At 67.5% G+C, this 56,309-nt stretch carries 50 protein-coding genes and 2 tRNA genes (2 of these 52 cut by a window edge); 29 read left to right on the forward strand and 23 right to left on the reverse strand.

Translation table 11 applies throughout. The features are described 5' to 3' along the window. The 3 genes from OSH07_RS17120 to OSH07_RS17130 all read right to left on the reverse strand — a co-directional run. On the reverse strand, nt 1–367 hold the 5' portion of the coding sequence (locus tag OSH07_RS17120; protein WP_266339890.1) for a zf-HC2 domain-containing protein. 308 nt of this gene lie to the left of the window's left edge; the window shows 367 of its 675 coding nt (coding positions 1–367); the start codon lies at nt 365–367; the stop codon falls past the left edge of the window. Next, nucleotides 364–951, reverse strand: a complete 588-nt coding sequence (locus OSH07_RS17125) for a sigma-70 family RNA polymerase sigma factor (RefSeq protein ID WP_266339891.1) — start codon at nt 949–951, stop codon at nt 364–366. Before OSH07_RS17125 ends, OSH07_RS17120 begins: the two co-directional genes overlap by 4 nt. A gap of 136 nt (nt 952–1,087) precedes the next feature. Beyond that, entirely contained in the window at nt 1,088–1,447 is a 360-nt protein-coding gene (locus tag OSH07_RS17130) for a hypothetical protein (RefSeq protein ID WP_266339892.1), read from the reverse strand. On the opposite strand from OSH07_RS17130, the gene OSH07_RS17135 reads away from it, so the two are divergent. Together OSH07_RS17135 and OSH07_RS17140 are read left to right on the forward strand one after the other, a co-directional pair. Further along, nucleotides 1,440–1,622, forward strand: coding sequence for a hypothetical protein (locus tag OSH07_RS17135; RefSeq protein WP_266339893.1), 183 nt, complete (start codon nt 1,440–1,442; stop codon nt 1,620–1,622). The two genes, OSH07_RS17130 and OSH07_RS17135, sit on opposite strands and share 8 nt — an antisense overlap. 112 nt (nt 1,623–1,734) lie before the next feature. Further along, on the forward strand, nt 1,735–2,883 hold the full coding sequence (locus OSH07_RS17140) for an MFS transporter (RefSeq protein WP_266339894.1): 1,149 nt from the start codon (nt 1,735–1,737) through the stop codon (nt 2,881–2,883). A gap of 47 nt (nt 2,884–2,930) precedes the next feature. Here OSH07_RS17140 and OSH07_RS17145 read toward each other — a convergent pair whose 3' ends face one another. Further along, nucleotides 2,931–3,200 (reverse strand): helix-turn-helix domain-containing protein, encoded by a 270-nt coding sequence (locus OSH07_RS17145; protein WP_266339895.1) that lies wholly within the window; start codon nt 3,198–3,200, stop codon nt 2,931–2,933. Nucleotides 3,201–3,457: 257 nt separating this feature from the next. Further along, on the reverse strand, nt 3,458–3,895 hold the full coding sequence (locus OSH07_RS17150; protein ID WP_266339896.1) for a YqaA family protein: 438 nt from the start codon (nt 3,893–3,895) through the stop codon (nt 3,458–3,460). 449 nt (nt 3,896–4,344) lie between these two features. On the opposite strand from OSH07_RS17150, the gene OSH07_RS17155 reads away from it, so the two are divergent. Further along, nucleotides 4,345–4,986, forward strand: coding sequence for an outer membrane protein (locus OSH07_RS17155; protein WP_266339897.1), 642 nt, complete (start codon nt 4,345–4,347; stop codon nt 4,984–4,986). 156 nt (nt 4,987–5,142) lie between these two features. On the opposite strand, the gene OSH07_RS17160 is transcribed toward OSH07_RS17155, so the two are convergent. Both OSH07_RS17160 and OSH07_RS17165 read right to left on the reverse strand, forming a co-directional pair. Next, nucleotides 5,143–5,511 carry a hypothetical protein gene (locus OSH07_RS17160; RefSeq protein WP_266339898.1) on the reverse strand — a complete coding sequence of 123 codons (369 nt, stop codon included), beginning with the start codon at nt 5,509–5,511 and terminating at the stop codon, nt 5,143–5,145. A 352-nt stretch (nt 5,512–5,863) separates the two neighbouring features. Then, nucleotides 5,864–5,940: transfer RNA gene (locus OSH07_RS17165), tRNA-Pro, on the reverse strand. Nucleotides 5,941–6,123: 183 nt separating this feature from the next. Between OSH07_RS17165 and OSH07_RS17170 the strand changes: the two genes are divergently transcribed. Next, nucleotides 6,124–6,198, forward strand: a tRNA-Gln gene (locus OSH07_RS17170). A 62-nt stretch (nt 6,199–6,260) separates the two neighbouring features. Here OSH07_RS17170 and OSH07_RS17175 read toward each other — a convergent pair. Beyond that, nucleotides 6,261–7,148 carry a helix-turn-helix transcriptional regulator gene (locus OSH07_RS17175; protein WP_266339899.1) on the reverse strand — a complete coding sequence of 296 codons (888 nt, stop codon included), beginning with the start codon at nt 7,146–7,148 and terminating at the stop codon, nt 6,261–6,263. A gap of 216 nt (nt 7,149–7,364) precedes the next feature. Here OSH07_RS17175 and OSH07_RS17180 point away from each other — a divergent pair, with 216 nt between their 5' ends. From OSH07_RS17180 to OSH07_RS17195, 4 genes are all read left to right on the forward strand, one after another. Continuing rightward, entirely contained in the window at nt 7,365–8,147 is a 783-nt protein-coding gene (locus OSH07_RS17180; protein ID WP_266339900.1) for an ABC transporter substrate-binding protein, read from the forward strand. Nucleotides 8,148–8,217: 70 nt separating this feature from the next. Then, a complete protein-coding gene (locus OSH07_RS17185; protein ID WP_266339901.1) occupies nt 8,218–8,886 on the forward strand; it encodes an amino acid ABC transporter permease in 669 nt (222 codons plus the stop codon). Between the two features lie 29 nt (nt 8,887–8,915). Continuing rightward, the gene (locus tag OSH07_RS17190) at nt 8,916–9,683 is read left to right on the forward strand and encodes an amino acid ABC transporter ATP-binding protein (protein WP_277614314.1); all 768 of its coding nucleotides are present in this window, start codon (nt 8,916–8,918) and stop codon (nt 9,681–9,683) included. A 33-nt stretch (nt 9,684–9,716) separates the two neighbouring features. Next, complete coding sequence (locus tag OSH07_RS17195) at nt 9,717–10,889, forward strand: pyridoxal phosphate-dependent aminotransferase (protein ID WP_266339902.1); 1,173 nt, start codon at nt 9,717–9,719, stop codon at nt 10,887–10,889. A 40-nt stretch (nt 10,890–10,929) separates the two neighbouring features. Here OSH07_RS17195 and OSH07_RS17200 read toward each other — a convergent pair whose 3' ends face one another. Continuing rightward, nucleotides 10,930–12,366 (reverse strand): aminotransferase-like domain-containing protein, encoded by a 1,437-nt coding sequence (locus OSH07_RS17200; RefSeq protein ID WP_420909650.1) that lies wholly within the window; start codon nt 12,364–12,366, stop codon nt 10,930–10,932. A gap of 89 nt (nt 12,367–12,455) precedes the next feature. Between OSH07_RS17200 and OSH07_RS17205 the strand changes: the two genes are divergently transcribed. Together OSH07_RS17205 and OSH07_RS17210 are read left to right on the forward strand one after the other, a co-directional pair. Beyond that, nucleotides 12,456–13,319, forward strand: a complete 864-nt coding sequence (locus tag OSH07_RS17205; protein WP_266339904.1) for a DMT family transporter — start codon at nt 12,456–12,458, stop codon at nt 13,317–13,319. 265 nt (nt 13,320–13,584) lie between these two features. After that, nucleotides 13,585–14,517 (forward strand): ring-cleaving dioxygenase, encoded by a 933-nt coding sequence (locus tag OSH07_RS17210; RefSeq protein WP_266339905.1) that lies wholly within the window; start codon nt 13,585–13,587, stop codon nt 14,515–14,517. A gap of 90 nt (nt 14,518–14,607) precedes the next feature. On the opposite strand, the gene OSH07_RS17215 is transcribed toward OSH07_RS17210, so the two are convergent. Both OSH07_RS17215 and OSH07_RS17220 read right to left on the reverse strand, forming a co-directional pair. Next, the gene (locus OSH07_RS17215) at nt 14,608–16,032 is read right to left on the reverse strand and encodes a dienelactone hydrolase family protein (RefSeq protein WP_266339906.1); all 1,425 of its coding nucleotides are present in this window, start codon (nt 16,030–16,032) and stop codon (nt 14,608–14,610) included. A gap of 19 nt (nt 16,033–16,051) precedes the next feature. Then, entirely contained in the window at nt 16,052–17,203 is a 1,152-nt protein-coding gene (locus tag OSH07_RS17220) for a glycosyltransferase family 9 protein (RefSeq protein WP_266339907.1), read from the reverse strand. Nucleotides 17,204–17,372: 169 nt separating this feature from the next. Between OSH07_RS17220 and OSH07_RS24470 the strand changes: the two genes are divergently transcribed. Then, nucleotides 17,373–18,674, forward strand: coding sequence for a glycosyltransferase family 9 protein (locus OSH07_RS24470; protein ID WP_266339908.1), 1,302 nt, complete (start codon nt 17,373–17,375; stop codon nt 18,672–18,674). A gap of 117 nt (nt 18,675–18,791) precedes the next feature. On the opposite strand, the gene OSH07_RS17230 is transcribed toward OSH07_RS24470, so the two are convergent. Both OSH07_RS17230 and OSH07_RS17235 read right to left on the reverse strand, forming a co-directional pair. Beyond that, the gene (locus tag OSH07_RS17230) at nt 18,792–20,144 is read right to left on the reverse strand and encodes an MFS transporter (RefSeq protein ID WP_266339909.1); all 1,353 of its coding nucleotides are present in this window, start codon (nt 20,142–20,144) and stop codon (nt 18,792–18,794) included. Nucleotides 20,145–20,495: 351 nt separating this feature from the next. Continuing rightward, a complete protein-coding gene (locus tag OSH07_RS17235) occupies nt 20,496–20,738 on the reverse strand; it encodes a hypothetical protein (protein ID WP_266339910.1) in 243 nt (80 codons plus the stop codon). Nucleotides 20,739–21,264: 526 nt separating this feature from the next. Here OSH07_RS17235 and OSH07_RS17240 point away from each other — a divergent pair. The 5 genes from OSH07_RS17240 to OSH07_RS17260 all read left to right on the forward strand — a co-directional run bounded on the left by OSH07_RS17240 (nt 21,265) and on the right by OSH07_RS17260 (nt 29,176). Continuing rightward, nucleotides 21,265–24,963: an autotransporter domain-containing protein gene (locus OSH07_RS17240; protein ID WP_266339911.1), complete on the forward strand. Its 3,699-nt coding sequence runs from the start codon at nt 21,265–21,267 to the stop codon at nt 24,961–24,963. A 304-nt stretch (nt 24,964–25,267) separates the two neighbouring features. Next, complete coding sequence (locus OSH07_RS17245) at nt 25,268–25,810, forward strand: invasion associated locus B family protein (protein ID WP_266339912.1); 543 nt, start codon at nt 25,268–25,270, stop codon at nt 25,808–25,810. An 87-nt stretch (nt 25,811–25,897) separates the two neighbouring features. Next, complete coding sequence (locus tag OSH07_RS17250) at nt 25,898–26,509, forward strand: invasion associated locus B family protein (protein WP_266339913.1); 612 nt, start codon at nt 25,898–25,900, stop codon at nt 26,507–26,509. A 194-nt stretch (nt 26,510–26,703) separates the two neighbouring features. Continuing rightward, on the forward strand, nt 26,704–27,954 hold the full coding sequence (locus OSH07_RS17255) for a hypothetical protein (protein WP_266339914.1): 1,251 nt from the start codon (nt 26,704–26,706) through the stop codon (nt 27,952–27,954). Between the two features lie 4 nt (nt 27,955–27,958). After that, the gene (locus OSH07_RS17260) at nt 27,959–29,176 is read left to right on the forward strand and encodes a glycosyltransferase (protein WP_266339915.1); all 1,218 of its coding nucleotides are present in this window, start codon (nt 27,959–27,961) and stop codon (nt 29,174–29,176) included. Between the two features lie 108 nt (nt 29,177–29,284). Here OSH07_RS17260 and OSH07_RS17265 read toward each other — a convergent pair whose 3' ends face one another. The 3 genes from OSH07_RS17265 to OSH07_RS17275 all read right to left on the reverse strand — a co-directional run bounded on the left by OSH07_RS17265 (nt 29,285) and on the right by OSH07_RS17275 (nt 32,852). Continuing rightward, nucleotides 29,285–29,851 carry a serine O-acetyltransferase gene (locus OSH07_RS17265; protein ID WP_266339916.1) on the reverse strand — a complete coding sequence of 189 codons (567 nt, stop codon included), beginning with the start codon at nt 29,849–29,851 and terminating at the stop codon, nt 29,285–29,287. Between the two features lie 152 nt (nt 29,852–30,003). After that, nucleotides 30,004–32,307 (reverse strand): putative bifunctional diguanylate cyclase/phosphodiesterase, encoded by a 2,304-nt coding sequence (locus OSH07_RS17270; protein WP_266339917.1) that lies wholly within the window; start codon nt 32,305–32,307, stop codon nt 30,004–30,006. Between the two features lie 305 nt (nt 32,308–32,612). Next, nucleotides 32,613–32,852, reverse strand: a complete 240-nt coding sequence (locus tag OSH07_RS17275; RefSeq protein ID WP_277614315.1) for a hypothetical protein — start codon at nt 32,850–32,852, stop codon at nt 32,613–32,615. Nucleotides 32,853–33,372: 520 nt separating this feature from the next. Between OSH07_RS17275 and xylB the strand changes: the two genes are divergently transcribed. The 7 genes from xylB (at nt 33,373) to OSH07_RS17310 (ending at nt 42,246) form a co-directional block, all read left to right on the forward strand. Further along, the gene (xylB, locus tag OSH07_RS17280; protein WP_266339918.1) at nt 33,373–34,845 is read left to right on the forward strand and encodes a xylulokinase; all 1,473 of its coding nucleotides are present in this window, start codon (nt 33,373–33,375) and stop codon (nt 34,843–34,845) included. 321 nt (nt 34,846–35,166) lie between these two features. Further along, nucleotides 35,167–36,432, forward strand: coding sequence for an ROK family transcriptional regulator (locus OSH07_RS17285; protein ID WP_266339919.1), 1,266 nt, complete (start codon nt 35,167–35,169; stop codon nt 36,430–36,432). Nucleotides 36,433–36,520: 88 nt separating this feature from the next. Beyond that, nucleotides 36,521–37,519 carry a sugar ABC transporter substrate-binding protein gene (locus OSH07_RS17290; RefSeq protein WP_266339961.1) on the forward strand — a complete coding sequence of 333 codons (999 nt, stop codon included), beginning with the start codon at nt 36,521–36,523 and terminating at the stop codon, nt 37,517–37,519. Nucleotides 37,520–37,599: 80 nt separating this feature from the next. After that, complete coding sequence (locus OSH07_RS17295; protein WP_266339920.1) at nt 37,600–38,718, forward strand: ABC transporter permease; 1,119 nt, start codon at nt 37,600–37,602, stop codon at nt 38,716–38,718. Next, nucleotides 38,715–39,509, forward strand: coding sequence for an ATP-binding cassette domain-containing protein (locus OSH07_RS17300; RefSeq protein ID WP_266339921.1), 795 nt, complete (start codon nt 38,715–38,717; stop codon nt 39,507–39,509). The genes OSH07_RS17295 and OSH07_RS17300 overlap by 4 nt, the downstream gene beginning before the upstream one ends. Nucleotides 39,510–39,575: 66 nt before the next feature. Continuing rightward, entirely contained in the window at nt 39,576–41,765 is a 2,190-nt protein-coding gene (locus OSH07_RS17305) for a CHASE2 domain-containing protein (RefSeq protein ID WP_266339922.1), read from the forward strand. Nucleotides 41,766–41,856: 91 nt separating this feature from the next. Next, entirely contained in the window at nt 41,857–42,246 is a 390-nt protein-coding gene (locus tag OSH07_RS17310) for a DUF3307 domain-containing protein (protein ID WP_266339923.1), read from the forward strand. Nucleotides 42,247–42,420: 174 nt separating this feature from the next. Here the strand turns inward: OSH07_RS17310 and OSH07_RS17315 are convergent, their stop codons facing one another. Beyond that, nucleotides 42,421–43,578, reverse strand: coding sequence for a surface lipoprotein assembly modifier (locus OSH07_RS17315; RefSeq protein WP_266339924.1), 1,158 nt, complete (start codon nt 43,576–43,578; stop codon nt 42,421–42,423). 238 nt (nt 43,579–43,816) lie between these two features. On the opposite strand from OSH07_RS17315, the gene OSH07_RS17320 reads away from it, so the two are divergent. Continuing rightward, entirely contained in the window at nt 43,817–44,605 is a 789-nt protein-coding gene (locus OSH07_RS17320; protein ID WP_266339925.1) for a FecR family protein, read from the forward strand. 66 nt (nt 44,606–44,671) lie between these two features. On the opposite strand, the gene OSH07_RS17325 is transcribed toward OSH07_RS17320, so the two are convergent. The 5 genes from OSH07_RS17325 to OSH07_RS17345 form a co-directional block, all read right to left on the reverse strand. Beyond that, entirely contained in the window at nt 44,672–45,178 is a 507-nt protein-coding gene (locus OSH07_RS17325; protein ID WP_266339926.1) for a Crp/Fnr family transcriptional regulator, read from the reverse strand. A gap of 74 nt (nt 45,179–45,252) precedes the next feature. Next, a complete protein-coding gene (locus OSH07_RS17330; protein ID WP_266339927.1) occupies nt 45,253–46,557 on the reverse strand; it encodes a TonB family protein in 1,305 nt (434 codons plus the stop codon). Nucleotides 46,558–46,585: 28 nt separating this feature from the next. Next, on the reverse strand, nt 46,586–47,038 hold the full coding sequence (locus tag OSH07_RS17335) for a hypothetical protein (protein ID WP_266339928.1): 453 nt from the start codon (nt 47,036–47,038) through the stop codon (nt 46,586–46,588). A gap of 112 nt (nt 47,039–47,150) precedes the next feature. Then, complete coding sequence (rirA, locus tag OSH07_RS17340; RefSeq protein ID WP_266339929.1) at nt 47,151–47,636, reverse strand: iron-responsive transcriptional regulator RirA; 486 nt, start codon at nt 47,634–47,636, stop codon at nt 47,151–47,153. A gap of 264 nt (nt 47,637–47,900) precedes the next feature. Beyond that, complete coding sequence (locus OSH07_RS17345) at nt 47,901–48,995, reverse strand: ABC transporter ATP-binding protein (protein ID WP_266339930.1); 1,095 nt, start codon at nt 48,993–48,995, stop codon at nt 47,901–47,903. A gap of 476 nt (nt 48,996–49,471) precedes the next feature. Between OSH07_RS17345 and OSH07_RS17350 the strand changes: the two genes are divergently transcribed. From OSH07_RS17350 to OSH07_RS17370, 5 genes are all read left to right on the forward strand, one after another. After that, nucleotides 49,472–50,611, forward strand: coding sequence for an efflux RND transporter periplasmic adaptor subunit (locus OSH07_RS17350; protein WP_266339931.1), 1,140 nt, complete (start codon nt 49,472–49,474; stop codon nt 50,609–50,611). Between the two features lie 65 nt (nt 50,612–50,676). Then, nucleotides 50,677–53,886, forward strand: coding sequence for an efflux RND transporter permease subunit (locus tag OSH07_RS17355; protein WP_266339962.1), 3,210 nt, complete (start codon nt 50,677–50,679; stop codon nt 53,884–53,886). Nucleotides 53,887–54,038: 152 nt separating this feature from the next. Continuing rightward, nucleotides 54,039–54,632: an RNA polymerase sigma factor gene (locus tag OSH07_RS17360; RefSeq protein ID WP_266339932.1), complete on the forward strand. Its 594-nt coding sequence runs from the start codon at nt 54,039–54,041 to the stop codon at nt 54,630–54,632. Beyond that, a complete protein-coding gene (locus tag OSH07_RS17365; RefSeq protein WP_266339933.1) occupies nt 54,629–55,087 on the forward strand; it encodes a hypothetical protein in 459 nt (152 codons plus the stop codon). The genes OSH07_RS17360 and OSH07_RS17365 overlap by 4 nt, the downstream gene beginning before the upstream one ends. Next, nucleotides 55,087–55,536: a periplasmic heavy metal sensor gene (locus tag OSH07_RS17370; protein WP_266339934.1), complete on the forward strand. Its 450-nt coding sequence runs from the start codon at nt 55,087–55,089 to the stop codon at nt 55,534–55,536. Before OSH07_RS17365 ends, OSH07_RS17370 begins: the two co-directional genes overlap by 1 nt. Before the next feature lie 84 nt (nt 55,537–55,620). Here OSH07_RS17370 and OSH07_RS17375 read toward each other — a convergent pair whose 3' ends face one another. After that, a protein-coding gene (locus OSH07_RS17375; protein WP_266339935.1) for a glycosyltransferase family 2 protein crosses the window boundary here: on the reverse strand, nt 55,621–56,309 show its 3' portion. The gene runs 304 nt beyond the window's last position; only the last 689 of its 993 coding nucleotides appear in the window; its start codon lies off the right edge, out of view; it ends in the stop codon at nt 55,621–55,623.

A 56,309-nucleotide genomic window follows, 5' to 3' on the forward strand; every position in this document is an offset into this window, starting at 1 on the left:
CGACGACGAGGAGCACCAGCGCGGCGGCGGCCGTCGACAGGCCGAGTTGCGGCGGGGATAGCGACGCGATCTGTTCGCCGAACCGGCTGAACAGGCGGCCAAGCCAGGACGGCCGAGGCGAGGGCGCGGTCGCCGCGATCTCGGCGAACAGCCGGTCGGCCATGCGCGACGAGGGCAGCGGCAGCGCCTCGGCGCTTTCGATCGCGGCGATACGCTCGCCTTCGATCCGCGCCAGATGGGCGCGCAGCAGCGGGTCGGCGGCGAGCGCCGCCTCGACTTCGGCAGCCTCCTCGGCCGAGAGCGTGCCATTGGCGTACCATGGCAGCAGCGCCTCGATCCGGCCGGGCTCGTCTTGTGGATCTGTCATGGCCAACCCCTGTCCAGTCCGGCTTCCCGGCAGAGTTCCGAAAGCCGCTTGCGGGCATGGAACACGCGGGTCTTCACCGTATTTTCCGGTATGCCGACGATGCGGCTGACATCCTCGATCGACTGCTCCTGGTAGTAGACGAGGTCGATCACCTCGCGGTGCTCTCGCGACAGCCGGTCGATGCAGGCGCGCAGCACCCCGGCCTTGTCGCTCTTCTGCAGCGTCACCTCCGGCGTGTCGTCCTGGTCCTCGATCGTCTCGGCGAATTCGTCGTCGAGCGGCGCCTCGCTGCGGCGGCGCAGCGCCGAATAGGCCTTGAAGCGGGCGATCGACAGCAGCCAGGTGGAAACGCTGGCACGGCCTTCGAACCGGGCCGCCTGCCGCCAGACATCGAGGAAGACCTCGGTGACGACATCCTCGGCGACATCCTCGCGCCGGACCAGGCGCAGCACGAAGCGGTGGACGCGCAGTTGATGCGCGGCGAACAGCGCCCGCATCGCGGCCTGTTCGCCCTTCGCGATCCTCGCCAGGAGATCGTACTCCCGGAGGCGCAGTTCGTCCTGGCTGCCTTGGCTGCCGAGCATCGGAGGCCCCGTCCATCCCGCCCATTGACCGGGGAGGGTGGCGGCTTGCACGGCCCCGGTCAACTCTCGCGGCGGTTGCCAGGCGGTTTCGGGACGGAGCCCCATCGCCGCCTGGTAAATTCCAGCCATCCTGCGATCACTCGCAGACCACGACCCGCTTCCAGACGCGGCCGACGCCGGGGACGAAGACGCGCTTGCGGACCTTGTAGCACTCCTCCTGAACCGGGACATAAGCGGGGATGCCGATATAGATGCCGCCGCCCCAGCGCGGGCCACCCCAGCCGCCGCCATGCCCGCCATGGCCCCAGCCGCCGCCATGTCCACCACCATGCCCGCCGCCGTGACCGCCGCCATGGCCGCCGCTGAAGCCGCCGGGGCCACCGAAGCCCGGAGCCGCCTGGGCGCTGCCGGCGGTGACGAGCGAAGCCGTGCCGATGGCGGCGATGGCCAGCGCTGCGACGGTGGCGGTGGTGCGGATCGTCTTGAGAATGGTCATTTGGGATCTCCTTCTGGAGGCTCCGGCGCCGCCCGTTGCGGCCCCGATGACCATTGGTCGCGACGACGCGGAAAAAGGTTCACGCGCCGCGACGCTTTTTTTGAAGTTTTTTCGAGATCGCCCGAAAACCATGCTTCTGCTGCGTTTTTCGGCATTCGAAGCGGTTTGGGCTTGACCCGGCCGCCGCGATCTTCATCGTCAGTCGCCGTGCCCGCAGGATTCCGCCTGAGGATACGTGCCCGGCGCGCCGCGTCCGAAACATCATCGAGCTACGACAGGTCTTCCTGATGGCTTCCACCGATACGATCGCTGCCAGCGTTCCCGGCGCGCCCGAACAGCTTTCCACCCGCATCGCCTTCTTCATCGCCGGCTTCGGCATGGCGGCCTGGGCGCCGCTGGTGCCGTTCGCCAAGGCGCGGGCGGGGCTGGACGATGGGCTGCTGGGCCTGCTTCTGCTCTGCCTTGGGGCCGGTTCGATCGTTGCGATGCCGCTTTCCGGCGCGCTCGCGGCGCGGTTCGGCTGCCGCCGCATCATCATCGCGGGCGTCACGATGCTCTGCATCGCGCTGCCGCTGCTCGGCAGCGTCTCGAGCTTCGGCCTGCTGGTGCCGTCTTTGCTGCTCTTCGGCGCGGGCGTCGGCCTGGTCGATTGCGTCGTCAACATCCAGGCGGTCATCGTCGAGCGTGCCAGCGGCCGCACCATGATGTCGGGCTTCCATGGCTTGTTCAGCGTCGGCGGCATCGCGGGCGCTGGCGGCGTCAGCGCCATGCTGGCGCTCGGCGCCTCGCCCTTCGTCGCCGCGCTGGTCGTGGTTCTGGTCGTCGCGGCGGCTCTCGCCTTCGCCGCGCCGAGCCTTCTGCCCTATGGCAGCCGCGCCGGCGGGCCAGCCTTCGCCATGCCGCATGGCATCGTGCTGTTCATCGGCGCGCTCTGCTTCATCGTCTTCCTGACCGAGGGCGCCGTGCTCGACTGGAGCGCCGTGTTCCTGAGCTCGGTGCGTGGCGTCGATCCGAGCCACGCCGGTCTCGCCTACACGGCCTTCGCCATCACCATGACCATCGGACGGCTCACCGGCGACCGCATCGTGCGTTTTGCCGGAGCGAACCGGATCATCGTCTTCGGTGGACTTTGCGCCGCGGCGGGCCTCGCCATCGCCACGCTGGTGCCGTTCTGGGAGGCGGCGCTGCTCGGCTACGCGCTGGTCGGCGCCGGGTGCTCCAACGTGGTGCCGGTGCTCTACAGCGCCGTGGGCCGCCAGAACGTGATGCCGGAGCACATCGCCGTCCCGGCCGTCACCACCCTCGGCTATGCCGGCATCCTGGCCGGCCCGGCGGGAATCGGCTTCGTCGCCCAGGCGACCAGCCTGTCGACGGCGTTCCTCGTCGTCGCGGTCCTCCTCGTCGGCGTCGCCGCCAGCAGCCGCTGGCTGCGCTAGCCGCGCCCGGGGCCATTCTTCCAGAAATGCCGGAATCCGGATCGGCCTTAGCCGCCGAGCTGGAATTCGTCGATCTGGAGCACGGCGGCGATGGCGGCGCGTTCGTGCGGGAGCAGGTCGCTGCCCCGCTCGGCCAGCATGATGATGATGAGGTCGACGCCGGATTGCTCGGCAAGCTCGGCCCGGGTCAGGCCGACGTCCTGACGGATCGCTGTCAGCGGCGACCTCGCCTTTGCTGCCGTGGCGACGACGCCCTCCGGCGGAAAGGAAGATGCGCCGGAAAGGCCGGTGAAGCGGGGGAAAGCGTGAGTGGGCATGGGACACCTCCTGTTTCCCAATGCGCTCGCGGCCGCTTCGATCCCTCGGCAAGGGCGGGAACCGCTCGGGCGAGATCCGGCGAGACGTTCGCGGCGCCGCTCACGCGCCATGGCAGCGCCGGTTCAGGTGGAACCCGGTTCAGTTTGAATATGACCTGACTCCGATCGGTCGATCGCTCGCGGAGTCCGTGGTGGAGCTCCATCTCTGGGCTCTCGGCCGGATAGGCGATATCGAGGCGAGCCGCGCGGCCCGCAGCCTAGCCCGCCCAGTTCATCGCGATCGCCGCCAGCACCAGATAGCGCCCGATCTTGGCGATCGCGACGAGCAGCAGGAAGACCGGCATCGGCTCGCGCAGGACGCCAGCCACGACGGTCAGCGGATCGCCGATGACGGGCGCCCAGCTCAGGAGCAGCGACCACTTGCCATAGCGCCGATACCAGCGTTCGGCGCGGGCGAGGCCATCGGGACCGACGGGGAACCAGCGCCGGTCCTGGAAATGGACGATGCCGCGGCCGAGATACCAGTTGATCACCGAGCCGAGCACATTGCCGACGCTGGCGACGAGGATCAGCCAGAACGGCGAATAGCCGCCCAGGAGCAGCCCGACCAGGGCGGCTTCCGATTGCATCGGCAGGATGGTGGCGGCGGCGAGCGCGGCCAGGAACAGGCCGGCATAGATGGCGAGATCCGTCATGGGAAACGGACAATAGGGAAGCGGCGCGGCAGAGTCATCGCCGCCTCTCCGGCGTCCACGGTCCGCTTCGGCGCGTCCTTCCGCTGTAGCCGACCAATGTTGCCGCAGCGTAAGTATGGTTTACTTGCAATATATTCTTGACCATCGAAGCGCTCTCGGCCGTTCCATGGGCTGGGTCGGGAGGCAGGATGGCGCCGCCGCCGGTAGAACGGTCAGACCCTCATTCTTGCCGCAATTTAGTCCAAATTACCGCCGCTTTTCGCCATTTCTCGATCCGGATCCGAAGGTGTCACGCGATTTTTTTGCGTTCAAACCATCCGAATTCAGCGATTTGCCGTCGAATTCCTTCGGGATCCGATTCATGCTGGAGCTGTGTCCTCCGCACAACAGTAATTCGGAGGAGCTGTGATATATGTGGCTTAACACTTTCCGAACTGGAGTTTCCCCCCGTGAACATCCTTCGTCTTTCCGTCCTCGCTTCCGCTTCGGTCCTGGCCCTCGGCGTCGTCGGCGCCCAGGCTGCTGACCTGACCTACGAGCCGGCTCCGGTCGCTGCTCCGGCTCCGGCTGCCTTCAACTGGACCGGCTTCTACCTCGGCGTCCATGCCGGCGCTGCCATCACCGATTTCGACTACAACGTCGACGGCATCGGCTTCAGCGACGACAACACCGGCTTCCTCGGTGGCGTCCAGGCTGGCTACAACTGGCAGTTCGACAACATCGTGATCGGCGCCCAGACCGACTTCTCCTACACCTCGGCGAAGGTCTCGGAAGACGGCTTCGAGAACAAGCTCGAGTGGCTCGGCAGCACCACCGCTCGCGTCGGTTACGCCTTCGACAACTTCCTCGTCTACGGCAAGGGCGGTGTCGCCTACGGCCAGTCGAAGATCAACGTCCTGGGCGCTGACGACTCGAAGTGGCACACCGGCTGGACCGCTGGCGTCGGCGCTGAATACGCCTTCACCCAGAACATCACCGGCCTGATCGAATACGACTATGTCGACCTCGGCTCGAAGGACTACTTCGACAACGCCGTCTCGGCCGACCTGACCTCGAACGTCATCAAGGCCGGCCTGAACTACAAGTTCTAATCGGCTTCGACGATCGGTTACGGAAAAGGCGGCCTTCGGGCCGCCTTTTTTGTTGGCCGGGCCATCCGCTCGCGGCGCGGCGTTCATGCCGCCATGCGTGCGGGCGCGCGCTTGTGGAGATCATGCGGGCGCCTGGCTGGCGCGGCAGGGAGGTCGTCAGCGGCCGTGGCCGCCTCCGCCCATGCCGCCTCCGCCTCCCATGCCGCCTCCGCCTCCCATGCCGCCATGGCCCATGCTGCCGCCATAGCTTTCACCGCCGCCCCTCCAGGTGCCGTCCGGCGCGTAGCCCCAGCCATAGTCGTTCAGGTAATAATTGTTGTAGGGGGCGCGGTCGGTCGGGATCCAGTGGCAGTGGCCGTAGGCGTTGCGATAGCGGCCCTGTCCGCAGCCGTCGCGAACGAGGGTGAGGGCGGATGGGTCGCCGGAGCTGCCGGCGGGGCGAGGCATCGCGGCTGCGGACAGGCTGGCGGTGACGGCGAGAAGCGATACGGCTCCGATCGCGAGAAGTTCGACAGGTCTGGTCATGACTGGTCCTTCCGCCTCCCGTCTCCGGCCAAACGAAACGAGGGCGACAGGGTTGCCTCCGGCGCCGATCGAATCGCTCACGATTTCGCGACTGATTCCCGATCGGCGGCGCGGTTGCGGCGACGGGTTGGCTGGAAGGCGGAAGTGAGGGGGCCGGTCGCTGCGGATGTCGCGTGCGTGGATGCGGCAAGCGCGGCAATTCAGTCGCGCGGTGGCGGCGAGGGCAGCACGTCGATCTGCGCTGCCTGCCTCGCGAGGCGAGCAGTCGTTCGTACAGAAATTCGGGAGGGCAGGCGGGGCTCCTGCCGTGCAGGGCGCCGCGTGATTTCTTCAATCGGGTGAAGAAGATCGATGGTCGGAGTGGCAGGATTTGAACCTGCGACCCCCTCGTCCCGAACGAGGTGCGCTACCAGGCTGCGCTACACTCCGTGACCGCCGATGAGCCGGGTTATAGACAGTGGATTCGCCAGCCGCAAGGGGGCTTGTGAAGGTGTCGCACGAGCCTGTGGATGACGGATGAAGAGGGCTGTTGATGACGGGGTGGCTCTCCCGTTGCGGGCACGCTCCCAACCGTCTATACGACGGTCGCGCGGTGTTTTCGGACCCGCCTGCTGGGGCGTCGCCAAGCGGTAAGGCAGCGGTTTTTGGTACCGCCATTCGGAGGTTCGAATCCTCCCGCCCCAGCCACTTTCTTCAAAAAGCCCAAGAATCCGCGATTTTGCCGACCGGCCCGGCGCCGTATCGGTCGCTTACTGCCGCCTTGCCGCGCCCGCGTCGTTGCGCTGGTCGAGAAGCTTTACCAGCAGCTCGACGCGCGACGAGACTTCCAGCTTCTGGTAGGCGCGCTTGCGGTGGGTCTTGATCGTCTCGGTGCCGACCTGGAGCATGGTCGCGATTTCGCGCTCGCCGACGCCGGCCAGCAGCAGCCGCATCACTTCCATCTCGCGCGACGAGAGATTGTTGCTGCCGAGCTGCTTCAGCGCGGCGTGGATCGGGTCGTCGCGCGTCTGCAGGTGCAGCGTGCGGTTTTCCCAATGGCGCTGGCAGATCGCCATCAGCGAGGCCTGGACCGGCTCGATGGTGGAAAGATCCTGCGAGCTGAAGCCGCGATTGCCTGTGCGGTAGAGGGCCACCTGCACCGTGTCGCGGTCGGAGACGCGCAGCGCGATGTCCAGTTCCTTCAGCCGCTTCGGCCAGCCCGCGGTCAGGTAGCCGATCTCCTCGCCGGTATCGATCTCCAGGATCTCGGTCGCCGTCGACGGCTTGTCGAGCACCGGGATCTGCGCCAGCGTCTCCATCAGGTAGAAGCCGCTCTGGATCTTGCGCCGGTGCAGCTGGAAGAACGGGCTGTGCTGGAAGGTGTGCTTGGCGTAGGCGTCGAGCACGTCGCTGCCGATCCGCAGCGGCGACGAGGTCGAACTGACCTCGATCAGCTGGTCGTCGTGATAGAGCGAGATCATGGCGAGGTCGAAGGAGATCAGCTCGCGCAGCGTCTCGGTCAGGTGGCGATCGAAGTCGGGCTGCTGCGAAGCGAGGATCAGCCGCGCCAGGGCATCGTCCGACCGTCGCGTCGCAAGGGTGCTGCCCGTCGGCGGCGCCGCCAGCGGCGAAATCGGTTTGAGGTTGGACGAGGACATTATTTCCACCTTGCCTTCACGCTCGGCCCCGCAGGGATTCAGCCGATCGGGAGGCCTTCGTCAATCGGAATCGCCGCGTCGGGTGCTCAGCCGGCGCAGGGGCGGGGCATGAACCGGCCTGCCCATGCGGCAGGTCCGTGTCCCCCCGCCGGAGGATATTTGTGCCCCAATCGGTCTGGTATTGAAGCCGCTCTGAAAATGAACCGGGAGGATTCAATGAACGCCAAGACCCTGCTCGCATCGGTATTCGTCATCGCCAGCGCCGGCATCGCCCAGGCCGCCGATCCGATCATCGTCGCGACGAACATCGCCAACGTCCCGTTCGAGTTCCAGGACGGCAGCGGCACGCTGATGGGCTTCGAAGTCGACATCATGCGCCTGGTCGGCGAGAAGCTCGGCCGCCCGGTCGAGTTCCAGGAAATCCCGTTCCAGAGCCTGTTCGCCGCCGTGCAGTCGAGCCGCTCGGATGTTGCCATCGGCTCGATCACCATCACGCCGAAACGGCTTGAGTCGGTCGCCTTCACCCAGCCCGTCTTCGACGCGGACCAGTGCCTGACCGTCGGCGCCAAGAGCGGCATCGAGGGCGTCGAGGGCATGTCCGGCAAGGCGCTCGCCGTCATCACCGGCACCACCGGCGAGATCTGGGCGACCGACAGCGAGGGCAAGCTGAAGTTCGGCTCGATCGCGCGCTACGAGGGCAACCAGGATCCGATGATGGACATCGCGACGGGCCGCATCGACGGCTTCGTCCATGATTGCCCGATCGACGCCTACTACATCAAGGACAAGCCGCAGTTCAAAATCGTCGCCACCATCCCGACGAACGAGCAGTTCGGCCTGATGCTGCCGAAGAACAGCCCCTTGCTCGACGACGTCAACAAGGTCATCACCGAGCTCAAGGAAGGCGGCCAGATGGCCGAGCTGCATCAGAAGTGGTTCGGCATGGCGCCGGCCAAGGATTCCAGCACCGTGAAGGTCCTGCCGGTCCCGGCGCTCTGAACCCTTCCCCCATCCCAATAAAGTCCGGCCTGCCCGATCGGCGGGCCGGACCTGTATCCGAGGGGGTCGCATGGACCTGATCACGACGTTCTTCAACATCGACGTGCTGCGGCAGGCGGCGCCGCTGCTCCTGCAGGGCTTCTGGCTGACCATCCTGCTCGGCCTCACCAGCCTCGTCATCTCGCTGTCGCTCGGCCTCTTCGTGGTGCTGATCCGGCTCTATGCGCCGAAGCCGGTCCGCTTTCTGGCGATCGCCTATATCGATCTCTTCCGCGCGCTGCCGCTGCTGGTCCTGCTGATCCTCGTCTATTACGCGCTGCCCTTCGTCGGCATCCGCCTTTCCTCGTTCTGGGCGGCGACGACGGCATTGTCGCTGGTCGCTTCCGCCTACATGGCCGAGACGTTCCGCGCCGGCATCGAGGCGGTGCCGAAGGGCCAGTTCGAGGCGGCCCAGACGCTCGGCTTCAGCTGGCCGCGCATGATGGCCGACATCATCCTGCCGCAGGCGATGCGCCTCGTCGTGCCGCCGACCACCGGCGTCTCGATCGGCCTGATCAAGGACACCGCGCTCGCCTCGGTCGTCGCCATGCCCGATCTGCTCAAGCAGGCGACGCAGACCCAGGCCTTCTACGCCAATCCGTCGCCGCTCGTGGGCGCCGCCCTCCTGTACCTGATCCTGCTGCTGCCGCTGGTGCGTCTCGTCAGCGTCCTCGAAGCCCGCCAGAAGCGTTCGCGCTGATGGTCGCCCGCAATCCAGGAGCAAACGCCATGAGCCAGACCCCGGCCGCGATTTCGGGCACCGATCCCATCATCACGATGCGCAAGGTGGAGAAGCACTACCAGAACTTCCACGCGCTGCGGGACGTCAACCTCGACGTCCGCCGCGGCGAGGTCATCGCCATCATCGGGCCGTCCGGCTCGGGCAAGTCGACTCTGATCCGCTGCATCAACCGGCTGGAGACGATCTCGTCCGGCGAGATCGTCGTCGACGGCGCCCGGGTCGAGGCCGGCAAGAACCTCGCCCGCGTGCGGGCCGAGGTCGGCATGGTGTTCCAGCAGTTCAACCTGTTCCCGCATATGAGCGTGCTGCGCAACGTCGCGATCGCGCCGATCCGGGTGCGCGGCATCGCCAAAGCGGAAGCCGAGCAGCGGGCGCGGCAATTGCTCGAGCGCGTCGGCCTCGCCGCGCATGTCGACAAATATCCCGATCAGCTTTCCGGCGGCCAGCAGCAGCGCGTCGCCATCGCCCGCGCGCTCGCCATGGAGCCGCTGGTGCTGCTTTTCGACGAGCCGACCTCGGCGCTCGACCCGGAAATGGTCGGCGAGGTGCTCGACGTGATGCAGAGTCTGGCCGCCACCGGCGTCACCATGCTGGTGGTGACGCACGAAATGGGCTTCGCTCGTCGCGTGGCCGACCGAGTCGTTTTCATGGAGGCCGGCCAGATCATCGAGCAGGGCGCCCCGAATGACCTTTTCGACCATCCGCAAACCGACCGCGCCCGCGCTTTCCTCAGCGCGATCATGCACGGTGACTGAGCCTGACCGCCTCCCTTACGAAAGCTCCGCAAGATGATTGATACCGCCGTTGAAGCGCGGCCCGCCGTCCGCGCGCTCTCCAGCTCGCTGATCCGCGAGGTCGCCAACGCCGCGATGGGCAAGGCCGACGTGCTGCCCTTCTGGTTCGGCGAATCCGACCGGGCGACCGCGCAGTTCATCCGCGACGCGGCGGCGGCGTCGCTGGCCGGTGGCGAGACCTTCTATTCGCAGAACCTTGGCCGTCCCTATCTGCGCGAGGCGATCTCCGCCTACCTGACCGACCTGCACGGCCGCTCCATCCCGGTCGAGCGGATCGTCGCCACTGGTTCGGGCATGACCGGCCTGCAGATCGCCAACCAGCTCGTGCTGTCGCCCGGCGACCGCGTGGTGGTGGTGACGCCGCTCTGGCCCAACATCAGCGAGGTGCCGCTGATCCTCGGCGCCAAGGTCGACCGCGTGTCGCTCTCGGTCGAGAACGGCCGCTGGACGCTCGACGTCGACAAGCTGATCGCGGCGCTGACGCCCGACACCCGCATGGTCATCATCAACTCGCCGAACAACCCGACCGGCTGGATGATCGACGATGAAAGCATCGCGGCGATCCTCGCCCATTGCCGCAAGCACGGCATCTGGGTGCTGGCGGACGACGTCTATGAGCGGCTGGTCTATGACCCGGCGCCGCGTTCGGCCCCGTCCTTCCTGCGCCACTACCAGGAGGGCGACCGGATCATCTCGGTCAACTCCTTCTCCAAGGCCTGGTCGATGACCGGCTGGCGCGCCGGCTGGGTGGTCCTGCCCGAGACGCTCGCCCGCGATGCGACCAAGCTCGTCGAATACAATTTCTCCTGCATCTTCGAGCCGACGCAGCGCGCCGCCGCCACCGCCATCCAGCATGGCGAGGAGGAGGTGGCACGGATGCGCGCGCAGATGGTCAGCACGCGCGAATTCCTCGTTGACGGGCTGCGCAAGCTGAACCGCGTCAGCGTCCCCGACGCCGGCGGCGCGATGTACGCCTTCCTGAAGATCGAGGGCTACGACGACTCGCTGGAGCTGGCGCAGCGCCTGGTGCGCGAGACCGGCCTCGGCCTCGCGCCCGGCCGCGCCTTCGGCCCGGAAGGCGAGGGCTGGCTGCGCTGGTGCCACGCCACCTCCGAGGAGAAGCTCGCGGAAGGCCTCGGCCGCCTGAGCGACTTCCTGCGCAAGTAAGTTAGCCGCAGCACTTCTACCGATCGAAAGCCGGCCTCCTTCAGGGCCGGCTTTCTGCCTTTAGAGCTTCGCCGATCGCCGCCTTGAGCACGGTGAAGACGCGTTCGTCCTGGCATTGCGAGACGTTGAAGCGGAGATAGCTCCCGGCCGACTGGGCGACGCTGAAGGCATTGCCCGGCGCCAGCACGATCTTCTGCGACAGCGCGGCGCGGGCGACGGCCGACGCCTCGATGCCATCGGGCAGCCGGCACCAGAGGAACATGCCGGCCTGCGGCTCGATCCACGGCGTGAGGCCGAGATCGTGCAGCCTCGCCCCCACCTCGACCCGGGCGCGCGACAGGCGCAGGCGCAGCGCTTCGAGATGCTTGCGATAGCCGCCGTCGCGCAGCACGGCGAGCGTCACCTCGGCGTTGAGGCGGCCGGCGCCGAAGGTGGTGGCGATCTTCAGGTCCACCAGTCCGTCGATCCAGTCGGGGCGGGCGGCGATGAACCCGCAGCGCGCCGAGGCGGAGAGCGTCTTGGAGAAGCTGCCGATCTGCACCACCCGCTGCAGCCCGTCGAACGCGGCGAGCCGCGGCGCTGGCTGCGTCTCGAAATCGGCGAAGATGTCGTCCTCGACGATGGTGAGCGCGAACTGGTCGGCGAGCTTCAGCACGCGGTGCGCGGTGACGGGCGAGAGCGTCGCGCCGGTCGGATTGTGGATCGCCGAATTGGTGATGTAGAGCCGCGGCCGCCGCTCGGCGCAGACTTTCGCGAAGGCGTCGAGGTCGGGGCCATTCGGCGTATAGGGAACGCTCACCATGGTGACGCGATGCGCCCGCAGCAGGGCCTGGAAATTGAAATAGCAGGGGTCGTCGACCAGCACGACATCGCCGGGCTCGACCAGGAAGCGGCAGATCAGGTCGATGCTCTGCGTGCCCGATTCCGTCAGCAGGATCTGGTCGGGCGACGCCTCGACGCCCTTTTCCGTCAGGCGCCGGCCGATCAGCTGGCGCAGCGGCGCGAGGCCGAGCGGCGTGCCGTAATCGGAAAGCGCGGCGCTGTCGGCGCGGGCGAGGCCGCGCAGCGCCCGGCGCAAGCCTTCTTCCGGAAACCAGGCGGGCGGCAGCCAGCCGCAGCCGGGCTTCAGGTCGTCGTCGCCGGCATCGAGCGACTGGCGCGACACCCAGAGCGGGTCGATGGCGCGATCGAGCTTCGGGCCGATTTCCGACAGCGCCAGCGGCGCCGCCTGGCTGGCGACATAGAAGCCGGAGCCGGGACGCGACTGGATCGCGCCCTCGGCGACGAGGCGTTCATAGGCGTCCGCCACCGTCGAGGTCGAGACCTGCTGGCTCTGCGCCAGCGCGCGGATCGAGGGCAGCCGGGCCCCCGCGATCAGGCTGCGATTGGCGATGCGCTGCCGGATCACGGTCATCACGCGCGCCGTCAGCGGGCCGCCGCCCGTCTCAAGGCTCATCTGTATTGCTCCGTGCACCATGACAGTTTGTCCAAACTGTATCGCTCTGTCTCTGGCACGGAAAGTCCTTTGCGCGCATTCAGTCGGCCACGATCTCGGAAAGGTGCGACATGGACAAGGCGACGGGCGGCTGGATCAGCGGATTTATCGGCGTGCTCATCTTCAGCGGCTCGCTGCCGGCGACCCGCATGGCCGTGCTGCAGTTCGACCCGATCTTCCTGACCGTGGCGCGGGCGACCATCGCCGGCATGCTGGCGCTCGCGCTGCTGCTGCTGATGAAGCAGAAGCGCCCGAGCGGCCGCGATCTCGCAGCCCTCGCGGTCGTGGCCGGCGGCGTCGTGCTCGGCTTCCCGCTGCTGACGGCGCTGGCGCTGCAGCACGTCACCTCGGCGCATTCGATCGTCTTCATCGGCCTGCTGCCGCTCGCGACCGCGATTTTCGGCGTCCTGCGCGGCGGCGAGCGGCCGCGCCCCGCCTTCTGGATCTTCTCCGGCCTCGGCAGCGCCGCCGTCGCCGGCTTCGCCCTGTCGCAGGGGCTGACGGCCTCGCCGGCCGGCGACCTGTTGATGCTGGCGGCGGTCCTCGTCTGCGGCCTCGGCTATGCCGAAGGGGCGAGGCTTTCGCGCACGCTCGGCGGCTGGCAGGTGATCTCCTGGGCGCTGGTGCTGTCGCTGCCGGTCATGCTCGTGGTGGCGCTCTATTGCCGGCCGCCGAGCTTCGACGGCATCGCCGCGCCGGCCTGGCTCGGCCTCGGCTATGTGTCGCTGTTCAGCATGCTGATCGGCTTCGTGTTCTGGTATCGCGGCCTGGCGCTGGGCGGCATCGCCGCCGTCGGCCAGCTGCAACTGCTGCAGCCGATCTTCGGCCTGGCGCTCGCCGCCTGGCTGCTCGGCGAGCCGGTCAGCTGGACCATGCTGGTCGTGACGCTCGCGGTCATCGCCTGCGTCGCCGGCGCAAGGCGGTTCGCCCGCTGAGAAGACCCTCACCCCAGCCCTCTCCCGCGCGCGGGAGAGGGGGAGATCCAGCCAAGCTCGACTTCGACGTGGCCCCGACCGAAAAGCCCTCGCCCGCTTGCGGGAGAGGGTGGGGTGAGGGCCTTTCTTCCCCTGCCGACGCCCCGCAGGAAACCCGGCGACAGATCGTTCACCGAAGCCCGCGTGGCGGGGCAGGGGCGGCTCGCCTACATTCGCTCTCGAAACGAGCGCGCCTTTCGCGCTCAGCAAAGAACGGGAGACCCTCATGTCGAACGGCATCCACCACGTCACCACGATCTCCGGTCCGGCGCGCCGCAACCTCGAATTCTACACCGGGGTGCTCGGCCTGCGCCTGGTCAAGAAGACCGTCAATTTCGACGACCCGCGCACCTATCACTTCTACTATGGCGACGAGTTCGGCCATCCCGGCACGATCCTGACCTTCTTCCCCTGGGAGCGTGCGCCGGCCGGCCAGGTCGGCGCCGGCGAGACCTTCGAGACGGCGTTCCGCGTGCCGGCGGCCTCGATCGGCTTCTGGACGCAGCGCCTGGTCGAAAAGGGCGTCGTGCACGAGACGCCGGCCCGCCGCTTCGACGAACCGGTCCTCGTCTTCCGCGATCCGGACGGCGTCCGTCTCTCGCTGGTCGGTGTTGCGGGCGCGGAAGCGGAGCCTGGCTGGAGCGGCAGCGCCGAAGTCCCGGCCGAGTATGCCATCCGCGGCTTCCATTCCGTGACGCTGCTCCTTCAGGACGCGCAGCCGACCGGCGGCATCCTCATCGACGTCTTCGGCTTCGCCGAGGCCGGACGCGAGGAGCAGACGGTGCGCTACCAGGTCGAGGGCGCCAAGGCGGGCGGCATCGTCGACCTCCGGGTCGTCGGCGGCTTTCCGCGCGGCAATCTCGGCGTCGGCACCGTGCATCACGTCGCCTTCCGCGCGGCGGACGACGCGGCGCAGGCCGAGATGGTGCGCAAGCTCGCCGAAAACCACGGCCTGCGCACGACGGCGCAGAAGAACCGGGACTATTTCCGCTCGGTCTATTTCCGCGAGCCGAACGGCGTGCTGTTCGAGATCGCGACCGACGTCCCGGGCTTCGCCGTCGACGAGCCGCAGGCAAGCCTCGGCGAGGCGCTGAAGCTGCCGGCCTTCCTCGAGCCGCGCCGCTCGGAACTCGAAGCCGTCCTGCCGCAATTGGCCTGAGCGAAGCCGACGGCAAAAAGAAAGAAGAAGCCCGCGCGGAGCGATCCGCGCGGGCTTCTTGTATTCGGCAACGTCCGAGGCTGGCGTCAGCTAGGTTTCCGGCGATGGCGGCGGCAGGCCTATCGCGGCGCGCGTCCTTTGCCATGCCTCGCGATCGGAAGCCGACGGGGCGCGCATCAGGGCGAGCCTGGCGAAGAGCGCGTCGGCCGTGGCGTGGACATTGTTCGCTGCGGCGCCGTGGGCGAGCCGCTCCACCGCGTCGGCCATGTCCAGGCCGACCACGGCCAGCGCGAAGACGCCGAGATCGCCCGCCTTGGCGCCGCTGCACCGGAACAGGATCTGTTGCGCGGCCGTGGTCGCGCGCTCGGCCGTGGCGAAGGGCAGGAGATAGCAGAGGTCGTCGAATTCGAGCGGCCCCCGAATGATCTCGAGCGCGCGGGGCGTCTCCAGCAATTCCCGGGTCGCCTCGATGTCGTAGCGCAGGGTCCAGGCCAGAATCGCGGCGGCCACGCCGGGCGGCGTGCGGCTCTCCTCGAAGGCCTCGCGATAGACTCTCGGGAAGCCGCCGCGCGCCGCGCCCAATTGCAGCGACCGAAACGCAGCTCCGCGAAAACCGTTCCAATCCTGTCCGGCGCGATACGCCCTGGCCTTCTGGAGATGCCACTCGGCCTCCATCACGCCTTCGTCGTCAAGCTTCTGGAGCGGCCGGAGTTCGCCGTGGCTCTGGTAGAGATAATCGACGGCGGCGACTGCGGTCGCGATGTCGACGGGCGAGGCCGTGTATGTCTCGTCGCCGCTCCACGGACGGCCGGATACGAGGGCGGCGAAGGCGGACCGCAGCGACCCGTCCTCCTTCCATTTGACCTCGATGCCATGATCGACATTGAGATAGCGGATGTCGGCGTTGGCGCTGGCTACCTGTTGCGCATCGCGGACATGCAGCGTGTCGCGGATGGAATGCGTGGGCAGGTAGATCCGGAACCGCGTGGGCCCTTCGCTTCGGTTGAGCGCGTCGACGAGATCCGGAAGCTCCGCATTGTCGGGCAGTTGCCGAAGGACCTGCGCCCGCGAAACCGGAGCGTCCAGACGAAAATGCGGCGTTATGGCAACCGAGCAGTCAAGAATAGGGTCCTGGTTCAGGCCGAGGCGGACGGATGCATATCCGCCCATGGAGAAGCCCCAGGAGACGATCCGTCGCGCGGCTGAACGTGCGGCGAGCGTCCGGACATGCGCGACAATCGCCGCCCAGTCGGTGATGAAGAAGTCCGTCGAGCGTGACTGGAAAATAACGTAGTTGCAGTCGACCGGCGCGAGGAGGCTGCGATAGACGGGGCGCTCGGCATCCAGTTCGCCGGGGCCGAAGACTACGAGCAATGGCTTGCCCGGTTGCAGCAGGCGCTCGCGCGCAAGCGTGTTCGTACCGACATCGAGGGTGCTCTCCGGCGTCGTCGCGGCAGCGGCCGGAGGACGGAGAATGCCGGAGGGCGACGACCGCAGGCTGGTGAATATCGTCAAGCTAGGCTCCGCGGTTCGCTCAGCTCGCCAGTCGCCTTTGCCCGCCCCCGGACTGGCCCAGTCTGGCGGAGGCGGCCTCCCAGACAAAGTCCAGCGGCAGGTCCATGCAGCGGTGATCGAACAGGCATTGCTCCATCCGGGTTGCATGGCAGGGCGCGCAGGGGACGTCGTTGCGGAGAATGCCGACATCGGGGCCGTCCGGCGCCCAGACCTGAGGGTCGGCATGGCCGGAGAACAGCACGAGGGCGGCGGAACCGGTGGACGAGGCGATATGCGCCAATCCGGTGTCGAGTCCGATGAAGAGCGCGCTGTCTGAGATCGCCGCCGTAACCTCCGGCAGCGTCATCTCGCCGGCACGGTTGACGACGGAGGCGGCCGGCAGCCCGTGGGCGATGGCGTCGCAGGTCTCTCTGTCGCCGGCGTCACCGACCAGGACGATGGCGAAGTCCGCCGCGATGAGGCGGTGGCACAGCGCGATCCAGCGATCGGTCCGCCACATCTTGATCGGGGATCGCGCGCTCGGGGCGATCGCGATGGTCTGCCGGGCTTGTCTGCGTTTGGCCGCCAGGGTCGGGCGATCGGTGCGAACGACGGGAACCTGGATGCTCTGGATCGCGGCCTCGACGAGCAGGGAGAGGCGTGCGCGGTTGCTGATTCCCTGCTTGCCGCGGCGGCGGGCGCTCTTCTCGAGCTCGGGAAGCTCGACGTCGAGCTGCAGCGTGGAGTGCCGCGAGGCATATCCCACCCGGTATCGGGCCTGGACAGCGTCCAGCAGGTGGCGGGTGTCGCCGTCATGGCGGAGGTCGATTGCGACGTCGAAAGGGGATTGCCGGATCGCGCCGAGATCCGACGGTTCCAGCAGCGCCGGATTGTCGCTCCGCGGAGGCGGTATGCCCACGACGCGATCCACAACCTTGAGTGAGCAAACAAATTCGACCAGGCTCTCGGAGCAGAGCAGAGTAATGTCCGCGTTGTTCCAGGATGATCGAAGTCTACGAAGGGCGGGAATGGCCGTTACGAAGTCACCAAGGTGATCGATTTTAATAATAAGGACAGAAAAACTTCCGTCCGCCTCGCCGGCCACATTTTTTGGGAAATCGTGCGTCGGATTGTCATGCGCGGGCCAGATTGCCTCCATGGCTCGCTGAAGTATGGTCTTTAGTCGTGCCATGGCCGAAATTTGCTGCGCGAACGCCGTTGTCCCGTCAATCGGCTATCATTTTCACGCCTTATGAATAATATGTCTAGCGGCAAGTTAGATTTCGTAGCGGAAGCCCCTTCGACATCGAGATTGCCGTTCGTTAGTTTCCGTTACGCGATGGTCCAAGGGCTATAGCCAAGTGAAAAAAGTATTAGCCGAGTTCCGCCGGTTCTCCCGCCGCTTCTCGGCCGCCCAGCAGGCGCGGCGAATCGCCAAGGATATCCATCGGTTGCGGCAGAGCGCCGGGCCGGACGCTCCACTTAAGGTTGCAGTCAGGGTGACAGGCGGCATCGGCGATCATATCGTCGCGGCCCGCTTCCTCCGCGACCTGATCGCCGCGGTCGGCCCGCTCGCCCTGGACATCTATTCGCCCAAGCGCGAGATCGCGGCCTGGATCTTCCGGTCGCTCGATGCGCCCGTGGCGTGTTTCCACGAGAGGATCCTCTGGGATCGCCTTCGGCCGAGCTACGCCGTGGCCTTCTATGTCACGCAGTTCGCGGTCGTCTATACCGAGACGGTCGACTGGATGTACCTGTCCGAACGTGCGCCGAAACTGCGCGACGTCGCTGTCAGGCTCGAGGAATTCCGTCCGAGCATCGAGGCCTGCATCCAGCATCATCCCCGGCTGGATGGCCATCTGGGCCGGATCGCGAGCTTCATGGGCTACGGCAGGCGCAATTTCCTGCAGGGCATGGCGAACATCCCCTATGGCGGCGATGCGCTGCCGATCGAGACCGACCCCGGCGCGCTCGAGAAGTTCGGCCTGGCCGGTCGGGCCTATGTCACGATCCATAACGGCTTCGACGCCGAGTTCGACAAGGCGGCGCCGACTTCCACGAAGGTCTATGCCCGGTTCGACGACGTCGTCGCGCGGTTGAAGAGGCTCTATCCCGATCTTCTCGTCGTCCAGGTCGGAACGGTGACCAGCAAGGCCATCGCTTCCGCCGACCTCAACCTGATCGGGGCGACCACGATTCGGGAACTCGCGGCCATCATCCAGCATGCGCATCTGAACATCGACAACGAGTCCGGCATCGTCCATCTGGCCAGCTGTTTCGATGTCCGGTCCTGCGTCGTGTTCGGGCCGACTTCTGTCGACTACTACGCCTATCCGCAGAACATCAATCTGCGGCCGCCGGTCTGCGGCGATTGCTGGTGGGTGAACGAAAACTGGATGAATCGATGCGCGAAGGGGCACGAGCAGGCGCCCTGCATGTCCCTGCGATCGCCGGATTCGGTCGTCGCCGCGCTCAGTGAGGAGCTCGCCGCCTGGCATGAGGCGGAGGCGGGCCACGAGACCTTTGACGAACTGCCCGTGCAGGATCGGGGCAGGGGCGCCGGATACGGCTTTCCGCCCGGCAGGGAGATCGTCGACGGCGCAGTCCGCGTCTTGATGGGGTTGGGGCCGGTCTGGCTGACCTTCGGCCAGTTGATCGCCTGATCACCGGGACGCCGTCCGTCTCGAGGTTTTCGGGCGATCGCGATCCTCGGAATAGAAAGAGGCCCGCGCGGAGCGATCCGCGCGGGCCTCTGTTTTGGACGGCGTCCGAGGCAGGCATCAGCTGTTGATGTCGACGTCCTTGGTTTCCTTGCCGAGGATGAGCGCGATCAGCGTCAGCACGCCCATCGCCGACAGATAGACGCCGACCCAGAACGGGCTGCCGGCGCCGTAGCTCCACAGCGCCACCGCGATGAACGGTGCCACGGCGGCGCCGAGGATCGACGAGACGTTGTAGGAAATGCCCGAGCCGGTGTAGCGCACATTGGCGGGGAAGAGTTCCGGCAGCAGCGCGCCCATCGGGCCGAAGGTCATTCCCATCAGCGTGAAGCCAAGGATCAGCCAGGCCATCACGCCGACCGTGCCGAGCGACAGGATCGGCACCCAGAGCAGGCCGAACAGGATGATGCCGAGGGTGACCCAGATCAGCGTCTTGCGGCGGCCCCAGCGATCGGCCCAGGGGCCGGAGGCGAGCGTGAAGATGCCGAAGAACACGACGCCGACGATCATCATCAGCACGAAGGTGCGATAGTCGAAGCCGAGGCCCGGCAGCGGCGCGGCGACGCCGGCGCGGCCATAGCTGAGCGAGAAGGTCGTCATCAGGTAGAAGAGCACATAGGTCGCCAGCATGTAGAAGGTGCCGAGGATCAGCTCCTTCCAGTGCAGCTTGAAGGCGGCGGCGAGCGGCACTTTCTGGACCTTGCCGGTCTCGACCGTCTTCTCGAACGCCTTGCTCTCGACGAGGTTCAGCCGGACCCAGAGGCCGACGATGACCATCACTGCCGAAAACAGGAACGGAATGCGCCAGCCCCAATTCAGGAAGGCGGTCGACGGGCGCGACGGATCGTCGGACGGAAGCAGCGCCGCGATCGTCAGGAACAGGCCATTGGCGATGATGAAGCCGAGCGGCGCGCCGAGCTGCGGGAAGGTGCCGAAGATGGCGCGCTTTCCGGGCGGTGCGTTCTCGGTCGCGACCAGCGCCGCGCCGCTCCACTCGCCGCCGAGCGCGAAGCCCTGGGCGAGGCGCAGCAGCACCAGCAGGGCGGGGGCGAGCCAGCCGACCGAGTCATAGGTCGGCAGCGCGCCGATCAGGAAGGTGGCGATGCCCATGGTCAGCAGCGCGCCGACCAGCGTGATCTTTCGGCCGCGCTTGTCGCCGAGATGGCCGAAGAAGATGGCGCCGAGCGGACGGGCCACCATCGCCGCGCCGAACACGGCGAAGGAGGCGAGCAGCGCCGTCGTCTCGTTGCCGGTCGGGAAGAACAGGTGCGGGAACACCAGCACCGCCGCCGTCGCATAGACGTAGAAATCGTAGAATTCGATGGTCGTGCCGACGAGGCTGGCCAGGATGACGCGCGAACGCGAATTGGCCGGCGCGGCATTCCTGGCTGTCGCAGCGAGGGTCGATGACATTGAGAAATGTGCTCCACGGGGACGCGGCAGCAGCGGCGACCCGTGTGCTTCGACCGATCAGGCTCGCGATGGCAGGCTTAAAGGTCGCGGTCGCGGCGAAAGGCGCCGTGTGCTTTGCGTCAGGATGATGGCAGCTCGTATAGCCGAGCTTGCGCCGGATTGCACCCCAAGAATCGCGATGAATCGCGGCGAAGCGCGGCTTTCGACGATGCGGCGCAGCATTGGCGGCGCACGGGCGCAGTTGTGCGGCGGTTCGGGCAAGACGACGCGCGAAGCGCTCTTCGCGCGCCGAAGTGGTGCCGGGTTCGACCGCCCGTTCTGCGCGCGCCGGATGGTCCGGCGCGGGCGCGCTTACTTGTCGGCCATCCGCTTCAGGCGGTCGAGCACTTCGGCAACGACGAGGTTCGGCGGCGGCTGGCGGGTGCCGGCCTTGAAATTGCTCGGCACGTTGAGCCGTTCCTTGACCGCTTCGATGTCGACGTCCTTGGCGCCCGGGATCGAGGCGACGAAGGCCATGATCGCGGTCATGCCGGCATCGATGTTGCGCATGGCGTGATTGATCTCGTCGATCAGAGCCTTGGTGTTGGTGTCCATTCCGCCGTTCTCCTTGAATAGGCGCGGCTTGATCCCATGAAACGCTGGAGCTGTCGACTCCCGCCCTGTCCGGAGGGGAGGGGCGAAGCGCCCGATGGCGTGCGCTGCTGATTCGCCGGCGCTCGGCGCCCGGAATCCTGTGTCCCATGGGCAACAGGCCGCATGATTCTTGTGCAAAGACAGTCGCCGGCCTGATTAACGATTGGGCATTGTGTGCCGTTAAGTAATTCGTATCCCTTATAAATCATCAATATGACAAAAGGTTCAAAATCCGAACTATTCCTGCCGGTGGGACAGGCAGGGTCGGGACCGACCTCATGGTTAACCGCCGGGGACTCCCTCAGGTTGCGAAAGACAACCTCTGAGTTGCGCCATCTGGACAAGCCGGCGGCTTTCCATCTCGTATCTCAGCCATGAGATCGGATTTTCCTCCGCGGCCTGGGCATGTCGTGGCGGTGGTCCGGCGGCTGGCCGGCACGCGGGCGAGGACCCGTGTCGCGGCGCGTGATGCGGGGGAGTGGCAGGTATGCCGATCGAGAATTCTGCAGTTCAGGCCGGCGGGGCTGCGCCGGCGAGGCGGCTGAGGCGGCTTCGGGCCACCACCAGCCTGGCGACGTTGAGCCTGGCCGTCTTCGGCGTTCCGGCGGTCGGGGTGCTGCTGCCGACGAGCGCCATGGCGGCGAACGAGTGCGGCTCGGTCGTGAACGGCACCAATGGCAGTGGCGACGTCGTCAGCTGCGGCAACCAGACCGCCCAGAATTCGGGCATTACCTATAGCCAGAACGGCAGCCAGACGGATGCCTTCACGCTGGTGCTGAACGGCACGCAGGTGCAGCAGGGCGTCAAGATCACCAATAGCAGCAACGCCGGCGGCACGGTCGAATTCCAGACCAACGCCGTGCCGAGCGCGCCGCCCGTCTCGATCACCAACGGCAAGAGCTTCAACGGCGACGCGGCGGTCGACATCAACACGGCCGGCACCAATGCCGCCGTCACGATCCTGCACAATTCCGGCTCGATCACCGGCGGCGGCGGCACGCTCGGTTTCCATGACGGCATCCAGGTCCGCACCTCGGGTTCGAACGCACCGATCAGTGTCTCGACCGGGCAGGGCACCTCCGTGTCCGCCACGACGGGCTCCGGCATCAAGCTGCGGGCGACCGGCGGCGCCGGCATCACGGTCAATGCCGACGGCTCGGTCACCAGCACCTACTCGGCATTGGGCGTTCCGCTCGGCTATGGCATCGACGCGCGCGCCAGCGGCGGCAACGGCAGCGTCATCGTCAACGTGACGGAAAACGGTTCCGTATCCGGCACGCTCGGCGGCATCCGCGGCGATGCGGCCGGCACGGGCAACGTCACGATCACCACGGCCGAGGGGCGCACCGTCACGGCGACCTCGGCCCTTCTCGGCACCGCCATCCGCGGCGAGACGGTGAACGGCAATGTCGACATCGAGACCGGCGACGGCTCGATCACGTCCGGCGGCCTCGCCGGCATTTCGGGTGAAGCGACGGGCACGGGCAGCGTCTTCATCGAGACCGGTCGCGGCAGCGCCGCGAGCTCGTCGGCGATCGGCACGGCCATCAGCGGGCAGTCGAAGACCGGCACGGTCGAGATCGATGTCGGCCGCGAGGCCACGGTCTCGGGCGGCCTGTACGGCGTCAGGGCGAGCGCGAGCGGGGCGGGCATCGTCGACATCTCGACCGGGCGCGACAGCTCGGTCTCGGCGCTCGGCACGGCGGTGCACGGCGATTCCAATGGCGGCGCCGTCGACATCGACATCGGCCGCGGTTCCGCGGTCTCCGCCGGGCTGTTCGGCGTCGTCGGCACGTCGACCGGCTCGGGCTCCGTCGACATCACGACCCATCGCGGCAGCACGATCGAGGCGACCGGCCCGCTCGGCGTCGGCATCGCGGCGACGGTGACCAACGGCACGGCCACGGTCGAGACCCGTGGCGACATCACGGACGGCCTGACGGGCATCGTCGCGAGCGCGCTCGGCAGCGGCAATGTCGACGTGACCGTCCATCGCCAGTCGGACATCACGACGGACCTGACCGGCGTCGCCGCCAGCTCGCTCGGCTCCGGCACCATCTCGGTCAGCGTCGCCGGCGACATCACCACCACGGCCGCGCTGGGCACGGGCATCTCCGCCACGTCGCTCGGCGGCACCGGCAACATCAATGTCGATACCTGGCGCAGCAGCGAGATCAACACGGCCGGCGACGGCATCTCGGCCCTGATCACCAATGCCGGCAGCGCCGGGACGACGGCGATCGTGGCGCGCGGCGACATCGAGACGACCGGCGCCAACAGTGCCGGCATCCGCGCGACAAGCAATGGCACCGGCGAGGTCCGTGTCTCCACCACCCGTTCGGCCGATATCACCGGCGCCGGCAACGGCGTCGTGGCGACGGGCCTCAAGATCAGCCTCTACAATGATGGCGACATCAGCACCGGCCAGACCGAATATCTGGTCCGCGCCGGCGCCGGTAATGCCGAACTCTGGAACGACTACAACGGCGATATCAACACGGGCGGCCTGACCAGCAAGCTGGTGATCGACAATACCGGCGGCACGGGCAGCCTGACGATCTACAACAGCGGCCAGATCTACGGCACGCTCGCGCTCAACGACGCCAACAACGCGTTCCACAACTCCAGCTTCGAGAGCTGGCACACGAGCGGCCTCAACACCTTTGGCTCGGGCGACAACCTCCTTGAGAACTCCGGCGCGATCGTCGCCGGCGAGGATGGCGACACGACGTTCGATTTCGGCGGCGGCGTCGATGTCTTCACCAATACCGGGCTGTTCTTCTCGCAGGGCCTGACGACGACGCCGGGGCTGGAGACCTTCATCGCCACGGGCGGCGGCATCGTCATGCAGTACCCGAACAGCCTGGCCAATGATGTCGTCGACATGTCGTCAGCCGACTACAACAACACCGGCACGGCCTGGCTCTATGTTGATGCCGAAGTCGGCCCGGCGGGGTCCGTCAGCGACACGCTGAAGATCGGCTCGATCTCTGGCGGCGGCGTCACCTATGTCGGCGTCAATGACCTCTACACGGGTCCCGGCATCTACAACCCGACCGGCATCGGCGTCGTCGACGTCCTGAATCCCGGTTCGGCCAATGCCGGCGACTTCGTGCTCGCCGGCGGCCCGATCTCCAAGGGTCTCTGGAACTATGACATGTTCCTGGACAGTGACGGCGACACGGCCTGCGGCGGCAATGATTGCTTCGTGCTCGCCAGCTACGCCAATGCCAGCGCCTACAACCTCTCCGAGTTCGGCGGCATCGCCCAGGGCATCTGGAACACGACTTCGGAGAGCTGGATCGACCGCGCCGGCGACCTGCGCACCAGCGCGCAGCAGAGCACGACCGATCCGACCAAGAAGTCGGGCCTGTGGGGCCGCCTGATCGGCAATGGCGCCGACCGCAGCACGGAGACCACCATCACCCCGTTCGCCGACCAGTCGGTGAAGATCGGCACCGGCTACAACCAGACGCTCTGGGGCTTCCAGGCCGGTTTCGACCATGAGTTCGAGGGTACGGTGGCCGATGGCGTTCTGGTCGCCGGCGTGCTCGGCGGCTATGTGACGAGCAAGGCCAATTTCGACAATGGCGACAGCGTCAGGTTCTCCGGCCCGCAGGTCGGCATCTATGCGAGCTGGGTCAAGGGCGGCCTTTATGTCGACGGCCTGGTCAAGGGCGACTTCCTGAACGCCGATTATAATGTCGCGGGCGTCGATGCCGGGACCGACGCCACCACCATCGGCGTCCGCGTCGAGTCGGGCTATCGCTTCCTGACCTCTACCGGCATGTTCATCGAGCCGAACGCCAGCCTCGCCTATGCCAATACGAAGATCGACGACGTCAACCTGTCCGGCACGCAGGTCAATTTCGACAATGGCGACGGCCTCGAGGGCAAGCTCGGCGCCCGCTTCGGCGGCACGGTGCTGAAGGACGGGGTCAAGTACGATCCCTACCTCAGCGTCGGCATCGTCGGCGATCTGCTCAGCGACCACTCCGTCTTCCTCGACAGCGGCCCGGGCCTCGTCGTCGACGACAATGCGCCGGACGTGTTCGGCGAGGTCGGCGCGGGCATCAACATCTTCTCCTCCAAGAGCGGATGGACGGGCTTCGCCAAGGCGGATCTCCGCTTCGGCGACGACTATGTCGGCGGCACCGGTAAGATCGGCGCCAACTGGGCCTGGTGACGGCCCGCAAGATCGTGATGCCGCCGGCCCTCGGGCCGGCGGTTCTCGTTTGGGGGGAAGGGGGCGGACCGTGGCATCGATGCCACCCGCGCCGACAACAGGCCCCACTCGCCCCGCGAGCGGCCGGTTGTCTCATCTTCCGCTGGCATCTCGGCCGCGCTCGTCTATAGAGGGAACATTCGTCGCTCCTGCCGTGGCGGCATTCGCGAGGCGCCACATGGCGAAGCGCCACACGGTCAGACGCCGCCGGCCGACATGTCCGTGGCGGGGGCTCAAGGCGATGTTCAGGCTTTGGGGGATTGGAATGAACTACGAATTCGCGGGCCGGTTGCGCTCTTCGCTCGCCGCCATGGCGCTTCTTCTGGCGGCGCCGGCTCTCGCCGGGGCGCAGGAACAGGCCGGCGACGTGCCGGTGCTCGGCGCCAACAAGCAGGCGCCCGCGCCGAGCTGGCTCAGCACCTGCCAGGGGCCCGGCCGCGCCGCCGAGCTCGAATGCCAGATGGAACAGCGCGCCGTGATCTCCGGCTCCGGCCAGCTGATCGGCTCGATCACCATCCGCGTACCCTCGCAGACGCGCAAGCCGGTTCTGATGATCCGCGGGCCGCTCGGTCTTTCGCTCGCCGGCGGCGTCACGCTCGACGTCGACGGCGCTGCGCCGCTGTCGCTGCCGCTGCAGACCTGCGACGCCGGCGGCTGCTATGCCGGCGCGCCGGTATCCGATGAATTGCTGGCCGCGATGTTCAAGGGCCAGAAGCTCAACGTGACGTTCCAGAATCTCAACAAGGAACCGATCAAGCTGCCGATGTCGCTCGCGGGCTTCTCGGCCACCTACGGCAAGATCAAGTAGCCGGCCGATGGCCGGGGACTCTCGGGTTCCCGGCCCGGCGAACGGAACATTCTGGCGGATGGTCGACGGGCGGAGGGGCGCCAGGCGATGCGCGACGCTTATGATGACGAGGAACCGGGCGGACGCGGACTGCTCTGGATCATTTTTGCCGTTTTGGTGCTGGCGTCGATCGCCGCCGTCGCCTGGACCTGGCGCAGCGCCGGCTTCGACCGTCTGGCCGCCATGGCGGGCGCCGACCGGCTTTTGAGCTGGATCTCGCCGGCGTCCACATCGGGACAGGCGGTTGCTTCCACCGTCGATGCCGGCGAGCGCATCGGCGCGTGGCTCCTCGCCTGCGATGCCGCGGCCTGTTCGCTGACGCAGACCCTGCGCCAGTCCGACGTGTCCTGGCGGATTGAGCGCAACACCGCCGGCGACCTCGTCGGCATCTGGACGCTGCCGACTGGCGTGCTGGTCGGGCGCGGCATGCAACTCGCGCTCGACGAAGGCAAGCCGAGCGTCGTTCCCTATGAATCCTGTGCGCCGGCCTCCTGCGAGGTGCGGGCGAAGCTCGGCGCCGATTTCATCGAGCTGATGCGGGCCGCCGGCAAGACGCGTTCGACGGTGACGCTGAAGGGCGGCGCCACGCGGACTTATGATTTCGGCCATGACGGTCTCCAGGCCGGGCTGACGCGGCTGGCATCGGCGAAACCGCAATAGCGGACTGCGCGCAACGGAGGCGGGCCGCACGCGGCGGTTGACGCAACGGCATGCCGTGGGCAGCATGCGAGGCGGCGCGGGGGGAACGGACAGCACGGGATCGACGCGCCTCCATCGTGCGGCAGGCGCAGCTTCGGATGAACGGCAACCCGGCTTTCTCCTTTCGGCGACCGGCACTCGCGGCGCTGGCCCTGATGCTCGCGACCGATGCGCTGAGCGGTCCGATCCGCTATGGCCTGCAGGCGCTCGGTCTTGTCGGGCTCTCCTATGCGCCATTCCTCGCCGTGGCCGCGCTGGTCGCCGCCTATGTCGTGACGGCGTTCGGCTCGCTGCGCCGCGACGCGATTGCGCTGGCGATTCTCGCGCTTCCGGCCTTCTGGCTGCCCTATGCCCTGCTGCTCGGCCAGCCGCCGGCGCAGGTCGCCTTCGGCCTCTACACCTGGATGCCGGTCTTCCTCGGCATGGTGGTGGTCGCGACCGGGGCGGCGGGGGCAGCGCTGCGCCTCGTCGCGTTCGTCTGGGCCGTCGCGGTGGCCGGCGTTCTCGCCAATCTGGCGTTCCGCTTTCCCTGGGTCGGCGAAAGCTACGAGATCTTCGGCGTTCAGGCCGAATTCGCGCGCGAATGGCAGGCCTTCGGCGTCGACCGGCTTCCCGGCTTTTCGCGGGCGAGCTTCACCGCCGCCAACCAGATTGCGATCGGCGGCGCGCTGTTGCTGGCCGGCGCCATGCCGTCCGCGAGAAAGGTCGTGGTCTGGCTGGTATCGGTCGTCGCGATCGGCCTGACGACCTCGAAGGCGCCGCTCGCCGCCATGTTCGCCGCGCCACTCTTCCTGCTTCTCCATGACCGGCTGCCGGGCCGCTCGCGTTTCCGCTTCAGCCAGTTCGTCATCGGCGGCCTGCTGGCGGTCGCGATCGGCTTGCCGGTCGCCGCGCTGCTCGGGCTTCGCTTCGGCGAAGGCGGCAATCTCGCCTTCCTTTCGTTCGGCTCGGTCGTCGCGCGCATGGAGGAGATGTGGCCGCGCGCCTACGCGCTGCTCGATCCCGCCTGGCCGCGCCTCCTGCTTGGCGTCGGCTTTGGCGGTATCGGGGCGGGCCAGGCCTATTTCGATCCAGCCCGCTTCAGCCCGGGCGACAATCTCTTCGTCTTTCTCGCTACGACCTTCGGCGTCGGCGCGCTTGTGTTCGTCGTCGCGTTCTGGCGCGGCGATGCCGCCCTTTTCGAGGCGACGCCCCCGCGACACCGGCTGTTCTTCCTGCTCGCCATGCTGGTGCTGATCCTCGGCGCGATGGCGAATGTCGTCGAGTCTGTCCTTTCCGGCTTCCTGCTCGGCCTCGTCGCCGGCAAGGCGCTCGATCCGCGGGCGGCGGCAGGCGAGGCCGCCCGATCGTTGCCGGTCCGCCGGCCCGGCGGCCCGCCGCCGCTCGTCACCCCCGTCCGGATCTGAAGCGATGCGCATCCTCGTCATCGCCGCGCTCTATCCGCCCGATGGCCGCGGCGGTGCCGAGAATTCCGCCGCCAACTTCACCGCCTGGCTCGCCGGTCGCGGCCATGAGATGGCGGTGCTGACGACGGCGTCCTCGCGCGCGGAGGAAATGCACGGCGAGATCGTGGATGGCGTCCGGATCTGGCGGCTGCGCACGGCGCATCTCTATCCGGCCCGTGATGCGCCGGTCGCCGCCGCCTGGAGGAAGCCGATCTGGCATGCGCAGGACCATGTCGATCCGCGCAACCGCCGCCTGGTCGCCGGCGTGCTGGACGCCTTCCGGCCGGATTTCGTCAATATCCACTTCGTGCAGGGCCTCGGCTACAACACGCTCGCCGAGATCGCGGCGCGGGACCTGCCGACGCTTTTCGTCCTGCATGATCTCGGCCTTGCCTGTATGCGGATGTCGATGTTTCGAGATGGCGCGAGTTGCGCCCGGCCCTGCCTCGGCTGCCGTCTTTCGAGCCGCTACAAGGCGGCGCTGGTCGGCCGCTTCGGGCGGATCGGCTTCTCGTCGCCCTCCGCGGCCAATCTCGCGGCGCTCGCAGCCCTGTTCCCGCTCGCGCGCTACCCGCATGTGAGCATTCCCAATCCGAACCTCTATCCGGCGCCGGCGCGGCAATGGAGTCCGGCGGACGGGCTTCGGTTGCTCTATGTCGGCCGGCTGCATCGCAGCAAGGGCGTGGCGGACCTGCTCGATGCGGTTGCCGAAATCGCCGCGGCGCACCCGGTCTCGCTGTCGGTCGTCGGCGATGGCCCGGAAGGCGAGGCGCTGCGTCGTCGCTATCCGGGTGCCGGCTGGCTGCGCTTCCACGGCCATGTGCCGGAAGCGATGGTGGGGGAATGGATGGGCGAGGCCGATCTGCTCTGCGTGCCGTCGCTCTGGCGGGAGAACTGGCCGGGCGTCGCCGTCCGCGCGCTGGAGATGGGACTGCCGGTGCTCGCCAGCCGGGTCGGCGGCCTGCCGGAACTCGTCGAGCCGGGCGTCACCGGCGATCTGCTGCCGCCGGGCGACCGTGCGGCCTGGGCCGGTGCGTTGCGACGCCTGCTGGCCGATCCGGCGGAACTCGCCGGGTGGCGGCGAAACGCCGGGGCGCGGCGCGGGCGCTTCGACCAGGACGAGCTCGGCGAACGGCTGCTCGCCTTCATGGCAAGGATCGCCGGCCGCCCCATCGAGGCGTGAGCGCGGCCAGAGCGTTTTCGAGCGAAGTGGACGCCGGTTCGCGTGAAGAAAACGCGCCAAGACAAGGAGCTGGATTGCTTCGGCGTTTTCGTGAAACGCTGAAATGATCTAGGTCGGCGCAAGAATTCGGGCCGGGATGCCGACGGCGGTGTGGCCGGCGGGGACATCGGCGAGCACCACCGCATTGGCGCCGACGGAAACATGGTCGCCCAGCCGGATCGCCCCCAGGATCTTGGCGCCGGCACCGAGCCGGCAATGGTCGCCGACGGTCGGCTCGCCGGCGACATCGGGATCGCGCCGGCCGAGCGTCACCTGCTGGAAGATCGAGGCGTGGCTGCCGACCCGCGCGCCGCTGCCGATGACGATGCCGGTCGGGTGCGGCATGTAGAGGCCGCCGCCGAAGCTGGCGCCGGTCGCGATGTGGCAGCCTGTCCCAATCGTCGTCGCATACCAGAGCAGCCGGCGCAGCGCCCGGCCGACGAGCGGCACGCGGCCGAGCGCTTCCTGCAGCCGCAGCGACAGCGCCAGCTGGAAGCCGGGTTCGAGAAAGGCGAGGCGAAGCGCCAGCCGGAAATCGGCCCGGCGGCCGGAGGCCCGCGCCCAGGCCTCGAAATCCTGCCGCAGCCGGCTGGCGGGCGTGCCGGCGAGGGCGGCTGGTGGCGCGGTGGAGGTCATGAGCCATCGCGGGGCGCGGCGCAACGCCGTGGCGCCCGGCGCGAAACGAGCCGGCATTCGATATTTCGTCGCGACATGCGTGCCCCCGCATGGCCAGGCGAGCGGAAGTCTGGACCGGAAAGCGGCCGGCGGCAATGCCCGGCGAAGCCGGCTCAGCCGAGCGAGCTGCGGCGGAGCGACGGCACGGGGTGGCTGAAGTCGCGGATGAAGGCGGGAATGTCGGCCCCCGCCATCGGCTCGGCGATCAGGTAGCCCTGGATGATCGAGCAGTTCAGCGCCGTGACGGCTTCCAGCTGGGAGCGCGTTTCGACGCCCTCGGCGATGATGGCGAGGTCGAGCGCGCCGGCGAGCTCGATGATGGAGCGCACGATGGCGCGTGTCTTCGGGTCGTGCTCGAGGTCGCGGATGAAGGAGCGGTCGATCTTCAGGCTGCTGACCGGCAGGCTGCGCAGGTGGCTGAGCGAGGCGTAGCCGGTGCCGAAATCGTCGAGCGCCAGCGAGAAGCCGAGCCGGCGCAGGTCGCTGAGCGTCGAGGCGATGCGCTCGGCGTCACGCGACAGGATCGTCGTCTCGGTCATCTCGATGATGAGCTGCGAGCTCGTGAGGCCATGCAGGTTGACCCGCGCATGCAGGTCCTCGGCGAAGCCGGGATTGCGCAGGTCGAACGCGGTGACGTTCATGTTGACGCGGGTGGTCAGGCCGTTCTTCTGCCAGGTGGCGAGGTCGGCGATGACGCTGCGGATCATCGTCTGGGTCAGGGCCTGGGCGATGTCCGGCTCGTCGAAGGTCTCGGCGAAGGTCGACGGCAGCAGCATGCCATGGTCGGGATGCAGCCAGCGCGCCAGCGCCTCGAAGCCGACCAGCTTGCCGCTGCGTATGTCGAGCAGCGGCTGGTAGAAGGGCGCGATCTGGCCGGCGTCGAGCGCCTGGCGCAACGCCTTGAGCAGGTGGTAGCGCCGCTCGGCGTCGTCGCGCATCGACGGCGTGAAGAAGACGGTGCGACCGCGGCCGGCGCGCTTGGAGCGATAGACGGCGATGTCGGCATCCGACATCAGCTCGCTCGACGTGCGGCCATCGGCGGGGAAGATGGCGACGCCGGCGCTCAGGCTGATCGGCACGTCCTGCTGCTTGACCGTGAAGGGGCGGGCGACCGCCTCCATCATCCGCTTGACGGCGGCGGCGGCGTCCTGGGTGTCCTGCGCGTTGGTGAGCACGACGGCGAACTCGTCGCCGCCGAGGCGGCCGATCACGTCGGACTTGCGGATCGTGCTGCGAAGCCGGTTCGACACCTCGCGCAGCACCATGTCGCCGGCGTCGTGGCCGAGGCTGTCGTTGATGTCCTTGAAGTGGTCGAGATCGATGATGCAGAGCGCGGCGCGGCGCTTGGCCCGCTTCATCTGCTTCAGCTTCTCCTCGAAGCGCTGCTCGAAATAGCTGCGGTTCGGCAGGCCGGTCAGCCCGTCATGATGGGCGAGGTGGACCAGCTCGGCCTCCAGCGCCCGGTTGCGGGTGATTTCCTCGCGCAGCTCGTTGGTGGTGCGCTCGAGCGAGGCGTAGCTCGCCATCAGGTCGATCGCGCGCGCCTCGAGCAGCTCGTTCGCCTGCAACAGCTCGTTGTGCTGCTGGTCGATGGCGCGGGTCGCCGCCAGCGTCGGCCCGATGTCGACGTCGGTGACGGTCAGCCCCTCGCCATGCGGCGCGAGACGAAGCTGGCGCTCGACGATCTTGCCATCCTCGGGATAGCTCGCGTCGAAGACATCGAGCAGCTGGCTGTTCACGGAGCGGATGAAGCGGTCGAGCAGCCCGTCCGTCGCGGCGAAGGGCCAGACTTCCAGCAGCCGCGCGCCGACCAGTTCGTCCGGCGGGATCTTCAGGCGCCGGGCCGCCTCCGCATTGGCGGCGTTGATCGAGAAGTCGACGACATGGCCGTCGCGGTCGCGAATGGCCTGGAAGACGGTGATCGCGTCGGCGCTGACGTTGAAGACGGAGCGCAGGACATTGGTGGCGTCCTCGCGCGGGCGGACATAGCAGAGCAGGCAGTCGTCGCCGTCGGAGCGGACGGGCAGGATCAGCCGCTCGGTGATGCCGACCGTCGTCGCGCCGACATTGTCGTGCAGCGCCAGTCCGGGCCGGCCGGATTTCAGGACCTGGAAATAGGTCGAGCGGAACGAGCGCGCGCCGGCATTCTCGATCTGCTCCAGCACCTTGCCATTGGGGTCGTGGCCGAACAGGGCGACGACGTTGCGGCCGACCCGCTCATAGATCAGCGTGTTGCCGGAAGCGCGCATCAGCATGGTGCGATCGGCGATGGGACCGGCGAGGGCGACCTCGAAGTGGCGCAGGTCAGGGATGCCGCTCCCCTGTGCCGATATCCACGCGGCATAGAGATCGCGAACGTCGCTGAAATCGGTCGTCTGCTCGATATCGTCCGAATGGACGTCTACGTAGCTTGTCAAGCCGGAGGCCTTCCCAGGTCTGCACCTCGCTGAAAGCTATCGGAGCCTGTCTTTATAACCGATTAAGTGGTGCTACCACCCGCGGTGATTGTGGCGATTTCCTGTTCGTCGGCAGTAGTATTTTCGCTGGATCCCTGTCCAGAAGGCGCAAGCCGATCTCGACGCCCAGCCCACAAGGCTGAATGCGCCACGATTTCGCCGGTTCCTTGCTGGGGACGTATCCAGGAAAAAAGGGTGTGCATGAAACATCGCTGAAGCGTCGCAGCGCCTGGAGGCTGCGGCGCTTCGGGGCCGTGGGTCGGCGGCTACGACGCCTGGATGGAGGCGCTGGCCGGCATCCGGCGGATCTTGCGCGCGGCTCGTTCGGCCGCGACGGCATCGGCAAAGACTTGTCCTTCGAGGGTGGCAAACGTGCCCTCGAGGGCGTGGAACGCAAAGGACCGGCCGGACCGGATCAGGATGCCGGCTGCCTCGTCATCGATCTCGATGATGTAATTGTCGAACACCGAAGTTCTCCTTTCGCCGCCTGGAATCTTGCCATGCAAGATCCGGGCCGCGATCTCTCTTCATCCTTGGCGCTAGCGCCACGCCGAGGCCGAGCCCCGGTGCGCACCAATGTCGGAAATCAGGGGGAGTTCCGGCGACAGCGAAAAATATCGTGCTGTGCGAGGGGCTTACGTAGGGACGCTGCCGTATTTGGCATCGGAGACCTCCTTGTCGGAATCCAGAGCCACGAACCGCTTCGTGACGCTTTAGCGTTTGGTGTCGCGGCGCAAGCTGCTTCTCAAATCACCGCGGCATCGCATCGGATGCGACGTCCATATGGGGCCGACAGGCCGGCTTCTACCAGCCAAGCATTTCCTTTTTTTGACAGTCGGCGAGGATGCCGTTCCGATCCCGTCCGCCGGGAGGGAATCGGGCGGAAATCCGGGCCCCGCGCGGCATGTCGCGAGGCGTTTCGCTCGAAAAGCGGCCGTTTGGCCGGGGCGCGGCGTCCCGTCAGGAGATTGACAAGCCCACTGACTTGCAAGCTCTTGGGCGCAGCGCGGCAGACGGGGGAGAGACATGGCCAGCTATCTCGGCATCGACATCGGCACATCGGCGGTCAAGGCGCTTCTCGTCGACGAGCGCCAGACCGTGCTGGCGGAAACGGACGTCGCGCTTCCGATCTCGCGGCCGCATCCGCTCTGGTCCGAACAGGACCCGGAGGATTGGTGGCGCGCGACGGAATCCGCGCTCGCCACGCTGAAGGCGGCGGCGCCTGCTGCCTATGCAGCCACAGTGGCGATCGGTCTTTCCGGGCAGATGCACGGCGCGGTGCTCATGGACAAGGCAGATCGCGTCCTGCGGCCGGCCATCCTCTGGAACGACGGCCGCAGCCACGCCGAATGCGCGGCGCTCGAACATCGCGTGCCGGATCTCGGCCGCATCGCCGGCGTTCCGGCCATGCCCGGCTTCACCGCGCCGAAGCTGCTCTGGGTGGCGCGGCATGAGCCCGAGGTGTTCGCCGCCGTCGCCCATGTGCTGCTGCCGAAGGATTATGTCCGCTTCCGCCTGACCGGCGCCTATGTCTCGGAAATGTCGGACGCCGCCGGCACGCTCTGGCTCGACGAGGCCGAGCGGCGCTGGTCGCCCGAAATCGTCGCCGCCACCGGCCTCGATCCCGCCGTCATGCCGCGCCTGGTCGAGGGCTCCGCCGCTGCCGGAACGCTTTCCGCCGCCGCCGCCACGGCGCTCGGGCTCAATGCCAGGGTCATCGTCGCGGGCGGGGCAGGGGATGCGGCCGCCGGCGGCATCGGCATCGGCGCCGTCGACGAGGGCGACGCCTTCATCTCGCTCGGCACCTCTGGCCAGTATTTCGTCGTCAACGAGACCTACCGGCCTTATCCGGCCGCCTATGTCCACACCTTCGCGCATGCGCTGCCGGGGCGCTGGTTCCAGATGGCGGCGATGCTGAACGGCGCCAGCGCGCTCGCCTGGGCGGCGCAACTGGTCGGCGAGGCGGATATCGGCAAGCTGCTCGCCCGCGTCGAGGCGACGCCGGCCGGAAACAGCGACCTCCTGTTCCTGCCCTATCTCGCCGGCGAGCGCACGCCGCACAACGATCCCTATGCGCGCGGCGTCTTCTTCGGCCTGACGCCTGCGACGCAGACGACGGACCTGATCCGCGCCGTCCTCGAGGGCGTCGCCTTCTCGTTCGCCGACGCGCAATCGGCGCTCGCCACGGCCGGCACCCGGCCGACGCGGATGGGTGCGATCGGCGGCGGCGCCAAGAGCCCGCTCTGGATGAAGATGTTTGCCGATGTGCTGGGCGTGCAGGTCGTGCTGCATGAGGGCGGCGCCAAGGGGCCGGCCTTCGGCGCGGCGCGGCTGGCGATCCTTTCGGCCGGCGGCGGCAGCGTCGCTTCGGTCTGCACCGCGCCGCCGATCCAGGCGACGATCGACCCCGACCCGGCGGCGACGGCGCGCTACGCCGAGAAGATCGAGCGCTTCCGCCGGCTCTACAAGGTGCTGCGCCCGGAATTCGCCCCGCGCTGAGCCGGCATCGTTCCGGCTACCGCTATCGGTCACGCGATGGTCGCCGCATGTGTTGCGACGGCCAGGGAGATCGTGCTGCGTCGGGCATCGTCGGCGCGCCCCAATGCCTTTCAGTATTTTCGTCCAGGCAAATGCGTAGACGTCGGAACTTGATTGTCGACTTCATGAATTTGTCGGTCCCGCATCGCCGCAATTCGAAGAATTTTCATGCCGCGATGCAAGGTCGAATGCCGCTTGACTTGCCTGCCGTTACGACAATTAACTGCACCAGATTGAATTAATAAGCGACCGGCAAGGTTCATTCGATCTGGGAGGCAGGCTTTGGAGAGGCCCGGCATCCGTCGCGGAAGCAATTCCGCGCAGCTGCGCCGCTATAATGAGCGGCTGGTCCTGCAACGGCTGCGCCGCGCGGGCGAAGCCTCCAAGGCCGAGCTGGCCCGCGCCGCCGATCTCACCAACACCGCCATCGGCGGCATCATCCGCAAGCTCGATGATCTCGGCCTGATCGAGGAGGTCGGCAAGCGCCATGATGGCGGCCGGGGCCAGCCGGCGACGATGCTGCGGCTCAATCCGGCCGGCGCCTATGGCATCGGCGTCCGGCTCGACCGCCGCTCGATCGAAACCATCCTGATCGACTTCGACGGCACGCCGCTGGCGCGCCGCGCCTATGACATGGTGCTGCCGCAGCCGGACGAGGCGCTCGCCATGGTGGCGCGCGACGTCCACGCCTTGCTGGACCGGCTGGCGCCGCCGGCGCGCGAGCGCTTCGCCGGCATCGGCCTGGCGCTTCCCTACAATCTCGGCGCCTGGCTCCGTCGGCTCGACCTGCCGGCCGAGATCTTCCGCCGCTGGGACGATTTCGACTTCGCCGCCGGGCTGGAGGAGGCGACGGGGCTTCCCGTCTTCAGCGAGAACGACGGTAACGCCGCCGCCATCGCCGAGCTGTTCTACGGGCTCGGCCGCAGCGTCGACGACTTCCTTTATCTCTTCATCGGCCCGGCCATCGGCGGCGGCATCGTCGTCAAGGGCGACTGCCTGCGCGGCAGCACCGGCAATGCCGGCGACGTCGCCGTGATCGCGGTGGCGCCGGGCCGGCTCGGCTCGTCGCCGAAATCGGAGGACGGGCGGGAACTGCTGATCACCCGCGCCTCGCTCAACGCGCTCGGCCGGCATCTGCAGGCAAGCGGCGTCGCCGTCGCGTCGCCGGCCGACATGCAGGCCGCCTTCGCCGCCGGCCATCCGGCGGTGCAGGAGTGGATCGACGACGCCGTCGAGGCGCTGGCGCCGGCGATCTGGTCGGCGATCGCGCTGCTCGACGTGCCACTGATCGTCGTCGACGCCGACATCGATGGCGGCCTGGTCGACGCGCTGATCCGCCGGCTTGCCGCGGCCCTCGACGAGCACGCGCCGGAAGCGCGGCGGCCGCCGCGCATCCTGCATGGCACGCTCGGTCGTGACGCCGGCGCCATCGGCGCGGCGACGTTGCCGATGTTCTTCAACTTCTCGCCGCGCGCCTCGATCCTGACGCGCGACGACGAGGACAGCGAATTCGAGACCGGCCCCGCGCGGTTCGCCGGCCTCACATGAGATTCTCGGGAGGGACCGGGAGCGTCGCGGAGAAACTGGTCGCTCCGCAGGCGCAGAACATAAATCGGCCAGGGAGGAACGGATCATGTTGAAGAAGCTTATGCTTGCCGCAAGCATCCTGGCGATGTCGGCGGCTCCCGTGCTGGCCGACGAGGTCATCGGCCTGATCACCAAGACCGAGACCAACCCCTTCTTCGTCAAGATGCGCGAAGGCGCCCAGGCGAAGGCCAAGGAGCTCGGCGTCACGCTGATCACCGCCGCCGGCAAGTATGACGGCGACAATGACGGCCAGGTCGCGGCGATCGAGAACCTGATCGCCGCCGGCGCCAAGGGCTTCGCGATCGTCCCGTCGGATTCGAAGGCGATCGTGCCGACCATCCAGAAGGCGCGCGACGCGGGCCTGAAGGTGATCGTGCTCGATACGCCGCTCGATCCGATGAACGCGGCCGATGCCACCTTCGCGACCGACAACCGCAAGGCCGGCGTCCTGATCGGCGAATGGGCCAAGGGCACGCTCGGCGACAAGGCCAAGGACGCGAAGATCGTCTTCCTCGACCTCGCCACCAACCAGCCGACCGTCGACTATCTGCGCGACCAGGGCTTCATGCAGGGCTTCGGCATCGACGTGAAGGACCCGAACAAGTACGGCGACGAGGACGATTCGCGCATCTGCACGCATGAAATCAGCCAGGGCGACCAGGAGAAGGGTCGTACCGCGATGGAGAACGCGCTGCAGAAATGCCCGGACGTGAACGTCGTCTACACGATCAACGAGCCGGCGGCCGCCGGTGCGTGGGAAGCGCTGAAGGCGGTCGGCAAGGATGACGGCAGCGTGCTGCTGGTCTCGATCGACGGTGGCTGCCCGGGCGTCAAGAACGTGCAGGCCGGCACGCTCGGCGCCACCTCGCAGCAATACCCGCTGAAGATGGCGGCGATGGCGCTCGAGGCGATCCATTCCGGCAAGATCCCGGACATCGACCCGAAGATGGGCTTCCTCGACACCGGCGCCCAGCTGATCACCGCCAAGCCGGTGGACGGCGTGCCGTCGATCTCGGTTGAAGAGGGCCTGAAGCTCTGCTGGGGCTGATCCCGGCGCGGCTGATTTCATTGTGATCCCGTGGGAGCGCTCCGGCGCTCCCACGAACAGGCGTCGGGGAGGACGGCCTCATGAGTGATAATGCAACCGGTTCGGCGGCGGCCGAGCGCGGCCTGTCCCAGGAACAGGGCGGCGTTGCGAGCTTCGAGGACCCGGATCGCGGCCTCATCCGGCGGATGCAGGAATTCCTGCACCGCTACCCGACAAGCATTCCCTTCATCGTCCTGCTGATCGGCATTGTCATCTTCTCGTTCGCCGCGCCCGGCAAGTTCCTGGCGCCGTTCAATTTTTCGCTGATCCTGCAGCAGGTGACGATCATCGCGATCCTCGGCGTCGCGCAGACGCTGGTGATCCTGACGGCCGGCATCGACCTCTCGGTCGGCGTCATCATGATCCTCGCCTCGGTGGTGATGGGGCGCACCGCCGTCGTCTATGGCGTGCCGGTCGAGATCGCCTTTCCGCTCGGCCTGCTGGCCGGCCTCGCCTGCGGCTTCCTGAACGGCATCATCGTCACCAAGCTGCGCCTGCCGCCCTTCATCGTCACGCTCGGCACCTGGAGCATCTTCGGCGCGCTCAATGTCTGGTATTCGAAGAGCGAGACGATCCGCCAGGCCGACATGCAGGAGGCCGCGCCCTTCCTGCAATGGACCGGCACGATCATCAAACCCTACAGCTTCTTCGCCGACACGCTCGGGCTCGATCTCGGCTTCCTGAAGGGTTGGGTGCTGAATTACGGCTCGATCGTCATGCTGATCGTCGCCGCGGTCATCTGGTACGTGTTGAACAAGACGGCGTTCGGCCGCCACGTCTACGCCTCGGGCGATGATCCCGACGCCGCGCGGCTCGCCGGCATCAACACGGACCGCACGCTGATCGCCGTCTATTCGCTCGCCGGCTTTATTTGCGCCATCGCCGCCTGGGTGCTGATCGGCCGCATCGGCGGCGTCAGCCCGCAGGCCGGCCAGACCGCCAACCTCGACAGCATCACCGCCGTGGTGATCGGCGGCACCAGCCTGTTCGGCGGTCGCGGCTCGATCGTCGGCACGCTCGTCGGGGCGCTGATCGTCGGCGTCTTCCGCAACGGCCTGGCGCTCTCCGGCCTCGAACTGCTCTGGCAGGATTTCGCCGTCGGCGTGCTGATCATCGTCGCCGTCACCATCGACCAGTGGATCCGGAAGATTTCGTCATGAGCGCCGACACCCCGTCCGTCGAACCCGCCCTCAAGGCCCGCGCGCTCAACAAGCGCTATGGCCGCGTCGTCGCCCTCGACAATGCCGATTTCGACCTGATGCCGAACGAGATCCTCGCGGTGATCGGCGACAACGGCGCCGGCAAGTCGACGCTGATCAAGGCGCTGACCGGCGCCGTCACGCCCGATCACGGCGAGATCTGGCTGAACGGCCAGCCGGTCGCGTTCCGCAGCCCGATCGAGGCGCGCAATCTGGGCATCGAGACGGTGTATCAGAACCTCGCTTTGTCGCCGGCGCTGTCGATCGCCGACAACATGTTCCTCGGCCGCGAGAAGCGGCGCGAGGACTTCTTCGGCCGGCTGTTCCGCACCCTCGACAAGTCGCACATGCAGAAGGTGGCGCGCCAGAAGCTGACCGAACTCGGCCTGCTCACGATCCAGAACATCAACCAGCCGGTCGAGACGCTTTCGGGCGGCCAGCGCCAGGGCGTCGCCGTGGCGCGCGCCGCCGCCTTCGGCAGTCGGGTGGTGATCATGGACGAGCCGACGGCGGCGCTCGGCGTCAAGGAGTCGCGAAAAGTGCTGGAGACGATCCTGCGCCTGAAGGAGCGCGGCCTGCCGATCGTGCTGATCAGCCACAACATGCCGCATGTCTTCGAGGTGGCCGATCGCATCCACATTCACCGCCTTGGTAAGCGCGTCGCCGTCATCAATCCGAAACGGCACACCATGTCGGACGCGGTGGCGATCATGACGGGCGCCATGGCGCCGCCGGCGGACGAGGCTGCCTGATCGGGGCGATTTCCGTTCGCGCCGGCTTCGGCTATCGTCCCGATCCGCGAGCGCGAACGGATTCTCATGCGATTCCTGGGCAGGCCCGTCTATTACCTGGCTGTAGCGGTCTTCCTGGCCGGCGCCGCGCTGCTGCGCGTCGCGGATCCATTCCCCGTCCAGGCCATCCGGCTGCTCGCCTTTGATCTCTACCAGCGCATGGCGCCGGCCGAGGCGTTGCCGGAACATCCCGTGCTGATCGTCGATATCGACGAGGCGTCGCTGAAGGCGGTCGGGCAATGGCCCTGGCCGCGCACGGTGCTGGCGGATCTCGCGCGCAAGCTGGCGGAGGCGGGCGCGGCCTCGATCGCCTTCGACGTGCTGTTCTCCGAGCCGGACCAGAGCTCGCCGGAGGAGGTGGTGAAGCGCCTGCCGCCGGAGCAGGCGACGCTGGTCGCCGCCTCGATCGGCGATGCGCCGACCCATGATCGCGTCTTTGCCGACGCGCTCGCGGCGACACCTTCCGTGCTCGGCCTGTCGCTTTCGGGCAGCGGCGCGCCGCTGCCGCCGCTCAAGGCCGGCTTCGCCACTGCCGGCGACGATCCGCGCCCCTTCATCGCGAATTTTGCCGGCGCGATCGCCAACGTGCCGGTGCTGGACGAGGCGGCGAAGGGCATCGGCTCGATCAACTGGCTGCAGGATCGCGACCAGATCGTCCGCCGCGTGCCGCTGGTGTTCCGGGTCGGCGATGCGCTGGTGCCGTCGCTCGCGGCCGAGGCGCTGCGCGTCGCTCAGGACGCCGGCTCCTATATCCTCAAGGGATCGAACGCCAGCGGCGAGGCCGCGTTTGGCCGCGAGACCGGGCTCAACCATGTGCGGATCGGCGCGCTGGTGGTGCCGACGGACGCCGATGGCGCGATCTGGCTGCGCTTCCGCCCGAGCGATCCGGAAGGCTTCGTCTCTGCCAAGGACGTGCTCGACGGCAGCATCCCCGCGCATCTGATGGAAGGCCGGATCGCCCTGGTGGGCACCTCGGCGGCGGGGCTGCTCGACCTGCGCGCCACCCCGCTCGATTCCGCCGTGCCAGGCGTCGAGATCCATGCCCAGGTGATCGAGCATATCCTGACTGGCCGTTCGCTGACTCGCCCGGATTTTTCAAGCGGCGTGGAGATTGCCGTCATCGTCGGGCTCGGCCTGCTGCTGGCGCTGATCCTGCCGCATGTCTCCGCCGTCGCCGCCGCGATTCTCGGCGCGCTCGCCGTCGGCGGCATCCTGGTCGGCGGTTTCCTCGCCTATCTCCGGCTCGGACTGCTCTTCGATCCGTTCTACCCGGCGCTCGCCATCATACTTCTGGTGATCGGGTCGGTGCTCTACACCTTCCGCCAGGCCGAGCGCGCCCGCGCCGGCATCCGCCGCGCCTTCCAGCATTACGTGGCGCCGGCGGTGGTCGACGAGATCATCGCCGATCCCTCGCGGCTGGAGCTCGGCGGCGAGATGCGCGAGCTGACGCTGCTCTTCTGCGACGTGCGCAACTTCACCACGCTCGCCGAGGGGATGAGCGCGACCGAGCTGACCGGCTTCATCAACGAGTTGATGGCGCCGCTCTCCGAGATCATCCTCAACCATCGCGGCACGATCGACAAATATATGGGCGACGCGGTCATGGCGTTCTGGAACGCGCCGCTCGACGATCCCGATCATGCGCGCCACGCGCTGGAAGCGGCCGAGGCGATGATGGCGGCGATGGCGGGGCTGAACGCCGGATGGCAGCGCGCCGCCGCCGAACGCGGCCGCGCCATGCCGGAGGTCCGGATCGGCATCGGCATCAATACCGGCGCCTGCTGCGTCGGCAATCTCGGCACGGCGCAGCGCTTCGACTATTCGGCTATCGGCGACGAGGTGAACATCGCCAGCCGGCTCGAGCAGCTGACCAAGGATTACGGTCTCGGCATCATCGTCGGCGAGGCGACGGCGCGGGCGGCGGGGAAGGTGGGGCTGGTCGAGATCGACCGCATCCAGGTGCGCGGCCGCAGCGGCATGAGCCGCATCTTCACGCTGGCGCCGCCAGACGCGGAACCCGATTTCGCCGAGGCGCAGCGCGCCTTCGCCGCGGCGCTGCCCGAGCTCGATCCGTCCATCTGGCGGAGCGCGCTCTACCGTGCAAAATCCGCCGCGCCGGCTCGCTTTGCCCGCTATTATCATTTTATGCTGGAGCGCCTTTCGGCACGCGGCGTCTTCGAGGGGCAATCGGCGCCGCACATCACCATCGACCTGTGACGGCCGTCACATTCCACCTGCTTTCGTTCTGCCAGATTCGACCCTGCAGCCGGCTCGGAGAGGGAGGCCGGCAGCATTTCGGAGGACCGTGTTGATCGATCCTACGCTCGCACCGATCGCCGCATCGGCGGTGCTTCAGGTCAAGCATGTCGTCTGCGACTATTTCCTGCAGACGACGAACCAGATCCGCAACAAAGGCCTTTACGGCCACCCGGCCGGCTTGGCCCATGCCGGCATCCACGCGCTCGGCTCGATACCGGTCTTCCTGATCTATCCGACGCGCCTGCCGGTCGCGCTCCTGATCCTGGCGCTCGAATTCGTCGCCCACTACCACATCGACTGGCTGAAGAACGATATCGGCAGCCGCTTCGGCTGGGAGCCGAAGGACAAGCAGTACTGGTGGGCGATGGGCCTCGACCAGCTGGCGCACCAGGCGACCTACCTCGCCATGATCCTGGCGCTGGTTCTGGTCAACCGATAGAGCGGAGCAGGGGGCGCTTCTTCTCACCTCTCCCTGAGGGAGAGGTCGACGGCCGTAGGCCGGCGGGTGAGGGTTCATGGCCTCACCGGATCGTTCCCTAAACCCTCAACCGGCTCTTCGAGCCGACCTCTCCCTCAGGGAGAGGTGAGGGGAGTGGAACGTACCATTCACGCCTCAGAACCGCGTGACGACCCGCGCCGTGACGATGTGGTTGCCGAAGTCGCGTTCCTCGTCGTTCGACTGGTTCCACTGGAAGCGGTAGTCGAGCGCGAGGTCGGACTGCATGCCGAAGGCGCGGTTGAACACGGCGCTTACGAGCGGCTCGATCAGTACGTCGTCGCGCTTCTCGCCGTCCGGCGTGTAGAGATGGTCGTAGAGCGTCTGGGTGAAGTCGACGCCGCCGCCCAGCGTCAGCCAGTCGGCCACCTGGTTGAAATATTCGAACCGCGCGCCCCAGGAGACATAGTCGCCCGGCTTGATGTCGTTCGGCCCGAAGACGCTGTTCGAGATGTCGACGCCGCCGATGCCGCTCCAGCGCGCATGCGGCGTGATGACCAGCGTGTCGTCGGGGTCGACGACCTGGGGAATGGCCCAGCGCCAGACGAAATCGGCGTAGAAGCCGTCGGTCGAGACCGAGTCCTCGTTGAAGCTGCGATAGCCGGCGCGCAGCCGCGCCAGCTGGTAGGCGCCCTGCAGGTAGCCTTCGAACTGCAGGCCGGCGATCGCCTCGGAATAGTAATAGGCGTTGTCGAGCGACGAGACGCCGCCGCCGATGAACGGGTTGATCGAGATCACGGTGCCGACCGGCAGGATCGGGCCGGTGACGCCGCCGAGATAGCCCCAGTCCAGCTCGCTGACATCGCCGAAATATTCCGCGTTGCCGAGCAGCAGGGTGCGCCAGCGCGTGTCGCCGATCCGGCGCTCGTCCTCGATCCGGCCGGCGGCATAGGCCTTGAGCGAGCTCTCGAGATCGGTGTTGCGCTGCAGCGGATTGCTCTCATAGCCGAAGCCGGCCTCGAGCGTGATCAGCGTGGTGTCGGGCTGCAGCTGGCGGCGGATGCGCACCAGCGCGGCGAGCGCCTCTTCATTGTTGGGATCGTAGAGCAGCACGCGCTCATACGTCGCCAGCGCCTTGCGCGGCTGGCCTACCGCCTCGGCGAGACGGGCATATTCCATGTTGGCGGCGGCATTCGTCGGGTCCGCCAGGACGCGCTTATAGGCCTCGCTGAGCGCGATCGCCTGGTCGCGATCAACCGCTGCGGCTTTCTCGCCGCAAACCCCGACCCATACTGCGCTGGCGACGAGTGCGACCGCCAGAAGACTGTGCTTCATGATCGGAGCCCCCGACTAACAAGCTTAACGCAGAGTAAGTTTGCCCGTGGCCCGCCGCAACTGCTCACCATCCCTCCGCCGGAAATTGCTGCGGAGCGGTGCAGATCGGCAACGCCTTCGGCAAAATCCGCGTTTCCGTTACGGGAAGCGGGGCGGCGCGGAACGCCGGCCTTGGTTTGTCGGGTGGCCGGTGTCAAAGTCGGGCAACGTCACGTGATCCCAGGCAGGGAGGCTCATCATGCGAATCGGCCGTCTCTTCACGACTGCTGCGGCAGGTGCGGCGCTCTGGATGCTGGCCGCGATGCCGGGTCTCGCCGCGGAACAGATGATCGGCCGCGCCGGCGCGATCCACAACAAGGTCGAGGGCGTCGTGCGCGGCGCCGCGAGGCCGCTCGCCGTCAGCGACCCGATCGTGCTCGACCAGCAGGTCCGCACCGGCGCGGATTCGACGGCGCAGCTCCTGTTCCTCGACGAGACCAGCCTGAATGTCGGGCCGGGCTCCGACGTCACGCTCGACCGCTTCGTCTACGACCCGGGCCGCTCGAAGAACGACATCGCGCTCCGGGCCACCAAGGGCATCTTCCGCTTCGTTTCCGGCTCGTCGGACCCGCGCAGCTATCATCTGAAGACTCCGGTGGCGACGATCGGCGTGCGTGGAACGATCTATGACGGCATCGTCGGGCCGAACGAGTCGGTCATCGTGCTGGTCGAGGGCAAGCTGGTGATCACGCTTCCCGATGGCCGCGAGGTGACGCTCGACCGTCCCGGCAAGGCGCTGCGCATCCACAAGGGTGGCCGCATCGAGGGGCCGCTGACCTGGGACGGCTCGCTGATCCGCGTCACCGGCGTCGTGCCCTATCCGCTCTATGGCGACAGCTTCCTGCCATATCCGGAGAAGCTGCGCGCCCAGGATGGCGGCCGCAACGACATCGTCAACGACCTGAACAACCGGATCCAGAACAGCGGTCCGCCGCCCTGCGGCGACTATGCCTGTTGCGGTCAGTCCCCGACCCATTGCGGCGACTGACGCTGCGGGTCGGGCAGGGCGGCCCGGCGGGAGCCGGTCGCCGTCGCCGGCTCCGCTGAACCAAGATCAGCCGCGGCCGAAGAGCCGCCGCATCGCGCCGGCGATCTCGTCGGTGCGAACGCCCAGAATGCGGCTTGCGTGCTCGTCATCGGCGATCTCGTCGAGCTCCGCCCGCCGCTTGGCGAGGAACGCGCCGAAGCGGTCGACGAGTTCCGGCGAATGGGTGAGCACGGTTTCCAGCGCCACCTTGGTGATCTCGACGACGCGGGTCGGCTCCATCGCCGTGACGGTGGCGGCGCGGCGCGCGCCGGTCATCAGCGACATCTCGCCGAAGATGTCGCCCGGCCCGAGCATGGCGACCTCGCGATTGGGATGGCGGGCGCCGGCGACGGTGACGTCCACCTTGCCGCTGACGATGATGAACATGGACGAACCGAAATCGCCCTCGGTCATCAGCACGCGGTCCTTGCCGACGTCATAGACCTTGCTGCGAGCGGCAAGGTCCTGAAGCTGCCGGTCCGAGAGGACATCGGCGAAAAGCGTGGTCCGGGCCAGAACGTCGCGCGCTTCCATGGAAGACCGTCTCCGTTGTCGGCGGAGTGTGGGTCCAGGCGCGCCTCACCGTCAAGATCCAGGTAGGAGAGGGCCTAGCGGCCGATGTTGAAGATGATCGGCACGTTGATTTCGAGCTGCGGCATGCCGGCCGGCATGGGCGGGAAGGGGGATGCGCGGCGCACCGCCGAAAGGGCGGCTTCGTCCAGCATCGGATTGCCTGCGCTGCTCGCCAGCACGATGTTCCTGGCGGCGCCCGAGGGCGTGATCGTGAAGCTGACCTGGGCGCGCCCGGTTATTCCGAGCCGCTTCGCCTTGCTCGGCATCTGGGTCGAGCGCTGGATCTTGGCCCGCACCTTTCCCTTGTAGTTCGAGTTGGCGGCGGCGCCGGATCCGGGCTCGCGCGAGCGTCCCATGCCGCTGTCGCGAGCGGGGCTGTCATTGCTGGCGACGGCGGCGCCGCGCGCGCTCTCGAACTCGGAATTGCCGCGGCTCGGCGCCTCGGCCTTGCGCTTCCTGTCGGCCTTCTCCGCCTTTTCGCGCGGCGGCTTGCGGGTCGGCTCGGCCTTCTCGGCGATCTTCTTCTGGACCGGCTTGGGCGCAACCTTCTGCGCCTCGACCGGCTTCGGCTCGGCAGCTTCCTCGACCGGCTTGGCCTCGACGGGCTTCACGTCGACAGGCTTGGCTTCGGGAAGGGGAGCCATCTCCTGCGGCACTACCTCTTCGATCGCGGCGGAAGCCGCCGGCTTGACCGCGGTGACCAGCGCGGTCTGGATCGGTCTCTCGGCCGGCGTCTCCACCGGCTTGGCCTCGACGGTCGGCGCCTCGGCGGCGGTCACCGTCTCGGGCTGGGCGCTGGCGGCGGCCGGCGTCACGGCGGCGGTGTCCGGCGTGGTCGGCGCGACATTCGAGAGCGTCTCGGTCGGGACGATCTCGCTGACTTCGGTCACGGAGGCGGCCGCGAGGTCGCTTTCGATCGGGGTGGCGGAGATGTCGGCGGCGAGCGCCGGCGCCAGGCTGCTGACCGACACCTCGACGGGCGTCGCTTCCGCGACGGCGACTGCCTCGACCGCGGCGGAAGCCGCCGGCGCGACGGCGGGCGTCGCCTCCTGCACGGGTTCCGATTCGGTGGTCGAGGGGGACAGCGCCGCCATTTCCGACGTCTCTGTCGCCGGGGCGATTTCGGTGTCGAAGGCTGTCTTCAGCTCTTCGCTGGTCAGTTCCTCGAACTCGACATCCGTACCGATGATGGCGTCGATCGAGCCCTCGACCGAACTGCCGGCGCCCGAACCGGCTTCGGCCACCTCGTTGGGATCCGGCGTGAAGGCCGCCACCACGGCGCCATGCGCCGCAATCGACAGAACCAATGCCCAAGCCCAGGAAGCGCGCCGCACGCCCATGATCTATCCTCGCCGCGTCACGCCGCCATCAATTGTCGAACTTGATATCGGAGCGCGTCGAGACCTTGATGCTGTCGGCGCAGGCGGCGGGGGTGAGCTCGGCGCCTTTGCATTCCTTGACGTCGTTGACGAGGATGCGGGCGATAGACGGGCACTCGGTCCCGGGGATGTCGAACTGGCGGACGCGGCTCTTGCCGGCCGGCACCTTGGCGCTGCGGACGACGACGAAGCGGTTGACCCGGCCGTCCTTCTCGAACAGCACCAGTTCGAGCGCCATGTCGTCGATGCCGGTGGCGAGGCCGTTGTTGAAGACGAAGCTCAGCCGGCAGGCCTTGTCGTTGGCCTCGGCGCCGTTGAGCTCGATCGCGATGGCGCGGGAGGCTTCTTGCGCCTGCGCCACGGAGACCGCCGTCATCAGGATCACCGCCGCGCCGGCTGCGCCGAGAAGTCCGGCCTGCTTGCTTCCACTCAAAACTGCCATGTTCCACCCCGTCATCCGAAGGAAGCCGGCAAGCCATGGAAAGATGGTCGCCGCATGAGCAGCTATTAAAATATGATGCTGGAAGTCAACTATAAATTGACGGCCGCGTCGATCAGGAAGGCTGATGCGCGAAGGATGTGGCGGCGATCGGGTGCATCGTGTCGTGGCTGAGGTCGAGCAGGCCGCGCAGCTGGCCGCGATCCTTGGCGACGTCGGCGATGGTGTAGCTGTCGAGCACGGCGAAGAAGGCGCGCAGCGCCTCGGCCAGGATCTTGTTCACGCCGCAGGAATCGACCAGCGGGCAATCGCGGTTGGTCGTGTCGAAGCAGTCGGTCAGGAAGAAATTGCTCTCCGTCGCGCGCACGACCTCGCCGATCGAGATGGTGTTGGCCGGCTTGGCGAGGCGGATGCCGCCATTGCGGCCGCGAATCGTCTCGATGAACCCGCTCTCGACGAGCACGTGCATGATCTTGAAGAGATGCAGCTCGGAGATGCTGTAGGTCGCGGCGATGTCCTTGATCCGGCTGTTATTGCCCGGGTTGGCGGCGCAATAGAGCAGGATGCGGATGGAATAGCTGGTCTGCTGGGTCAGGCGCATGGCGTCCCTCTCTTACCCCCGATCGAGCACGCGCGCCGGAATCGGTCGCAGTTCGAGCGGTCTTCAATACCTTCTCATTAAAGTCTTGTTTTCCAGACTTCAACCGAGTCGAGTCTTTCCGCCGCGTCGGGTGCGGCCGAATCCGCCCGTCCGACGGGCTGGGCGCGAGAAAAGGAAAAGCCCGGAAGGCGCGCTTCCGGGCTTCTGGGGCTGCAATGCAGCGTCTGTGTCAGGCCGTGGAAGGGCAGGCGCCCTTCGCGGACCTTAGATCAGCGAACCGTTGACGATGGCCTTGCCCGACTTGTCGAACAGGTGAACCGTCTCCGGAGCGACGATGATGCGAACCTTGTCGCCCGAACGCTGCGCGGCGAGGCCGTCCGCCTTGACGATGGTCGGCTCAGCGCCTTCGACGTCGACATAGAGCATGGTTTCGCCGCCGAGATGCTCGGAGAGCGAGACGGTGCCCGGGATGCCGCCGGTGTCGCCCGGGGCGATCGTCAGATGCTCAGGACGGACGCCGAGGGTCATCGGGCCCGGGGTGACGGTGGCGCCGCGGGTCGGGATGGCCAGCGTCGAGCCGCCCGGCAGGGCGACGATCGCCGAGCCGCCGGTCACTTCGGTGACGTTGACATTGAACAGGTTCATCTTCGGCGAGCCGATGAAGGTGGCGACGAAGAGGTTGTTCGGGCGGTGATAGAGCTCGAGCGGCGAGCCGACCTGCTCGATGCGGCCGGCGCTGAGCACGACGATCTTGTCGGCCATGGTCATGGCTTCGACCTGATCGTGCGTGACGTAGATCATCGTCGCCTTGAGGTCGTTGTGCAGCTTCGAGATCTCGATGCGCATCTGCACGCGCAGCGCGGCGTCGAGGTTCGACAGCGGCTCGTCGAACAGGAAGACGTCGGGCTCGCGCACGATGGCGCGGCCGATGGCGACGCGCTGGCGCTGACCGCCGGAGAGCTGGGCCGGACGGCGCTGCAGCAGCTCCGTCAGGTGCAGCATCTTGGCTGCCTTCTCGGTGCGGGCCTGGATCTCGGACTTCGGCATCTTCGCCATCTTCATGCCGAAGCCGATGTTCTCGGCGACCGTCATGTGGGGGTAGAGGGCGTAGGACTGGAACACCATCGAAACGCCGCGCTCGGCCGGGGCCAGGCGGGTAACGTCCCGGTCGCCGATGCGGACGGTGCCATCGGTCGTGCCTTCGAGCCCGGCGATCAGACGCAGAAGCGTCGACTTGCCACAACCCGACGGACCGACGAACACGCAGAATTCGCCGTCCTTCACCTCGAGATCGACGCCGCGGATGATCGCAACTTCACCGAACGACTTCTGAACTTCGCGCAACGTCAGACTTGCCATTAACAAACCTCCATGATGGCACGCAAACAGGCGCGGCCGATTGCGCGGCCGACAATCCCGCCAGCAGGATCCTTCCTCCGGTGCTACCGTCCACGATCCCGGCGCTTGAGTAAAGTCCCGAAATGCAGCAATGGCGCGGCGGAGCGCCGATCCGGCCGATCCCGGGTTGCGCGCCGTGCGGCTCTGATGCCTCCGGTTGGGCGGCGAACGCGCCAGGCCGCGCGCCGGCGGGGCGATTGGCGCGGTCGAACCGCCGTCCTCCGCCGCGTGGGCGCGCTTTCGTAAGCTGTCACAGAACTGTTGATATACCAGCGATCTTCCTTCGGATCGTCGCCGTGGGGCTGGCGCGGCGCCGCGGCGGCGCGGATCCCCCGCGAGGACGGTCCGGATGCGCGTCGTCTTTTTTGCTGCGCCGCGACGGAAGTCATTCGCTGCCGCGTTCAAGTTCCGAACGGGCCTCATGCATCGGACCAACCATGCCGCTTTGGAAACAAATCCTGCTCTGTCTTGTCGTCGCGGTGCTCGCGGCCGGAGGCTGGTACGCCTTCCAGCATCGCGAATCATCCGCTGGCGGAGCGAGTGCATCTTCCGGCGGAAGTGGCGGCGGCGGTGGCCGCGGCCTCGGCGGTCCGACGCTGGTGGTGACCGAGGCGGTCGAGAGCCAGGTCGAGAACGACCAGGTCCGCTCGGTCGGCACGGTGAAGGTGCCGCGCTCGATCAAGATCTACCCCCAGGTCTCGGCCGTCGTGAACGAGGTCCTGTTCAAGGCCGGCGACAAGGTGGTCAAGGACCAGCCGCTGGTCCGGCTCGATGATTCCGATCAGCGCGTGGCGCTCGATCTCGCCAATGTCGCGTTGAAGGACGCCCGGTCGGCGCTCGATCGCGCCCAGAAGCTCTCCGCCAGCCGCAATCTCGCGCTTTCCGCGCTGGAGGATGCGCAGTCGGTCGAGCGCAAGGCGCAGATCGCGGTTCTCGGCGCCCAGATCGCGCTCGACCGCCGGACGATCACCGCGCCCTTCGACGGCGTCGTCGGCTTGAGCGATCTCGCGGTCGGCGATTTCATCACCTCTTCCACCGTCGTGACGACGCTCGACGACGTGTCGACGCTGATGGTCACCTTCCTGGTGCCGGAGCGCTATGCCGGCCGTGTCGCCGAAGGGCAGGCGGTGACGGCGACGGCGGCCAGCAAGCCGGATGCGACGATCTCCGGCAAGGTGACCTCGATCGACACACGCATCGATCCGACGGCGCGCACCCTGAAGGTCGAGGCGGAGCTCGACGCGGCCGCCGCCGGCGCCATCGGCGTCAAGCCCGGCATGTCGGTCGTCGTCGCGCTCGGCTTCGAGGGGCAGCCGCGCGTGGCGGTCTCGGCGCTGTCGATCCAGTGGGATCGCACCGGCTCCTATGTCTGGGCGGTCGTCGACGACGTCGCCAAGCGCATGCCGATCTCGGTGCTCGAGCGGCAGAGCGGCCGGGTGCTGGTTTCCGGCGACCTGAAGGCCGGCGACAGGGTCGTCGTCGAGGGCCTGCAGCGCCTTCGCGAGGGAGCGAAGGTTGCCGAGTTCGCCACCGCCGCCACGGGCTCCAAGGCGCCCGCCACCGCGACGGGGGGCTGAGCATGCGCACGGACGCTCCCGACGCCTCGAAAGAGCCGGAAGGCCGGAACGATGCCGGCTCCGAAATGACGCATGATCCGATTCCGAAGGGCGGCGCCGCGACGAGCGGCATCTCCGCGCTGTCGGTCCGCCGGCCGGTGCTGGCGATCGTCGCCAACCTGCTGATCATCATCGCCGGTCTCGCCGCCTATCGCGGCGTCGAGATCCGCGAGCTGCCCAATATCGACCAGCCGGTCGTCACGATCACCACCACCTATACCGGCGCCACGCCGGATACGATGGACAAGGAGATCACCAGCGTCATCGAGAAGGCCGCCGCCGGCGTCACCGGCTGGACCGACATCCAGTCGCAATCGACCAGCGGCCGTAGCCGCGTGACGGTGCAGTTCTCCGATTCGACCGACATCAACGTCGCCGCCAACGATCTTCGCGACGCCGTCGGCAACGCGCAGCGCAACTTGCCGGACGATGCCGACCCGCCGACCATCGCCAAGGCCGACACCAATGGCGACGCGATCATGCGGCTCGCCGTCACCTCGCCGACGCTGAAGATCGAGGACCTGACCAAGCTGGTGAACGACGTCATCGTCGACCGGCTGAAGGCGGTCGACGGCGTCGCGGACGTGCAGATCAACGGCGACCGCTCGCCCAACATCTCGATCTACATCGACCCGATGCGGCTGGCCTCCTACGGCCTGACGGTCGCGGACCTGAAGACGGCGCTCGCCACCGTCGCGCTCGACGTGCCGGCCGGCAATCTCAAGGACACGAACCGCAACATGTTCGTGCGCGCCGACGCCAGCGTGAAGAACGCCGACGACGTCAAGGCGATCCGCATCCAGGGCGATACCCGCGTGGGAGACGTCGCCGACGTCGTGTTCGGCCCTGCGGCGAAATCCTCCAGCGTGCAGGTCAATGGCCGGGTCGGAGTCGGCCTCGGCATCGTCCGCCAGGCGAGCTCCAACACGCTCGAGATCTCGGCCTCGGTGCGCAAGGCGATCGAGGAACTGGCCGTCACGCTGCCGAAGGACGTCTCGGTCCGCGTCACCTCCGACGACGCCGACTTCATCGCCGGCTCGTTCGAGGAAGTCGAGCGCAGCCTCGTGCTCGCGATCGTCATCGTCATTGGCGTCATCTACCTGTTCCTCGGCTCGTTGCGCTCGACGCTGATCCCCGCCGTCACCGTGCCGGTCTCGTTGCTCGGCACGATCGCGGCGATGTATCTGATGGGCTTCTCGCTCAACATCCTGACGCTGCTGGCCCTGGTGCTCGCCACCGGCATGGTGGTCGACGACGCCATCGTCGTGCTGGAGAACATCGCCCGCCGCCGCTCCGAGGGCATGGGGGCGCGCGCCGCCGCCGTGCTCGGCGCCAAGCAGGTGTTCTTCGCCGTCATCTCGACGACGGCGACGCTGGTCGCGGTGTTCGTGCCGATCTCCTTCTTCAAGGGCACCGCCGGCCGGCTGTTCTCCGAATTCGGCTTCGTGCTCGCCTTCGCCGTCACCCTGTCCGGCTTCGTCGCGCTGACGCTGGCGCCGATGATGGCCTCCCGCCTGCTCGACACCAGCGGTGGCCACGGCCATGGCGAGGGGGGCAATTTCCTGCAGCGCGGCCTCAACGCCGTCGGCAATGTCGGCCATCGCCTCTATGAGCGCGTGCTCGATTTCTGCCTGAAGGCGCCGGCCGTCGTCATCCTGATCAGCGCCATCTTTGCCGGCGGCGCTGTGCTGGCCTTCGAGATGCTGCCGCAGCAGCTGACGCCGCAGGAAGACCGCGGCGCCGTCATGATCGCCATGAACACGCCGCAGGGCGCGACGGTCGACTATACGCAGGGCCAGATGGCGCTGGTGATGAAGGCCGTCGATCCGCTGCTGAAATCCGGCGAGGCCACCAACGTCTTCTCGGTCGCGGGCAATTTCGGCAGCCCGAGCAACGGCTTCATGATGATCACGCTGGCCCCCTGGGGCGAGCGGCAGCGCAGCCAGCAGCAGATCGCGGCCGAGATCAACCAGAAGATCCGCTCCATTCCGGGAGCCGTCGTCAACCTGCGCCAGCCGAACAGTCTCGGTATTCGCGGCGGCGGCCAGGGCCTGACCTTCGCTGTCACCGGCGTCGAATATGACGGCATCACCAAGGCGGCCCAGCAGCTGGTCTCCACGCTCGGCACCAATCCCGCCTTCTCCAACGTCCAGCTGAACTACGACCTGAACCAGCCGCAGCTTTCGGTCGACATCGACCGCGACCGCGCGGCCGACCTCGGCGTCTCCGTGGCCGATATCGGCACCATCGTCTCGACGCTGCTCGCCGGCGCCGACATGGGCAATTTCTATATCGGCGACGACAAGATCGACATCACGGCGCTTGCCCCCGACGGCATGATCGTGACGCCGAGCGACCTGATGAACGTCCAGGTCCGCACCGCCGGCGGCACGATGGTGCCGCTCTCTTCGGTGATCTCCGTCCGCGAGGAGGCGACGTCGCCGACGCTGGCGCGCCAGTCGCTCCGCCGCGCCGTGCCGATCACGGCGACGCTGAGCCCCGGCGTCGACCTCGGCTCGGCGATGGAGATCCTCAATCAGGAGGCCGCCAAGCAGTTGCCGACCGGCATGAACATCGTGCTGACCGGCGAGGCGGCGACGCTGAACGAGACCTCGAGCGGCATCCTGCAGACCTTCCTGTTCGCCGTGATCATCATCCTCCTGGTGATGGCGGCGCAGTTCGAGAGCTTCGTCTCGGCGGTGATCCTGTTCACCACGGTGCCGTTCGGCGTCGCGGCGGGCATCTACGCCATCCTGCTCTCGGGCGGTTCGCTCAACATCTACACCCAGATCGGCCTCGTCATGCTGGTCGGCCTGATGGCGAAGAACGGCATCCTCATCGTCGAATTCGCCAACCAGCTGCGCGACGAGGGCCAGTCGGTCTATGACGCCATCCGCAACGCCTGCCTTGTCCGGCTTCGTCCGGTGCTGATGACGATGATCGCGACGGTTCTGGGCGGCCTGCCGCTGATCCTGACGGGCGGCGCCGGCTCGGAGGCGCGCGCGGCGCTCGGCTGGATCATGGTCGGCGGCCTCGGCGTCTCGGCGCTGGCGACGCTGTTCCTGACGCCCGTCTCGTTCCTCCTGCTCGCCCGCTTCTCCAAGCCGCGCATCGCCGAGGAGCACCGCCTGGCGGCGGAGCTCGCCGCAGTCGAAGCGGCCGAGGCGGGTCGGCGCGAGCGCGGCCGGGCGGACGAGAATCCGGCTCCGCATCCCCTGTCGATCGCGGCGGAATAGGGGAGGTTGCGGTGGCCTGGCTCCAGCCCGATGATCCCGACCGCAAGGCTGCCACGCCGGCGGCAATGCGCTATCGTCTGATCGCGGGCGGCAAGGCCGGCGAAAGCGCCGGCGAGGACGACGGGAAAGGTCGGACGCGGAACTTGGCGGGCATGGATGACCCCGATGACGACACGGCGATCCGCGCCGACCACGCCCTCATGCAGGCGGTGGCCGATGGCGAGGAAGGGGCGTTTGCGCGCCTGATCCAGGCCGAGGCGCCGAAGCTGACGCGGTTCGTCGCCTCCGTGCTCTCCGACCTCGCCGAGGCCGAGGAGGTCGTGCAGGAAGCGCTGCTGCGGCTCTGGAAGCAGGCGGCGACCTGGGAGCCGAACGCCCGGATCGGCACCTTCCTGCACCAGGTGGCCTATCGCATCGCCATCGACCGGCTGCGCCGCCGCCGGCCGCATGTCGACATCGACGGCTTCGACGACATCCTCGAGGACGAGGGACCGTCGCCGGAGCGTCACCTGACGCGCATGGACGACGGCCGCATCGTGCAGGCGGCGCTTGAAAAACTGTCGGAAAGACAGCGAACCGTCATCGTGCTGGCCCACTTCCAGGAGCTGGGCCAGGCGGAGGCGGCGGACATCATGGGGATTGGCGAACACGCCTATGAATCGCTCCTCGCCCGCGCCAGGCGCCGGCTCAGAAGCCTGCTTGGCGGCAGGGACGAGGACGATCGGCAGGAAGGAAAGCGATCATGAGCAAGGCATCGGGAGAGGGACGTTTCGAGCTGGCGAACGGTCCCGCCAACCTGCACGACGCCGTGGATCGCTGGGGGCCTGACCTCAATTTGTGGCCGGATCTGATGCTGGTCCGCCGGGCGCGCGAGGCGCTGCTCGCCGACCGCGACTTCCGCCAGTATCGCGACCGCACGGTGGCGGAGGCCGAACGGCTGCGGCGCGCGGCGAAGCTTCTCGACCAGCGCATCGAGGAAAGCGGCTCGGTCGAGCGGATCACCAGGAAGCTGATGGAGGCGACGGGCGCGCGGGCGATCCACTGGCGTCGCCGGATCGCGGCGCTCGCAGCCGTCATGGTGGTTTCCGCCGCGCTCGGCAGCGTGCTCGCCGACCTGGTCCCGGCCGATACCGATCAGCAGCGGATCGATGTCGTGCAGTTGGATACGCTGGTCTTCGGGCCGTCGGAGGCAGATTTTTGATGGCGTTCAAGATGGAAACCCGAACCCGCCGCGCCTTGCTGTGGGGCCTCCTCGTCGCGTCGCTCGGCGTCAACGCCTTCTTCGTCGGCGCGACGGTGACGGATTTCATCCGCTTTCGCCACGCCGAGGACAAGGGCCCGCGCATCATCCGCACCGAACTGCGCTGGCTGAAGGATCGCCTGTCGCCGGACGCCGTGAAGAGCATCGAGACGCAGCTCGACGCCCTGAAGCCGGACATCCTGGTCCGGCTCGACCGGCTGAAGACCCTGCGGGCCGAGCTGAACACGCTCGTCGCCGCGCCCGTTCCCGACAAGGCGGCGATCGACGCGCATCTGCGCAGCATCCGCCTCGAGGTCGGCGCCATGCAGGAGCAGGTGCAGTCCCGCACCTTCGAGGCGCTCCTGAACCTGCCGCCGGATCAGCGCGCGGCGCTCGCCTCCGACAACTAGCTGTCATTCGTCATTTCGACCCGAAGGAGCCGCGGGCCGGCGAACAAGATCGCCGCGCCGAGAGGGCATTCGGCGGTCGGGCCGCTATTGCGGCTCGAAGATCTCGGGGATGCGCTCGACCTTCTCGGTCGACAGCCCGGTGGCGCGGCCAAGCTGGTTGGCGAAGGCGATGGTGTAGAACGTCCAGCCGAGCAGGAGCGCGAAGGGCACCTCCCGGGCGGGCATGTTGACCAGCTTTCTCTTCGTCACGACCTTCCGGGTCGTTCGCCACATCATCGCGTTCCAGCGCTTGATGGCATAGCGAACGCGCTTCAGCCGGCGTCCGGATTTCCGCAGAAGATATTTCCGGTCGTCGTCACGCCCGGTGACGCCCGCGCGCCAGGCGACGAAGCGGAGGCCGCGCAGCGGCTCATGCCGGGCGCGGGCATTGACGCGGATGCAGGTCTTTCCTGCGTCGAGCAGGCGCTGGTCCAGGAGGCTGCACGAGCACTTGAAGCCTATGTCATAGGGAAAGCCGCCGGCATCGGCGAACCAGTCGCGCCGGAACGCGACATTGTTGGCCCAGATGAAGGCCTGCCGCGCTTCCTGCTCGTCGCCGTGCTCGAGGGGAAAAATCCAGGTGAGGGCGAGCGTGCGCGACAGGAAGTCGTCGTGCTTGAGGAAGGTGCGGCCGCTCGCCGCGACGATTTCGGGATCCTCGAAGGCCGCAAGCAGCTGCAGCAGCCAGTCGCCTTCGGGCGGGGCATCGGAATCGGCGAAGATGAGGATCTCGT

Origin of the sequence: Kaistia nematophila (genome assembly GCF_026343855.1) — a bacterium.
Lineage (GTDB): Bacteria > Pseudomonadota > Alphaproteobacteria > Rhizobiales > Kaistiaceae > Kaistia > Kaistia nematophila.

What these genes read in the sequence shown, in the direction of transcription:
- OSH07_RS17265 (WP_266339916.1), bottom strand. Translation starts at nt 29,851, where the DNA reads ATGACCTCCACCGCGCCACCAGCCGCCCTCGCCGGCACGCCCGCCAGC.
- OSH07_RS17300 (WP_266339921.1), top strand. Translation starts at nt 38,715, where the DNA reads ATGAGCGCCGACACCCCGTCCGTCGAACCCGCCCTCAAGGCCCGCGCG.
- xylB (WP_266339918.1), top strand. Translation starts at nt 33,373, where the DNA reads ATGGCCAGCTATCTCGGCATCGACATCGGCACATCGGCGGTCAAGGCG.
- rirA (WP_266339929.1), bottom strand. Translation starts at nt 47,636, where the DNA reads ATGCGCCTGACCCAGCAGACCAGCTATTCCATCCGCATCCTGCTCTAT.
- OSH07_RS17130 (WP_266339892.1), bottom strand. Translation starts at nt 1,447, where the DNA reads ATGACCATTCTCAAGACGATCCGCACCACCGCCACCGTCGCAGCGCTG.
- OSH07_RS17230 (WP_266339909.1), bottom strand. Translation starts at nt 20,144, where the DNA reads ATGTCATCGACCCTCGCTGCGACAGCCAGGAATGCCGCGCCGGCCAAT.
- OSH07_RS17220 (WP_266339907.1), bottom strand. Translation starts at nt 17,203, where the DNA reads ATGGCACGACTAAAGACCATACTTCAGCGAGCCATGGAGGCAATCTGG.
- OSH07_RS17255 (WP_266339914.1), top strand. Translation starts at nt 26,704, where the DNA reads ATGCTCGCGACCGATGCGCTGAGCGGTCCGATCCGCTATGGCCTGCAG.
- OSH07_RS17320 (WP_266339925.1), top strand. Translation starts at nt 43,817, where the DNA reads ATGCGAATCGGCCGTCTCTTCACGACTGCTGCGGCAGGTGCGGCGCTC.
- OSH07_RS17325 (WP_266339926.1), bottom strand. Translation starts at nt 45,178, where the DNA reads ATGGAAGCGCGCGACGTTCTGGCCCGGACCACGCTTTTCGCCGATGTC.
- OSH07_RS17195 (WP_266339902.1), top strand. Translation starts at nt 9,717, where the DNA reads ATGATTGATACCGCCGTTGAAGCGCGGCCCGCCGTCCGCGCGCTCTCC.
- OSH07_RS17135 (WP_266339893.1), top strand. Translation starts at nt 1,440, where the DNA reads ATGGTCATTTGGGATCTCCTTCTGGAGGCTCCGGCGCCGCCCGTTGCG.
- OSH07_RS17355 (WP_266339962.1), top strand. Translation starts at nt 50,677, where the DNA reads ATGACGCATGATCCGATTCCGAAGGGCGGCGCCGCGACGAGCGGCATC.
- OSH07_RS17365 (WP_266339933.1), top strand. Translation starts at nt 54,629, where the DNA reads ATGAGCAAGGCATCGGGAGAGGGACGTTTCGAGCTGGCGAACGGTCCC.
- OSH07_RS17360 (WP_266339932.1), top strand. Translation starts at nt 54,039, where the DNA reads ATGGATGACCCCGATGACGACACGGCGATCCGCGCCGACCACGCCCTC.
- OSH07_RS17245 (WP_266339912.1), top strand. Translation starts at nt 25,268, where the DNA reads ATGAACTACGAATTCGCGGGCCGGTTGCGCTCTTCGCTCGCCGCCATG.
- OSH07_RS17145 (WP_266339895.1), bottom strand. Translation starts at nt 3,200, where the DNA reads ATGCCCACTCACGCTTTCCCCCGCTTCACCGGCCTTTCCGGCGCATCT.
- OSH07_RS17370 (WP_266339934.1), top strand. Translation starts at nt 55,087, where the DNA reads ATGGCGTTCAAGATGGAAACCCGAACCCGCCGCGCCTTGCTGTGGGGC.
- OSH07_RS17345 (WP_266339930.1), bottom strand. Translation starts at nt 48,995, where the DNA reads ATGGCAAGTCTGACGTTGCGCGAAGTTCAGAAGTCGTTCGGTGAAGTT.
- OSH07_RS17350 (WP_266339931.1), top strand. Translation starts at nt 49,472, where the DNA reads ATGCCGCTTTGGAAACAAATCCTGCTCTGTCTTGTCGTCGCGGTGCTC.
- OSH07_RS17150 (WP_266339896.1), bottom strand. Translation starts at nt 3,895, where the DNA reads ATGACGGATCTCGCCATCTATGCCGGCCTGTTCCTGGCCGCGCTCGCC.
- OSH07_RS17330 (WP_266339927.1), bottom strand. Translation starts at nt 46,557, where the DNA reads ATGGGCGTGCGGCGCGCTTCCTGGGCTTGGGCATTGGTTCTGTCGATT.
- OSH07_RS17140 (WP_266339894.1), top strand. Translation starts at nt 1,735, where the DNA reads ATGGCTTCCACCGATACGATCGCTGCCAGCGTTCCCGGCGCGCCCGAA.
- OSH07_RS17315 (WP_266339924.1), bottom strand. Translation starts at nt 43,578, where the DNA reads ATGAAGCACAGTCTTCTGGCGGTCGCACTCGTCGCCAGCGCAGTATGG.
- OSH07_RS17250 (WP_266339913.1), top strand. Translation starts at nt 25,898, where the DNA reads ATGCGCGACGCTTATGATGACGAGGAACCGGGCGGACGCGGACTGCTC.
- OSH07_RS17200 (WP_420909650.1), bottom strand. Translation starts at nt 12,366, where the DNA reads ATGGTGCACGGAGCAATACAGATGAGCCTTGAGACGGGCGGCGGCCCG.
- OSH07_RS17160 (WP_266339898.1), bottom strand. Translation starts at nt 5,511, where the DNA reads ATGACCAGACCTGTCGAACTTCTCGCGATCGGAGCCGTATCGCTTCTC.
- OSH07_RS17210 (WP_266339905.1), top strand. Translation starts at nt 13,585, where the DNA reads ATGTCGAACGGCATCCACCACGTCACCACGATCTCCGGTCCGGCGCGC.
- OSH07_RS17305 (WP_266339922.1), top strand. Translation starts at nt 39,576, where the DNA reads ATGCGATTCCTGGGCAGGCCCGTCTATTACCTGGCTGTAGCGGTCTTC.
- OSH07_RS17235 (WP_266339910.1), bottom strand. Translation starts at nt 20,738, where the DNA reads ATGGACACCAACACCAAGGCTCTGATCGACGAGATCAATCACGCCATG.
- OSH07_RS17180 (WP_266339900.1), top strand. Translation starts at nt 7,365, where the DNA reads ATGAACGCCAAGACCCTGCTCGCATCGGTATTCGTCATCGCCAGCGCC.
- OSH07_RS17190 (WP_277614314.1), top strand. Translation starts at nt 8,916, where the DNA reads ATGAGCCAGACCCCGGCCGCGATTTCGGGCACCGATCCCATCATCACG.
- OSH07_RS17295 (WP_266339920.1), top strand. Translation starts at nt 37,600, where the DNA reads ATGAGTGATAATGCAACCGGTTCGGCGGCGGCCGAGCGCGGCCTGTCC.
- OSH07_RS17175 (WP_266339899.1), bottom strand. Translation starts at nt 7,148, where the DNA reads ATGTCCTCGTCCAACCTCAAACCGATTTCGCCGCTGGCGGCGCCGCCG.
- OSH07_RS17335 (WP_266339928.1), bottom strand. Translation starts at nt 47,038, where the DNA reads ATGGCAGTTTTGAGTGGAAGCAAGCAGGCCGGACTTCTCGGCGCAGCC.
- OSH07_RS17240 (WP_266339911.1), top strand. Translation starts at nt 21,265, where the DNA reads ATGCCGATCGAGAATTCTGCAGTTCAGGCCGGCGGGGCTGCGCCGGCG.
- OSH07_RS17205 (WP_266339904.1), top strand. Translation starts at nt 12,456, where the DNA reads ATGGACAAGGCGACGGGCGGCTGGATCAGCGGATTTATCGGCGTGCTC.
- OSH07_RS17125 (WP_266339891.1), bottom strand. Translation starts at nt 951, where the DNA reads ATGCTCGGCAGCCAAGGCAGCCAGGACGAACTGCGCCTCCGGGAGTAC.
- OSH07_RS17185 (WP_266339901.1), top strand. Translation starts at nt 8,218, where the DNA reads ATGGACCTGATCACGACGTTCTTCAACATCGACGTGCTGCGGCAGGCG.
- OSH07_RS17260 (WP_266339915.1), top strand. Translation starts at nt 27,959, where the DNA reads ATGCGCATCCTCGTCATCGCCGCGCTCTATCCGCCCGATGGCCGCGGC.